Annotated in this window: 51 protein-coding genes, 2 rRNA genes and 1 riboswitch (1 of these 54 cut by a window edge); of the genes, 27 read left to right on the plus strand and 26 right to left on the minus strand. The window is 70.0% G+C overall.

Translation table 11 applies throughout. The features are described from left to right. The 3 genes from E1267_RS07180 to E1267_RS07190 all read left to right on the plus strand — a co-directional run. A 23S ribosomal RNA gene (locus E1267_RS07180) occupies window positions 1-121 on the plus strand; the annotation flags it as partial. Between the two features lie 86 nt (window positions 122-207). Then, a 5S ribosomal RNA gene (rrf, locus tag E1267_RS07185) occupies window positions 208-324 on the plus strand. A gap of 193 nt (window positions 325-517) precedes the next feature. Beyond that, window positions 518-1,309, plus strand: a complete 792-nt coding sequence (locus tag E1267_RS07190) for a class I SAM-dependent DNA methyltransferase (protein WP_246063577.1) — start codon at window positions 518-520, stop codon at window positions 1,307-1,309. A 139-nt stretch (window positions 1,310-1,448) separates the two neighbouring features. Here the strand turns inward: E1267_RS07190 and E1267_RS07195 are convergent, their stop codons facing one another. Then, window positions 1,449-1,856 carry a RidA family protein gene (locus tag E1267_RS07195; protein ID WP_132331028.1) on the minus strand — a complete coding sequence of 136 codons (408 nt, stop codon included), beginning with the start codon at window positions 1,854-1,856 and terminating at the stop codon, window positions 1,449-1,451. A gap of 78 nt (window positions 1,857-1,934) precedes the next feature. Between E1267_RS07195 and E1267_RS07200 the strand changes: the two genes are divergently transcribed. Beyond that, entirely contained in the window at window positions 1,935-2,546 is a 612-nt protein-coding gene (locus E1267_RS07200) for a TetR/AcrR family transcriptional regulator (protein ID WP_132331030.1), read from the plus strand. 118 nt (window positions 2,547-2,664) lie between these two features. Here E1267_RS07200 and E1267_RS07205 read toward each other — a convergent pair whose 3' ends face one another. Further along, on the minus strand, window positions 2,665-3,429 hold the full coding sequence (locus tag E1267_RS07205) for a PhzF family phenazine biosynthesis protein (protein ID WP_132331141.1): 765 nt from the start codon (window positions 3,427-3,429) through the stop codon (window positions 2,665-2,667). A 168-nt stretch (window positions 3,430-3,597) separates the two neighbouring features. Here E1267_RS07205 and E1267_RS07210 point away from each other — a divergent pair, with 168 nt between their 5' ends. Then, on the plus strand, window positions 3,598-3,981 hold the full coding sequence (locus E1267_RS07210; RefSeq protein ID WP_132331033.1) for a cell division protein SepF: 384 nt from the start codon (window positions 3,598-3,600) through the stop codon (window positions 3,979-3,981). Between the two features lie 504 nt (window positions 3,982-4,485). Here the strand turns inward: E1267_RS07210 and E1267_RS07215 are convergent. The 5 genes from E1267_RS07215 to E1267_RS07235 form a co-directional block, all read right to left on the minus strand. After that, entirely contained in the window at window positions 4,486-5,775 is a 1,290-nt protein-coding gene (locus tag E1267_RS07215) for a hypothetical protein (RefSeq protein WP_132331035.1), read from the minus strand. A gap of 161 nt (window positions 5,776-5,936) precedes the next feature. After that, window positions 5,937-7,664 (minus strand): arginine--tRNA ligase, encoded by a 1,728-nt coding sequence (gene argS / locus E1267_RS07220; protein WP_132331037.1) that lies wholly within the window; start codon window positions 7,662-7,664, stop codon window positions 5,937-5,939. Beyond that, a complete protein-coding gene (locus E1267_RS07225; protein ID WP_246063580.1) occupies window positions 7,661-9,973 on the minus strand; it encodes an HAD-IC family P-type ATPase in 2,313 nt (770 codons plus the stop codon). Before E1267_RS07225 ends, argS begins: the two co-directional genes overlap by 4 nt. A 42-nt stretch (window positions 9,974-10,015) precedes the next feature. Continuing rightward, window positions 10,016-11,035, minus strand: a complete 1,020-nt coding sequence (gene plsX / locus E1267_RS07230; RefSeq protein WP_132331039.1) for a phosphate acyltransferase PlsX — start codon at window positions 11,033-11,035, stop codon at window positions 10,016-10,018. 190 nt (window positions 11,036-11,225) lie between these two features. Further along, window positions 11,226-11,789 (minus strand): DUF1707 SHOCT-like domain-containing protein, encoded by a 564-nt coding sequence (locus tag E1267_RS07235; RefSeq protein ID WP_132331041.1) that lies wholly within the window; start codon window positions 11,787-11,789, stop codon window positions 11,226-11,228. Between the two features lie 171 nt (window positions 11,790-11,960). On the opposite strand from E1267_RS07235, the gene E1267_RS07240 reads away from it, so the two are divergent. Continuing rightward, window positions 11,961-13,277 (plus strand): KamA family radical SAM protein, encoded by a 1,317-nt coding sequence (locus E1267_RS07240; protein ID WP_132331043.1) that lies wholly within the window; start codon window positions 11,961-11,963, stop codon window positions 13,275-13,277. A gap of 447 nt (window positions 13,278-13,724) precedes the next feature. Next, complete coding sequence (locus E1267_RS07245; RefSeq protein WP_132331045.1) at window positions 13,725-14,594, plus strand: hypothetical protein; 870 nt, start codon at window positions 13,725-13,727, stop codon at window positions 14,592-14,594. Window positions 14,595-15,350: 756 nt separating this feature from the next. Here the strand turns inward: E1267_RS07245 and E1267_RS44125 are convergent. From E1267_RS44125 to E1267_RS07255, 3 genes are all read right to left on the minus strand, one after another. Then, window positions 15,351-15,506 carry a hypothetical protein gene (locus E1267_RS44125; protein ID WP_165959494.1) on the minus strand — a complete coding sequence of 52 codons (156 nt, stop codon included), beginning with the start codon at window positions 15,504-15,506 and terminating at the stop codon, window positions 15,351-15,353. A gap of 174 nt (window positions 15,507-15,680) precedes the next feature. Then, a complete protein-coding gene (locus E1267_RS07250) occupies window positions 15,681-16,547 on the minus strand; it encodes an ABC transporter ATP-binding protein (RefSeq protein ID WP_181957757.1) in 867 nt (288 codons plus the stop codon). Then, entirely contained in the window at window positions 16,540-17,475 is a 936-nt protein-coding gene (locus E1267_RS07255) for an ABC transporter permease (protein WP_132331047.1), read from the minus strand. Before E1267_RS07255 ends, E1267_RS07250 begins: the two co-directional genes overlap by 8 nt. A 603-nt stretch (window positions 17,476-18,078) precedes the next feature. Between E1267_RS07255 and E1267_RS07260 the strand changes: the two genes are divergently transcribed. From E1267_RS07260 to E1267_RS07280, 5 genes are all read left to right on the plus strand, one after another. Next, window positions 18,079-19,587, plus strand: a complete 1,509-nt coding sequence (locus tag E1267_RS07260; protein WP_246063584.1) for a peptide ABC transporter substrate-binding protein — start codon at window positions 18,079-18,081, stop codon at window positions 19,585-19,587. Window positions 19,588-19,713: 126 nt separating this feature from the next. Beyond that, window positions 19,714-20,658 carry an ABC transporter permease gene (locus tag E1267_RS07265; protein WP_132331051.1) on the plus strand — a complete coding sequence of 315 codons (945 nt, stop codon included), beginning with the start codon at window positions 19,714-19,716 and terminating at the stop codon, window positions 20,656-20,658. Continuing rightward, window positions 20,651-21,619: an ABC transporter permease gene (locus E1267_RS07270; RefSeq protein ID WP_132331053.1), complete on the plus strand. Its 969-nt coding sequence runs from the start codon at window positions 20,651-20,653 to the stop codon at window positions 21,617-21,619. Before E1267_RS07265 ends, E1267_RS07270 begins: the two co-directional genes overlap by 8 nt. A gap of 13 nt (window positions 21,620-21,632) precedes the next feature. Then, complete coding sequence (locus E1267_RS07275) at window positions 21,633-22,679, plus strand: ABC transporter ATP-binding protein (RefSeq protein WP_132331055.1); 1,047 nt, start codon at window positions 21,633-21,635, stop codon at window positions 22,677-22,679. Continuing rightward, window positions 22,663-23,679, plus strand: a complete 1,017-nt coding sequence (locus E1267_RS07280) for an ABC transporter ATP-binding protein (protein ID WP_132331057.1) — start codon at window positions 22,663-22,665, stop codon at window positions 23,677-23,679. Before E1267_RS07275 ends, E1267_RS07280 begins: the two co-directional genes overlap by 17 nt. A gap of 53 nt (window positions 23,680-23,732) precedes the next feature. Here E1267_RS07280 and E1267_RS07285 read toward each other — a convergent pair whose 3' ends face one another. The 5 genes from E1267_RS07285 to E1267_RS07305 all read right to left on the minus strand — a co-directional run bounded on the left by E1267_RS07285 (window position 23,733) and on the right by E1267_RS07305 (window position 27,965). Then, window positions 23,733-24,917, minus strand: coding sequence for a lipid-transfer protein (locus E1267_RS07285; protein WP_132331059.1), 1,185 nt, complete (start codon window positions 24,915-24,917; stop codon window positions 23,733-23,735). After that, window positions 24,914-25,318 carry a Zn-ribbon domain-containing OB-fold protein gene (locus E1267_RS07290; protein WP_132331061.1) on the minus strand — a complete coding sequence of 135 codons (405 nt, stop codon included), beginning with the start codon at window positions 25,316-25,318 and terminating at the stop codon, window positions 24,914-24,916. The genes E1267_RS07285 and E1267_RS07290 overlap by 4 nt, the downstream gene beginning before the upstream one ends. 25 nt (window positions 25,319-25,343) lie before the next feature. Next, complete coding sequence (locus E1267_RS07295) at window positions 25,344-26,495, minus strand: S8 family peptidase (protein WP_132331063.1); 1,152 nt, start codon at window positions 26,493-26,495, stop codon at window positions 25,344-25,346. Further along, a complete protein-coding gene (locus tag E1267_RS07300; protein ID WP_132331065.1) occupies window positions 26,492-27,076 on the minus strand; it encodes a hypothetical protein in 585 nt (194 codons plus the stop codon). The genes E1267_RS07295 and E1267_RS07300 overlap by 4 nt, the downstream gene beginning before the upstream one ends. Before the next feature lie 82 nt (window positions 27,077-27,158). Next, a complete protein-coding gene (locus E1267_RS07305) occupies window positions 27,159-27,965 on the minus strand; it encodes an SAM hydrolase/SAM-dependent halogenase family protein (protein WP_132331067.1) in 807 nt (268 codons plus the stop codon). A gap of 117 nt (window positions 27,966-28,082) precedes the next feature. Here E1267_RS07305 and E1267_RS07310 point away from each other — a divergent pair, with 117 nt between their 5' ends. Both E1267_RS07310 and otsB read left to right on the plus strand, forming a co-directional pair. Then, entirely contained in the window at window positions 28,083-28,385 is a 303-nt protein-coding gene (locus E1267_RS07310) for a DUF3263 domain-containing protein (RefSeq protein ID WP_132331069.1), read from the plus strand. 39 nt (window positions 28,386-28,424) lie between these two features. After that, window positions 28,425-29,195, plus strand: a complete 771-nt coding sequence (gene otsB / locus E1267_RS07315; protein ID WP_165959495.1) for a trehalose-phosphatase — start codon at window positions 28,425-28,427, stop codon at window positions 29,193-29,195. 301 nt (window positions 29,196-29,496) lie between these two features. On the opposite strand, the gene E1267_RS07320 is transcribed toward otsB, so the two are convergent. Continuing rightward, window positions 29,497-30,921: an alpha,alpha-trehalose-phosphate synthase (UDP-forming) gene (locus tag E1267_RS07320; RefSeq protein ID WP_132331071.1), complete on the minus strand. Its 1,425-nt coding sequence runs from the start codon at window positions 30,919-30,921 to the stop codon at window positions 29,497-29,499. A gap of 178 nt (window positions 30,922-31,099) precedes the next feature. On the opposite strand from E1267_RS07320, the gene E1267_RS07325 reads away from it, so the two are divergent. From E1267_RS07325 to E1267_RS07350, 6 genes are all read left to right on the plus strand, one after another. After that, the gene (locus E1267_RS07325; RefSeq protein ID WP_132331073.1) at window positions 31,100-31,654 is read left to right on the plus strand and encodes an RNA polymerase sigma factor; all 555 of its coding nucleotides are present in this window, start codon (window positions 31,100-31,102) and stop codon (window positions 31,652-31,654) included. A gap of 79 nt (window positions 31,655-31,733) precedes the next feature. Next, a riboswitch (SAM riboswitch) is annotated at window positions 31,734-31,875 on the plus strand. 13 nt (window positions 31,876-31,888) lie between these two features. Continuing rightward, window positions 31,889-33,121, plus strand: a complete 1,233-nt coding sequence (gene thrC, locus E1267_RS07330) for a threonine synthase (protein ID WP_132331075.1) — start codon at window positions 31,889-31,891, stop codon at window positions 33,119-33,121. A gap of 25 nt (window positions 33,122-33,146) precedes the next feature. Then, a complete protein-coding gene (locus tag E1267_RS07335; RefSeq protein ID WP_132331077.1) occupies window positions 33,147-33,422 on the plus strand; it encodes a MoaD/ThiS family protein in 276 nt (91 codons plus the stop codon). Window positions 33,423-33,662: 240 nt separating this feature from the next. Continuing rightward, the gene (locus E1267_RS07340) at window positions 33,663-33,863 is read left to right on the plus strand and encodes a cold-shock protein (protein WP_106250594.1); all 201 of its coding nucleotides are present in this window, start codon (window positions 33,663-33,665) and stop codon (window positions 33,861-33,863) included. 353 nt (window positions 33,864-34,216) lie between these two features. Beyond that, on the plus strand, window positions 34,217-35,845 hold the full coding sequence (groL, locus tag E1267_RS07345; protein ID WP_132331079.1) for a chaperonin GroEL: 1,629 nt from the start codon (window positions 34,217-34,219) through the stop codon (window positions 35,843-35,845). 151 nt (window positions 35,846-35,996) lie between these two features. Continuing rightward, window positions 35,997-36,200 (plus strand): hypothetical protein, encoded by a 204-nt coding sequence (locus E1267_RS07350; protein ID WP_132331081.1) that lies wholly within the window; start codon window positions 35,997-35,999, stop codon window positions 36,198-36,200. Between the two features lie 47 nt (window positions 36,201-36,247). Here E1267_RS07350 and E1267_RS07355 read toward each other — a convergent pair whose 3' ends face one another. Together E1267_RS07355 and E1267_RS07360 are read right to left on the minus strand one after the other, a co-directional pair. Continuing rightward, window positions 36,248-36,778: a YbhB/YbcL family Raf kinase inhibitor-like protein gene (locus E1267_RS07355; RefSeq protein WP_165959496.1), complete on the minus strand. Its 531-nt coding sequence runs from the start codon at window positions 36,776-36,778 to the stop codon at window positions 36,248-36,250. A 65-nt stretch (window positions 36,779-36,843) separates the two neighbouring features. Beyond that, on the minus strand, window positions 36,844-38,859 hold the full coding sequence (locus E1267_RS07360; protein ID WP_132331083.1) for a HelD family protein: 2,016 nt from the start codon (window positions 38,857-38,859) through the stop codon (window positions 36,844-36,846). Between the two features lie 119 nt (window positions 38,860-38,978). Here E1267_RS07360 and E1267_RS07365 point away from each other — a divergent pair, with 119 nt between their 5' ends. After that, window positions 38,979-39,314: a hypothetical protein gene (locus E1267_RS07365; RefSeq protein WP_132331085.1), complete on the plus strand. Its 336-nt coding sequence runs from the start codon at window positions 38,979-38,981 to the stop codon at window positions 39,312-39,314. A 221-nt stretch (window positions 39,315-39,535) separates the two neighbouring features. On the opposite strand, the gene E1267_RS07370 is transcribed toward E1267_RS07365, so the two are convergent. The 3 genes from E1267_RS07370 to E1267_RS07380 all read right to left on the minus strand — a co-directional run bounded on the left by E1267_RS07370 (window position 39,536) and on the right by E1267_RS07380 (window position 43,253). Further along, window positions 39,536-41,182, minus strand: coding sequence for a DNA repair helicase XPB (locus E1267_RS07370; RefSeq protein WP_132331087.1), 1,647 nt, complete (start codon window positions 41,180-41,182; stop codon window positions 39,536-39,538). A 136-nt stretch (window positions 41,183-41,318) separates the two neighbouring features. Continuing rightward, window positions 41,319-41,678 (minus strand): DUF4190 domain-containing protein, encoded by a 360-nt coding sequence (locus tag E1267_RS07375; protein ID WP_132331089.1) that lies wholly within the window; start codon window positions 41,676-41,678, stop codon window positions 41,319-41,321. A 96-nt stretch (window positions 41,679-41,774) separates the two neighbouring features. Beyond that, window positions 41,775-43,253 (minus strand): AMP-binding protein, encoded by a 1,479-nt coding sequence (locus E1267_RS07380; protein WP_246063587.1) that lies wholly within the window; start codon window positions 43,251-43,253, stop codon window positions 41,775-41,777. 340 nt (window positions 43,254-43,593) lie between these two features. On the opposite strand from E1267_RS07380, the gene E1267_RS07385 reads away from it, so the two are divergent. Further along, entirely contained in the window at window positions 43,594-44,274 is a 681-nt protein-coding gene (locus E1267_RS07385) for a hypothetical protein (protein ID WP_132331093.1), read from the plus strand. A 4-nt stretch (window positions 44,275-44,278) separates the two neighbouring features. Here E1267_RS07385 and E1267_RS07390 read toward each other — a convergent pair whose 3' ends face one another. Beyond that, entirely contained in the window at window positions 44,279-46,666 is a 2,388-nt protein-coding gene (locus E1267_RS07390; RefSeq protein WP_132331095.1) for a helicase C-terminal domain-containing protein, read from the minus strand. A 45-nt stretch (window positions 46,667-46,711) separates the two neighbouring features. Here E1267_RS07390 and E1267_RS07395 point away from each other — a divergent pair, with 45 nt between their 5' ends. Then, a complete protein-coding gene (locus E1267_RS07395; RefSeq protein WP_132331097.1) occupies window positions 46,712-47,686 on the plus strand; it encodes a hypothetical protein in 975 nt (324 codons plus the stop codon). Here E1267_RS07395 and E1267_RS07400 read toward each other — a convergent pair. Together E1267_RS07400 and E1267_RS07405 are read right to left on the minus strand one after the other, a co-directional pair. Next, on the minus strand, window positions 47,679-48,296 hold the full coding sequence (locus E1267_RS07400) for a TetR/AcrR family transcriptional regulator (RefSeq protein ID WP_132331099.1): 618 nt from the start codon (window positions 48,294-48,296) through the stop codon (window positions 47,679-47,681). The genes E1267_RS07395 and E1267_RS07400 overlap by 8 nt on opposite strands. A gap of 61 nt (window positions 48,297-48,357) precedes the next feature. After that, window positions 48,358-48,753 carry a hypothetical protein gene (locus E1267_RS07405; RefSeq protein WP_132331101.1) on the minus strand — a complete coding sequence of 132 codons (396 nt, stop codon included), beginning with the start codon at window positions 48,751-48,753 and terminating at the stop codon, window positions 48,358-48,360. Window positions 48,754-48,854: 101 nt separating this feature from the next. On the opposite strand from E1267_RS07405, the gene E1267_RS07410 reads away from it, so the two are divergent. Together E1267_RS07410 and E1267_RS07415 are read left to right on the plus strand one after the other, a co-directional pair. Then, window positions 48,855-49,475, plus strand: a complete 621-nt coding sequence (locus E1267_RS07410) for an HAD family hydrolase (protein WP_220449371.1) — start codon at window positions 48,855-48,857, stop codon at window positions 49,473-49,475. Window positions 49,476-49,565: 90 nt separating this feature from the next. Then, on the plus strand, window positions 49,566-49,961 hold the full coding sequence (locus E1267_RS07415) for a cold-shock protein (protein ID WP_132331104.1): 396 nt from the start codon (window positions 49,566-49,568) through the stop codon (window positions 49,959-49,961). Window positions 49,962-49,966: 5 nt separating this feature from the next. Here E1267_RS07415 and E1267_RS07420 read toward each other — a convergent pair whose 3' ends face one another. Beyond that, the gene (locus tag E1267_RS07420; protein ID WP_132331106.1) at window positions 49,967-51,502 is read right to left on the minus strand and encodes an MFS transporter; all 1,536 of its coding nucleotides are present in this window, start codon (window positions 51,500-51,502) and stop codon (window positions 49,967-49,969) included. A 125-nt stretch (window positions 51,503-51,627) separates the two neighbouring features. On the opposite strand from E1267_RS07420, the gene E1267_RS07425 reads away from it, so the two are divergent. After that, the gene (locus tag E1267_RS07425; protein WP_132331108.1) at window positions 51,628-52,428 is read left to right on the plus strand and encodes a DUF3027 domain-containing protein; all 801 of its coding nucleotides are present in this window, start codon (window positions 51,628-51,630) and stop codon (window positions 52,426-52,428) included. Window positions 52,429-52,541: 113 nt separating this feature from the next. Beyond that, window positions 52,542-55,574, plus strand: coding sequence for a sacsin N-terminal ATP-binding-like domain-containing protein (locus tag E1267_RS07430; protein WP_132331110.1), 3,033 nt, complete (start codon window positions 52,542-52,544; stop codon window positions 55,572-55,574). A gap of 100 nt (window positions 55,575-55,674) precedes the next feature. On the opposite strand, the gene E1267_RS07435 is transcribed toward E1267_RS07430, so the two are convergent. Then, window positions 55,675-56,491: the 3' portion of an alpha/beta hydrolase gene (locus E1267_RS07435; RefSeq protein WP_132331112.1), read on the minus strand. Its footprint extends 659 nt past the window's final position; the window shows 817 of its 1,476 coding nt (coding positions 660-1,476); its start codon lies beyond the right edge, outside the window — the gene reads right to left on this strand; its stop codon occupies window positions 55,675-55,677.

Below are 56,491 nucleotides of genomic sequence, written 5' to 3' on the forward strand. Positions count from 1 at the left end.
TGAGGTCTCCCACCCTGTGAGGGGTTAAGGCTCCCGGTAGACGACCGGGTTGATAGGCCGGGTGTGGAAGCATGGTAACGTGTGGAGCTGACCGGTACTAATAGGCCGAGGACTTGACCACAAAGCACACTTTTTTTTGTGGTGTTGCTCGCGTCCACTAGGCAATTCTGAGACAGCAAGCGGTTACGCTTGGCGGTTTCATGGGGTTACGGCGGTTATGGCGGGAAGGAAACACCCGGTTACATTCCGAACCCGGAAGTTAAGCTTCTCTGCGCCGATGGTACTGCACTCGGGAGGGTGTGGGAGAGTAGGTCGCCGCCGGACAATTTTTTGTAGGGGCTCCACGCTTGAGGCGTGGAGCCCCTTTTTTGTTGCGCCTGCAGTTTCCGTGACGTACAGAGATTGCGGGGAAAGCGGTTGGGGCTATGAGGAAAGTTCGAAGGGCTGGTGGGGGACGGCGAGGCGGTAGATCTGCCGGGAGCCGCCTTCCGGCCCCGGGCTGGTGGCCTCCGCAGGCGTGAAGCCGAGCCGGTCAACCGGTGAAGTCCTGCTCGACTGCGACTCTGACCTTCATTCGGGCAGTGTGCCACCGAACGGGGTGCGCGTCGTCGAGGGGGAAGCGTCACGCCCGCGCCAGGCTCTAGCATGGCTGTCCATGACAGAGCCGGACCCTATTGCCGCAACCCGAGAGGCGTACGATGCCGTCGCCGCTCGCTACGCCGAGGACATCCCTGAGCGGTACCATGCTGAGCCGCTCAACCACGCGATGATCCCCGTCTTCGTCGAGCTGATCCGGACCCGCGGCGGAGGTTCGGTGGCTGACGTGGGATGCGGCCCCGGCCATGTCACCGCGCATCTGCATGCACTCGGCCTGAGCGTGTTCGGGGTTGACCTTTCGCCGGAAATGATCGTGCTCGCTCGGAGCCGGCATCCGGAACTGCGCTTCGAGGTTGGAGCGATGGAAGCTCTCAAGGTCGATGACGCTGCTCTGGCCGGGGTGCTCGCCAACTACTCCATCATCCACACCCCGCCCGAACGGCTTCCCGAGGCGTTCGCGGAGTTTCACCGCGTGCTCGCGCCCGGAGGCCACCTGCTGCTCGGCTTCCAGGCGCACGACGACGCCACCGAGGTGGCCGAATCGTTCGACCACCTCGTGTCACTCGCCTACAGATATTCGCCCGACCACATCGCCGGACTGCTCCTCAGCGCCGGGCTCACGGAGGTGGCCCGGTTGGTGATCTCTCCGGAGGAGGATCCCAGGCGGGGCTTCCCGCAGGCGTACCTTCTCGCCCGCCGCGCGGTGAACTGAGTTTCCGCCGCGGTACGGCCAGGACCAAGTGGCAGGCTCGACGTTGGTGACTCCGCCCGCTGTCTCTGTTGACATGTGCGGACATCTCAACGGTCTCGAGTCCCACGCTTGTCGAGAGCCGGGTGCGGGGTGTCGCGGCTCAGTCGATGACGGCGGTGGCCTCGACTTCTACCAGCAGGTCGGGTTCGCCCAGCGCCGCAACGCCCAGCAAGGTGATCGGCTTGACCGGGTCGACCCCCAGCCTGGCCGCCGCCCGAGCGACGCCCTCTCCCAGCAGCGGCATCTTGTCGGGTGTCCAGTCGACGACGTAGATGGTCAGTTTGGCCACGTCATCGAAGGATCCGCCGATTCCGGCGAGGGCGGTGCCGATGTTGAGGTAGGCCTGCTCGACCTGAGCGGCCAGATCCCCCTCACCGACCGGCCGGCCCTCGGCATCGCGAGCCACCTGGCCGGCCAGGAACGCCAGTTTCGATCCGGTGGCGATCGACAGCTGGCGGTAGACGTCGGGTTTCGGCAGCCCGTCGGGGTTGACCAGGGTCACGGTCATGTCCGCTCCTTGCTTGCTCATCGGCACAGCCCGTTCGGTGCCTGTCGAGAACATAGCAAAGCTATGTATTGTGGTGCCATGGTGAGGACGAAGGACCCGGCGGTCCGCTCCCTGCTGATCGACCGAGCCGCACAGATGCTCGCCGCCCGGCAGCCGGTCACGCTCCGCTCGCTGGTGGCCGGCACCGGGGTGTCGACCATGGCCGTCTACACCTACTTCGACGGCATGGACGGTCTGTGGACAGCGATGCGACAGGAAGGCTTCACCCGCCTCGCCGCCCATCTCGCCGCGGTCGCGCCATCGAAGGATCCGGTGCGGGACCTGGCCGCCCTCGGCGCCGCGTACCTGTCCAACGCCCTGGCCAGTCCGGATCTCTACCAGGTCATGTTCGACGCCGGGTTCGAACTGGAGGACGCCACGGCCGCGGATGACACGCTGCACTGTCTCGTACGGGCCGTCGAACGGGCGACTGACGTCGGCCGCTTCCGCGACGACGTCGACCCGCTGGAACTGGCCACGCAGAGCTGGACCGTCGGCCATGGACTGGCATCGCTCGTCGTCACCGGTCCTCTGCCCCGTCAGTCGCTGGACCATGGTGTGCCGCTGCTGACCGCCCTGTTCACCAGCGCGGGCGACGACCCCGACCAGTGCCGTCGGTCGGTCGAGCGAGGCTGGCGCCCTGACCTCTGATCGCCGCTTCACGTTGTCTCGCAGCGATGGTGACTGTTCATCCGCCGCAGCGTCTCGAACCGCCGCGAGCACAGTCACCGCCTGGCCGCTTCCGTTCGCACCTCGGGGGATGCGGCCTTCAGAGGTGCAGGGTGCCGGAGAACACCGTGACGGCCCGGCCGGCCAGATGGACGCGGTCACCGTCGTGGGTCACGTGGACGAGGCCCCCTCTGGCCGACACCTGGGCTCCCACCAAGGACGGGCGGCCGAGGCGGGACGACCAGTACGGAGAGAGCGCGCAGTGGGCCGAGCCCGTCACCGGGTCCTCCGGGACGCCGACATTGGGGGCGAAGAAGCGGGAGACGAAGTCGGTCTCCGTGCCCCGTGCGGTGACGATCACGCCTCTCGCGTCGACGGCGGCCAGGGCTGGAATATCGGGGGTCAGCGACCGTACCGATTCCTCTGAGTCGAGCTCGACGAGCAGGTCGAGGTGGCTTTTTCCGACCTGAACCGGGGTCGCCCCGAGCGCTTTCTCGAGGGCGGCGGGAACGCCGGAGGGGGTCACCTCCTTCGCCGGGAAATCCATGGTGATCATGGCGTCGGAGCTGCGATTCACGGTAAGCGTGCCGCTGGCCGTCGTGAATTCGACCCGGCCGCTCGCCGCCCCGGTCGAATACAGGACGTGAGCGGTCGCGAGGGTGGCGTGGCCACAGAGTGTGACCTCGACCGCGGGCGTGAACCAGCGCAGAGAATCTCCGAGCAGGAACGCGGTCTCGGAGAGGTTCATCTCGGCGGCTACGCTCTGCATCCATCGGTCAGTAACCGGAGAGTCCAGCAGGCAGACCGCTGCGGGATTACCCTTGAAAGCTGTGTCCGTGAAGGCGTCCACAGTGAAGAGGCGCATGTGCTCGATGCTATCCAGGGGTCGGATATCCAGCTGCAACCGGGCTGCAAGCCGTACAAAATGGAATTAGTCCTGGGCGTGTCGCGTGGCGAATGCGGAATCGTCGGTTACCGTCCAATGTGTAGGGACGTGCCGATTACGGTGAGTTCCTGAGGAAAGGACAAGCCGATGGGGGCAGTGCGCAAGGTGGTGAGCTACCTTGGCCTGGGCGGAATCGACCAATACGACGAGGGCTACGACGACGACGGGCACTACGAGGACGAATACGTGCCCGCTACGGAGCGTGCCGCCAGGCGGTGGCGCGCGAACGTCGACTCGTCACGCATCGTGATGGTCCAGCCGCTCAAGTACAACGACGCGCCGATGATCGGCCAGCACTTCCGTGACGGGCAGACGGTCATCATGGACGTCACGGGCATGCCCATGCCTGAGGCGACAAGGATGGTCGACTTCGCCGCAGGGCTGGCCTTCGGGTGTGAGGGAAGGATCGAGCGCATCGCCGACCGCGTCTTCCTGCTCGCACCGGCACACGTGGAGATCGAGGTTTCGTAGGAGACCCGCTGTGATGCGGGCCGCGGGTCTCCTGACGGGACCAGAGCCTCTTGTCGCGCGCGGGCGCGACGGGACGGCGGCCGGGTCACTCCGGGAACGGGCTGCGGCGGTGTGTTCGCCCCTCCAGCCCAGCAGGTCAGGCCGCGACAGCGAGCCGGTGAACGCCCCACGTGTGCGGGCCATGACCCACGTGCGGGCAGAGAGTCCCCAGTACGAACCCGGTGGATACCCGGGTCGGGGAAGCCGTTGATTCCACTGCGGACAGGGATTCCGTATTTCAGATCCAGGCGGGGTCGGGTTCTGGAGCCCGCTGCTGGTGGGTAAGCCGGTGCGGGGTACGAAGTCCACCGCGGGCGGGTGAGCCGGTAGGTTCCGCAGTTGACTGCGCGGGCCGCCGTGGGCGCGACCGACAGGTGCCGACCCTGACGCCATTCTGGACGGGTCAGCCTGCAAGCCTGGCATGGCGGTGGTGCCGTTGTACGCGCCTGTGCGGGGACAGGAGGGTCAGCCCGCGCGTGGGCCGCGGCGGATCAACCGGGTCAGTTCCACGGCGTCGTCGGCGGCCTGCGTGGCGCGTACGTCGGCTTCTCGGGCGTAGGCGTGCAGAGCCCACACCGCCCCCTCGGCCAGCTCTTTCAGCTCGCTCACCTGGGCCGTCACGAAGCGGGCGTCGGCTTCGACGAGTTTGCGGCGCAGCCAGAGTTGCCAGCCGGCCAAGCCGATCATCGCCACGGCGGCCGCGACGAGCAGGTTGTTGAGGAAGGCGGCGCCGATGAGACAGGTGACGCCGGCGACGATCAGCACCATGGCGGCCCACGGCCGGCCGCGGGGAACGACTCCGTCGGCGACGATGGCGTCCTCGGCGGCGGCCATCGATTGCTGGTCGGGACCCTCGGGACGCAGGTGGATGCGGTGGCCGAGCAGCGGAACCGTCAGCGTCTCCGGCGGCTCCAGGCGGCTGTCGGCCTCCAGTTCCTCGCAGACTCCCCGCAGGATGGGCGCTGCCACGTGCAGGGCGATCGCCGCCAGGTGCGGGTCGGCGCCGGGGCGCAGGTCGTCGAGCAGGTGTGAGCTGAGCGAGGCCATCGGGCCGGCCGGTCCGCTCTGGCCGATCAGTGAGCGCAGCACGGCGAGTGGTTCGTCCTCGGCCCACGACGTGGCGGGGCTGCCGGTGCTGTTGTCGAGCGGAGCGGAGGAGTCGTGGTCGGACTGGCGGGCCGAGGTGATCTCGGCGACCCGGCCGCGCAACCGCGCCAGGCGGGCGGCGGCCATCGCGGGCCTGGCCAGTTCGGGGAGTTCGGCCATTTCGGGGAAGTCGACGAGGGACGGCGGCACCACGACCGACGGCTCGTCGGGGACCAGCGCCTGCACCCACTGCTTCGGGTCGGCGTGTTCCTGCACGGCCAGCACGTCGAGCTTGCGCAGGACGAAGATCTTGCCGGCGGGGCCGTAGGCGCCTCTGGCAGCGGCCAGCCAGAGCGAGCGTTGTCCGTGGGTGACCGGCCGGTCGAGGGACAACTCGCCGAAGGCGGTGCCGAGCCATGAGGCGTGGATGCGGCTGCCCTGCCCGGACACGGCTAGGGCCAGGCAGAGGAAGAGCGCGGTCTGTTGCTGGTCGCGCCCGGCCGCCCTGCTCAGCGGCTCAAGGGGGTCATCGCCGGCGAGGATGGCGACCAGCGCCTCGACGGCAGGTGGCAGCCAGTAGCCGGGGACGTCGCGGAAGCCCGGGGCGGCGGGAGGTGCGGAGCCGTTGGCGGCGAGGTGCGTGAGCAACGCCTCCGCGTAGCGATGCACCTCCGTCGCTGCCTGGGGGCTCGCAGTCAGGTCCGTGCTCAAGGCAGAGAACTCCCCCATTTCGGCCTCAGTTCATGACCGCGTAAAGCCTAGCCGCTGGGGCGCGCCAACGAGGTGAAGGCGCGCCCACGACGGAACGGGAGCTTTGCGTCAACTGCCTGTTACATGCGCTCGGGGACAGGGACGCCCAGAAGGTCGAGCCCGGTTTCCAGCACGGCCGTGGTCAGCGCGCACAGGGCGAGGCGGGAGACGCGCGTCTCCGGCGGGACGTCCGGCCGCAGCACCGGGCACTGCTCGTAGAACGTGCTCAGGAGGCTGGCCGTCTCGTAGAGGAAGGCGCACAGCCGGTGGGGCTCGGACTGCTCGGCCACCTGCTCGACGAGCGAGCCGAAGCCGAGCAGGTGGAGAGCCAGGGCACGCTCGGCGGGATCGCCCAGCAGAATCGGGCCCTTCGCGTCGGACGTCTCGATGCCGGCCCGGCGGAAGATGGAGCGGATCCGGGCCGTGGCGTACTGCATGTAGGGGCCGGTGTTGCCGGTGAAGGCGAGCATGCGGTCGAAGTCGAAGACGTATTCGCTGTCGTGGCTGACCGACAGGTCGGCGTATTTCACTGCGCCCATGCCGACGGCCCGCGCGATCTCGCTCTTGGTGGCCTCGTCGTAGCCCCGGTCGGAGATCGCCGCCGTGGCCCGGTCGACGGCCTCCTGCAGCAGGTCCACCAGCTTGATGGACTCGCCGGAACGGGTCTTGAACCGGCGGCCGTCCTTGCCGAGCATCATGCCGATCTGGACGTGCTCGGCCGAGACCGTGTCGGGCAGCCAGCCCGCCACCCGCGCCGCCGCGAACACCATGCGGAAATGCAGCGCCTGGTCGGAGCCCACGACGTAGAGGATGCGGTCGGCCTTGAGGTCGTGGACGCGGTAGCGGATGGCCGCCATGTCGGTGGAGGCGTAGCCGTAGCCCCCGTCGCTCTTCCTGACGATGAGCGGCAGGGGCTTGTCGTCGGAGCCGGTGAAGCCGGGCGGGAACACGCAGAGCGCGCCGTCGCTGACGACCGCCGTCCCCGAGGCCTCCAGGTCGTCGCACGTCTTCTGGAGCATGGGGTTGTACATGCTCTCGCCGGCGATGTCGGCGTCGGTCAGCGTGACGCCGAGCAGCTCGTAGATCTTGTTGAAGTAGCGGACGGTGGCGTCCATGAACACGTGCCAGAGCCGCATCGTGTCGGGGTCGCCGGACTGCAGCGTGGTCACCCGCACCCGGGCCCGCTGCTTGAAGCCCTCGTCGTTTTCGAACTTGACCCGCGCCGCCTGGTAGAACTCCGTGCCCATGCCGGCTTCGAGCTGCTCGACGGCGGCCCCCTCGCCGATGTCGAGCAGGTGCTCGATGAGCATGCCGAACGGGGTGCCCCAGTCGCCCAGGTGGTTCTGCCTGATCACGGTGTTGCCGAGATGCTCGTGCAGGCGGGCCAGGGAGTCACCGACGATCGTCGTGCGCAGGTGGCCGACGTGCATCTCCTTGGCCGCGTTGGGCGCGGAGTAGTCGATCACCACGGTCTGCGAGGGGGCGGTCGAGCCGACGCCGAGCCGGGGGTCGGCGAGCATCCGCCGGGCCTCGGACTCGATCCACGAGTCGTCGAGCGTGATGTTGAGGAAGCCGGGGCCGCTGACCTCGACCGTGCCGGGGAAGTCGGACAGCGCGCCCTCGATCGCCTCCGCGACCTCCCGCGGCGCCCGTCGCAGCCGCTTGGCCAGGCTCATCGCGACGTTCGCCTGGAAGTCGGCGAACTGGGAGGGCCGGATCAGCGGGTCTGCGTCGGCGTGCTCGGGGCCGAACGCGTGCGCCAGCGCCTGCTGGACGCGCTCGGTGAGCACAATCTGCGGGTCGGTCATGTTCTAAGGGTACCGGCGAGCCTGACCGCGATACTGATCGCCGCGGCCGCCGCGACGGCGATGCCGACGGCCGTCAGATCCCTGGCCACGTCGCCCGGCCGGAGCGCGAAGAACTCCCTGACGAAGGGCAGCGTCAGGCTGACGGCGAACAGCACGGCCATGGAGCCGACGAGGACCGTACGCCACCAGTTGAGCGGCCTGGCGATCAGCACGAGCACCCACCACGTGGTGAGGAAGAGGGCGAGCACCGCGGACGTCTGGGTCTCGACGAGCGTGGAGGTGCTGTCGTGCGCGGACCAGAACGCCAGTATCACCGCCGCCGCGCACAACACCCCGGCGGGTACGGCGAAGCGCAGCACCCTGGGCACGAACCCCGGTCGCGGGCGTTCGAGCGTGGGCGTGAGCGCGAGGAAGAGGACGGGGATGCCGATGGTCAGGGCGTTCGTCAGGGTCGAGTGGCGCGGCGCGAACGGGAACATCGTCCCCGAAAGCCCGACGATCACCGACAACACGATCGCGTAGAAGCTCTTGACGAGGAACAGGTGGGAGACGCGTTCGATGTTGGCCAGCACCCGGCGGCCCTCGCCCACGAGGTGCGGCAGCGTGGCGAACCTGTCGTCGAGCAGCACCACCTGGGCGACCGCCTTGGTGGCCGGACTGCCCGCGCCCATCGCGATGCCGAGGTCGGCGTCCTTCAGCGCGAGCACGTCGTTGACGCCGTCGCCGGTCATGGCCACGGTGTGGCCGCGGGCCTGGAGCGCGGCGACGAACGCACGTTTCTGCCGCGGGGTGACCCGGCCGAACACCGTGTGGGTGTCGAGCAGCTCGCCGAGCTCGGCGGGGTCGTCGTGCGGCAACGTCCTGGCGTCGATCGAGTGTTCGCCGCCAGGGATGCCGAGGCCGGTCGCGATCGCCGAGACCGCGTCGGGGTTGTCGCCGGATATGATCTTGACCGTCACGCCCTGCTCCTCGAAGTAGCGCAGGGTGTCGCGGGCGTCCGGCCTGATCCGCTGGGTGAAGGTGACGAGCGCGACGGGCTCCGGCCGCGCCGGGACCGCGCCCGCCGGCAGGCCGTCCGTACGGCACAGCAGCAGCACGCGGGTGCCGGCGGCGGCCAGTTCGGCGGCGCGGTCGTGACACTCGCCCGCGTCGAGCAGCACGTCGGGAGCCCCCAGCACCCAGGTGCCGCGCTCGCCGAAGTCGGCGCCGCTCCACTTGCGCGCGGAGGAGAACGGCACGGTGGCGCGGGCGGCCCACCCGTCCTCGACCTGCGGGTAGCGGGCGCGGATGGCCTGGGCGGTGGCGTTGGGCCGCTGGTCGAGGTGGGCCAGGGCGGCCAGCGCCGCCTCGGTCGGCTGGTCGTCGCGCAGCGGCAGCACCTGTCCGAGGTCCATCCCGCCGGAGGTGAGGGTGCCGGTCTTGTCCAGGCATAGCACGTCGACCCTGGCCAGCCCCTCGATCGCGGGCAGCTCCTGGACCAGGCACTTGCGCCGCCCGAGGCGGACGACGCCGACGGCGAAGGCGATCGAGGTCATCAGCACCAGCCCCTCGGGGATCATGGTGACGATGCCCGCGACCGCGCCGGTGACGGCGGTGCCGATGTCGGCGGAGTTGCTGAGCTGGCTGTAGAGCAGCAGGCCGCCGACCGGGACGAGCAGCCAGGTGACGTACTTGATGAAGCCGGCGATGCCGTCGCGCAGCTCGGATCGGGCGAGGTGGAACGTGCTGGCCTCCTCGGCCAGGCGCACGGCGTACGCGTCGGTGCCGACCTTCGTGGCCACGAACGAGCCGGAGCCCGCCACCGCGAAGCTGCCCGACAGGACCCCGTCACCCGGGCGTTTGCGCACGGGGTCGGCCTCGCCGGTCAGCAGGGACTCGTCCACCTCCAGCCCGTCGGACTCGACGACCTCGCCGTCGACCAGCAGGCGCTCGCCGGGGCCGAGCAGGACGAGGTCGCCCAGCACGATGTCGCGGGCCTCGATCCGCTCCTCCCGGCCGGCGCGGCGGACGCGTACGGGCGCCTCGTTGATCACGGCGAGACGGTCGAGCGTGCGCTTGGCGCGCAGCTCCTGGACGATGCCGATCAGCGCGTTGGCCACGATGATCAGCCCGAACATGACGTCCTGCCACTCGCCGAAGACGAGCACGAGGACGCTGAGCACGCCGATGACCAGGTTGAAGAGGGTCAGGACGTTGGCCCTGAGAATCGCGCTCAGCGACCTGCTGGAGCGGCGCGGGACGTCGTTGGTCCGCGCCCGCGCCACCTGAGCCGGAGTCAGGCCCCGCATCGTTGAGGCAAGACCGTCCACCTATCCCCCTGTTGCTGTGGATCGGTCTCACACCCTAAAGGGTCACCACAATCGGTGGGAGCGATGTGTGGCGGCGACCCGCTCCCCGACCTCGGTCACGACGCCGCTCGACGCAAGGTCGGCCGCGAGCCGGCAGGCCGCGCTGATGCCCTGGGCCTTGGACGAGCCGTGGGCGATGACGACGGTGCCGTTGAGCCCGAGCAGAACGGCTCCGCCGTACGCCTCCGGGTCGAGGCGACGGCGCAGCTCGCGCAGGCGCGAGCGCTGCATGGCGGCGCCGAGCCTGGCCAGCCTGCTGTCGCCGATGCTCCCCTGCAGCTCGGTCAACGCGTAGCGGACCGCGCCCTCCATGGTCTTGAGCGCCACGTTGCCGGTGAAGCCGTCGGTGGTGATCACGTCGGCCCTGCCTGTCAGCAGGTCGTAGCCCTCGACGTTGCCGGTGAAATGCAGGCCGGGCGAGGACTGCAGCAGCTCGTGGGCACGTTTGACGAGCTTGTTTCCCTTCTCGGCCTCACTGCCGATGGTGAGCAGGCCGACCCTGGGCTGCTCGACGCCGTGGGCCAGCTCGGCGTAGGCGGAGCCGAGATGGGCGAACTGGACCAGCATCTCCGGCTTTGCCTCGGCGTTGGCCCCGGCGTCGAGGAGCAGGGTGGGGTGGGGGAGCGTGGGCAGGGCGACGGCTATGGCCGGCCTGAGCACACCCTGCTGGCCCTTGAGGCGCAGCCTGCCGGTCGCCACGATGCCCGCGGTGGAGCCGGCGGAGACCACCGCGCCGGCGTCGCCGCGGCGTACGAGGTGGCAGGCGACCGCGAGGCTGGAGCGGGGGCGGCGCAGGCTGGCCAGCGCGCCCTCGTCCATGGTCAGGGCCTCCTCGGCGCGGACGATGGGGATCTCCTGGGTCGCGTCGTGGTCGGCGAGCGCTTCGTAGAGCACGCGCGGCGAGCCGACGAGCACAATGCGCAGACCGCACTCGCGTACGGCGTGGACCGCGCCCGCCACAATCTCGTGGGGTGCGTGGTCGCCGCCCATCGCGTCGAGCGCGATGGGCCTGCTGTCGGACAATGATCACCTCGTACGGCTTCGAGCCCGCCGTCATGGCTTTGGCCGGAACGCGGGCTCGGACGTCCGCATCGCAGGCACGGCAGGTGCCAGGTTAACCGGCGGGTAGGCCCTCCTGGTTCCCGCATGGGCGGGTTCCAGTCGTGCCCGGCCTCGGAGGGGTCGCGCGCGGAAGACCAGGGGCGGGGCGCGGTCAGCGCAGATTCCAGTCGGAGACCCCGCGCGACACGATGACCTTGGAGAACTTCGACGCACCCGTGACGCGGATCAGCGGACCGTCGGCCTCGGAGCCGCCGGTCACGTTACGTTTGCCGAACACGGAGCTGCCCTCGTCGATCACGTGGGCGTTCTCGGGGACGCGCACGATCATCTTGCTGAACCAGGCGTTCGTCTCGATCGTGATCTCGCGGCCGGGCAGCACGGCGTCGGACAGGTCGATGATCAGGGCGCCGAACCGCGCGGACAGCCGGGTGTTCCTGGAGGCGACCCAGCGGCCCTTGCGTATGACCTTGCTGAACTTCGAGTCGATGACCTGCTGTTCGATGGCGGTCGGCACGTTCCCCGCGGACACGTCGGGCAGGTCCTTGGTGATGGGGACGAGCTCTCCGACCGTCTTCGCCGTGTAGGCGAGGTCGAGCCGGTCGGCGTGCTCCACACTGGTGAGTCTTCCTGCGGCGAGCGCCTCCGAGAGCACGGCGGCCACGCGGTCGCGGTCGGCGTCGGAAGCGCGGAGGTCCGGAGAGTCGGTCACGGACATGAGTGTAGGCCTATTCGCGATATGTCGCGAGTGTCGGCAAACCTCCAGAGAAACTTGGAGCCCGGTGGAACCGGTGACGCGACTGGGAGCGTCCGGGTATTAAGAACCGTAGACGCGCGACAAGGTCGTGAGGTTTACATCAGATCGAACAAAAAAGATGGGACAGGCCTAGTGATCTTGAACCAGGCAGGCACCCGACGCTTCAAGGCGTACACGTCCAAGCATCTCGACGAGTTCCTCCAGCGTGCGGGGCTCGGCGACGAGGAGCGGCTCAAGGTTCGCGCCGTGGCCACGGTGCTGCCGTTCCGGACGAACGCCTACGTCGTCGAGGAACTCATAGATTGGTCGGCCGCGCCCGACGACCCGATATACCGGCTCGTCTTCCCGCAGGAGGACATGCTGCCCGCCGAAGACGTCGCCCGGCTCGCCGACCTGCTCAAGGCCGAGGCTCCCAATGCCGAGATCCAGGCTGAGGCCAATCGCGTCCGCGCACAGCTCAACCCGCATCCCGCGGGGCAGAAGGAGCTCAACGTCCCGAAGATCGACGACGAGCCCGTACCTGGCCTGCAGCACAAATATCCCGAGACTGTGCTGATCTTCCCCAAGCAGGGGCAGACCTGTCACGCCTACTGCACCTACTGCTTCAGGTGGGCGCAGTTCGTCGGTGACGCGGACCTCAAGTTCGCCTCTGACGACATCGGTCAGATGGTGAGCTACATCCGCAGCCATCCCGAGGTCACCAGCGTCCTGATCACCGGTGGCGACGCCATGATCATGGGCGAGCCCGTCATCAGGCGATATATCGAGCCGCTCCTGGAGGTGGAGCAGCTCGAGTCCATCCGCATCGGCACCAAGGCGCTTGCCTACTGGCCGCAGCGCTTCGTCACCGACCCCGACGCCGACGCCACGCTCGGCCTGTTCGAGGAGGTCACGAACGCCGGCAAGAACCTCGCGTTCATGGCTCACTTCTCGCACCCGCGCGAGCTGGAGTCGCCGCTGGTGGAGTCGGCGGTCAAGCGCATCCTCGGCAGCGGCGCCACGATCCGCACCCAGGCGCCGCTGATCAGGTCGATCAACGACGACCCCGCCGTGTGGGCGCGCATGTGGCGGCGTCAGCTCAGGATGGGGCTGATTCCGTACTACATGTTCGTCGAGCGCGACACCGGTCCTCAGGACTACTTCGCGGTGCCGCTGGCCCGTGCGTACGAGATCTTCCGGGACGCCTACGCGTCCGTCTCAGGGCTCTGCCGCACGGTCCGCGGTCCATCCATGTCGGCCACGCCGGGCAAGGTGTGCGTCGACGGCGTCACGGAGATCGCCGGGGAGCGGGTCTTCGTGCTCCACCTCATCCAGGCGCGCGACCCCTCACTCGTGGGGCGGCCGTTCTTCGCGCGCTACGACCCGACCGCGGTGTGGCTGAGCGACCTCCGCCCGGCCTTCGCCGACCGTTTTCCGTTCGAGCAGGAGGAAGCCCTGCTGCCCGCCTGAGGGTCGCGCGCGTCCGACGCGACAGTCGTCCAACGCGACAGGAAAATTACACCCCGGCCCGTGACATTTGTATTCGCGAACCATTGTTCACGGGCCGGAGGGTGGTGATAGGGAGGCCCGAGCGCGGGCGCGCACTATCAGAAACAAGGCCCTCCTATTTCCCGTTTTGTCTTCCCGCTCAACGCTCCCCCCTCACTCGGTAACCGAGCTGCAAACCCCTTCTACATGGGCATTCATGAGCCTGCGGCCGGTCACAGCCAGTGATAGAACTGCTGGCGTAGCTCAGCCGTGACGGCACGCCCGATGTGGTGCCCATAGCGCGTACGCCACGGCATTCGGGGGTTATCGATTCGCATTTCCACCGCATTCGAGAGCGATCGATCACGAGCCGGGAAGGCAATCATGAATCGAGTAGTCAAGGCGGCTGTAGCCGTCACAACATTTGGCTTGGCGGCGGCTTTGGCCGGGCCCGTCCAAGCGGAAGTCCTGGACAGCCGGGGCGGAGGCACCACCACCGCGACCAGCCCGCTCGGCGGGATCCTCGGCGGCGGGGTCGCCGCCGGCCTGGTGGGCGCGCTGTTCGGCGCCGCGGCCCAGCCGGAGGCCCTGACGGAGGCCGAGAAGGACGCCCTGGCCGAGGCCAGGAGGAGGGCCGACAACCAGCGTCGGACCATGGGCACGGCCAACTCGGCCGAGGACGTCGTCAAGGACGGCGACCCGCTGACCGAGCTGTCGCCGATCGTCGGCGGGTTCTCTCCGCTCGGCAACGGCCGCGGCGGCGTGACGTCGTCGCTGCCCCTGCTGTCGGGCGCGGCCCGCATGGCGGAGACCGCGACGCCGTCGGTCAAGACCTTCAATCAGGGCCGCAGCGAGGTCGCCACCCAGTCCGCGGGCGTGCACGGCGTCGTCGCCGCCATGGCGGGCCTGGCCGAGTCGTCCTTCGGCAGCACGCTGGGCAAGCTGCCGACCAGCGGTGGCGCACCCGTCAAGGGCATCGAGTCCCTGTCGGCCGAGGCCTCCATGACCGGCCTCACGCAGGCGGCCAAGAACGCGCTGCCCGGCATCCCAGGCGGACGGCTGTCCACGGTCCTCGGCAAGGTCGCGCCCGCCGAGGCGGCTCCCGTCGCCGAGGCGCTGCCCGGCCTCACGCAGGCCGCCACGCTGGACGGGGTCGCCCCCGTCGTCGAGGAGGTCGCCGGCACCGTCGAGAGCAGCGGCGCCAAGGCCGCCGCGTCCTACCGCGACGTGGTGACCTCTCTCGGGTGGTCCACCAGCGCGCTGACCAGCTCGGTGCGGCAGTCCTGGGACCGCGACTAGCCACGACGGAGGCGCCGGCGAGCGTGGCTCGCCGAGGGACGGCATGAGGGTTCGCGGGCGTCACAGGTGCCGACGCCGGGAACCGTATCGTGCCGGTGACCCGTACGCCGTCCCGCCGCCGGAGCAAACGACCTCCGGCGGGGACAGCGCCGTCCACGGAACGGTGTCTCACCGTGGCCGGGACGCCGCCGCACCGACCTGCCGGACCATGAGGGGCGCTCACAGGTGCCGAGCGCTCCGGGTCCGCCGGACGGTGGTTCGCCCGCAGGTGCCGGGCGGCCCGCCGGCGTGGATCGCTCGCAGGTGCCGGGCGGTTCCGGGTGTGGCGAGGCGTCGTGCGTACGGGCCGCGCACGCGGGTGGTCTCACGACGGGCCAGGGCGGACGCGCCCCGAGCCCGTGGCGAGCTCGCGCACCGCGCCGCCACTGCAGGGCGGCGGCGCCGCACGAGCCCGCCCGCCGCCGACCCCACTCCGGGGTCGGCGGCATGCTTTTCCCACTATGTACGGCACCGCCACCGTCCCTCCGCCCCGCACACGGCCGGGGGCCTCCAGGGTGAGGCCCTCTGACAGAGCGCGGGGCGGGCCGCCGACACGCGCGCACAGTGGGCCGTCCAAGGCCGGACGTGCCGGCCCGCACGAGCCCCCGAGCATGGCCCACGTGACGGACGTGGGAGAGCCGGCGGGCGGTGAGCGCACGGCAGGCGGGCGCGTGACGTGGTGGAACGATCGGGTCGCCCGGACGGCGTGTCGCGATGTCAGAGGAGACGCACGCCGGTGCGGCGGGCTATCTGTGCCTGGAGCCTGGCCATCTGCCAGTGGAGCTCCAGCAGCTGCTCGGCCAGCTGCAGCCGCGGGATCTCGGACACGTCTTCGGTGGCCAGGTGGTCAATCGCGGCCGAAAGCTCTCCCATCGCGCGCTCCCACTCCATCGCCGTTCCCCAGATCGAATTGGCGTTCGAATTCTATCGGAACGGCAGGCTCGCTGTCAGTCATTGGCCCCTCCCGTCGCGCGAGTTTCGCACACACGATCGATTCCGGGCATGACAAAAGGCGCCGCACGGCGACGGCGTCGGTGCGGCGGGGGATCAGCCCTTGTTGTAGGCGGCGATGACCTCTTTGGGGTCGCCGTCCATCTTGATCTTGCCCTTGTGCAGCCAGATGACGCGGTTGCAGGTCTCCTCGATGACCTTGTGGTCGTGGGCGACGAGGAAGACGGTGCCGGCCGACTCTCGGATCTGGCGGATGCGCTCCTGGCTCTTCTTGCGGAACTCGCGGTCGCCGGTCGCCAGGGCCTCGTCGATGAGCAGCACGTCGTGCGTCTTGGCGGAGGAGATGGCGAAGCGCAGGCGGGCACCCATGCCGGAGGAGTAGGTGGACATGGGCAGCTGGACGAACTCGTCGATGCCGGAGAAGTCGACGATCTCCTGGTATTTCTCGCGCACCTCGGTGGGCGTCATGCCCATGGCGTAGCAGCCGAGGACGATGTTGCGCTCGCCGGTCAGCTCACGCATGAGAGCCGCGTTGACGCCGAGCAGCGACGGCTGGCCGTCGGTGTAGACGGCCCCTTTGTGCGGCGGCAGCAGACCCGCGATCGCCCGCAGCAGCGTGGACTTGCCCGAGCCGTTGCGCCCCACGATGCCGATGGCGTCGCCGTGGTAGGCCACGAACGTCACGCCTTTGACCGCGTGGACCTCTTTCATCTGCGGGCGTCCCTGGCGCTTCAGAAGGCGCGTGAGGGCGTTGACCGCGTTGCCCTTCTCGGTCTCCGAGGCCGCGCCGTAGACGCGGTAGACGATGTGGAGGTCGTCGACGATGACGGTGGGAGTGCCCGTGGGGACGTCAAGAGGCCGCTTGCCCGAGGGCTCCGGTTGGGGACGCGCCTTCGCATCCTTGCCCGGGACGGCGGGCTTCTCGCCCTTCACCTGTGACAGCTCCTTGGTCAGTTCAGCCACGCCCGTACCTCTCCTCGGACCGCCAGAAGTACCAGAAGCCGAAGCCGAGTGCGAACACCGCCCAGAATACGCAAGACAGCACCACCGTCGCCGGGGGGTGGTGGCCGTACCCGGGGTTGTGGGTCCCCATGAGGATCTCGCGCATCCACTCGATGTAGGAGGCGGCGGGGTTGAGGTACATCACGTCCGCCACCCACTGCGGCAGCCCGGCCGTCCCGACGACCTTGTTCTGGATCGAGAAGAACACGCCCGAGGCGTAGAGCCAGGTGCGCGAGATGAACGGCAGCAACTGGTTGAGGTCACGCATCTGCGCGCCGAGCCGGGCGACCACCAGGCCCATCCCGACGTTGAACATCGTCTGGAGCAGGAGCACGACCGGGATCATCAGCCAGTACCAGGTCGGCCACTCGCCTGTCGCCCACACGATGGTGAGGAGCACGCCCATGGAGATGGCGAGTTGCTGGAGCTCCTGGATCGTGTAGGCGAGCGGCAGTGAGGCCCTGGGGAAGTGCAGGGCCCGGATCATCGACAGGTTGCCGGAGATCGACTTGGCGCCGGCGGTGACCGTGCGCTGCGTGTAGGTGAAGATGAACATCCCGGTCAGCAGGAACGCCGGGTAGTTGTCGATGCCGTCTCTGCCGCCGAGGACCACGCCGAACATCACGTAGTAGATGGCGGCGTTGAGCAGGGGAGTCAGCACCTGCCACAGCTGGCCGAGCGCCGAACTCGAGTATTTCGAGACGTTGCGCGAGGTCGCGTATGTCAGGATGAAGTGGCGGCGCTGCCACAACTGGCGCAGGTAGACAGGGAACCTCGGCCGCGCGATGGCACGGCGAAGCCCATATCGCTTGGCGAGCTTGGCCAGCGGCTCCTGCCCGCTTCGGCCGCCCGCCTGGGCGTCCGCGACAGCGGATTCCGGCTGGCTCATGGCAAGGACTCTATTGGATCCCGGTCGGTGGAGTGCCTGTCGCGCGGGTCGGCGACAGTCAGTTGGACGGAGTCTCGGGACGCTGGGTTCCAAGGCGTCGTCAAGACCTGCTCAACCGTAGCCCAGCCGGGCGGGGCGTGGCGGCAAGGGCACGAGCACCGTCATGTAGGGGGTAATTTTCATCGACTGTTCACGTCCATGCAGGGCTTGCTTGGGATGTTTTGTACCGTTGCATGCCGATAGCGATAAATGTCTGTGACGGTGGATAGGCGTACGTGTGACCGAACTGCAACGCGCCAGAGACGTCCTGGTGGCAAGTAGTGAGGGATAGTCGCGATCGACTGGCAGGGCGTCGGCTGGTTTGACCATGTCAGCCAAACCCGGGGGAAACCAGGAACCCCCCGTCAGGCTGCTCACGATCACCGCAGCTCAGCGCTTACGCCCACCTGTAGAGGGAGGATTTCTTTCACCATGCGTGTTACTAAGGGCGCACAGATCGTCGCCGGTACCGCGCTGCTCGCTCTCGCGGTTGCCGCGTGTGGCGGCGGTGCCTCGGACAGCGGTGGCACTGCCGCGGGCGGCGGGGACACCACGCCGGTCCGCATGGAAGTCGGTGAGCCTCAGGAGCTCCTGGTTCCGCAGAACACCACAGAGACCGAGGGCTCCGAGGTTCTCGCCGCGCTTTTCTCTCCGCTCGTCGGCTATGACGAGAACAAGCAGCCAGTCGAGGAGTCCGCCGAGTCGATCACGACGGAGGACAGCAAGGTCTGGACGATCAAGCTGAAGTCCGGCTACACGTGGCACGACGGCACCGCCGTGACGGCAGCCGACTACGCGCGCGCGTGGAACTATGCGGCGCTGCAGGACAACGCCATGAGCGCGTCCTACTTCTTCGGCCGCATCGACGGTTACGAGGACGTCCACCCGGGCGAGGGCAAGAAGCCGACGGCCAAGGAGATGAAGGGTCTCAAGGTCGTCGACGACCTCACGCTCGAGGTCACGCTCGCGGCGCCGTTCTCGCAGTTCAAGACCATGCTGGGTTACACCGCCTTCTATCCGATGCCCGAGTCGGCCATCGGCCCCGACGGCAAGGTGACCCAGGCCTACGGTGAGCAGCCGATCGGTCAGGGCCTGTTCAAGCTGGACAAGCCCTACAAGAAGGGCACCGACGCGACCATCGAGGCGTCGGTGTACGACAAGTATCCGGGCAAGAAGCCCTCGAACTGGACGAAGCTCCAGTTCAAGGTCTACACCAGCTCCGAGACCGCGTACAACGACCTCCAGGCCGAGAACCTCGACGTCCACGACTCGCTGCCTCCCTCCGCGATCGCCAGCGCCAAGGCCGCGCTCGGTGACCGCTACTTCGACGAGCCCGACGCCTCCCTCGGCTACATCGGCGTTCCGCTGAAGTACAACCCCGACTTCCAGGACGTGCAGGTCCGCCGGGCCATCTCGCTGGCCATCGACAGGAAGACCATCGCCGAGACGGTCTTCTCCGGCACCCGCGCGCCCGCCGACGACTTCATCAACCCGGCCATCCCCGGCTACCGCCAGGGGGCGTGCGACGCCTGCACGTACAACCCGGCCGAGGCCAAGAAGCTGTACGACGAGGCGGGTGGCCCGAAGACCATCGAGATCGGCTACAACGCGGACGGCGGCCACAAGGAGTGGATCGAGGCTGTCGCCAACAACCTCCGCGCCAACCTGGGCATCGATGTCACGCCCAAGCCGTTCGAGAAGTTCCAGGGCATCCTGGACGCGCTGGACAACAAGGAGTACAAGGGCCTGTTCCGGATGGGCTGGGCGATCGACTACCCGGCGGCCGAGAACTACCTGACCCCGATCTTCGCCACCGGGGCCATCGCGTCCGGCTCCAACTACGGCGGCTACTCCAACAAGGAGTTCGACGAGCTGCTGAAGAAGGGTGACCAGGCGACCGACGCCGCCGAGGGCCTGAAGTTCTACCAGCAGGCCGATGACATCCTGATCAAGGAACTGCCGTACATCCCGGTCTACTTCTACCGGAGCAACTTCGGGCACTCCACTAAGGTGAAGAACGTCAAGCTCAACCTGCTCAACCAGATTGACTGGGCAGACGTCGAGAAGGCCTGACGTCGTTCGCCGGGGTGGACGGCCGCGCCGTCCACCCGTCGGAGGGCTGAACTTGGAGGCAGCCTCTCGAGCCGGGTAACCCACGGACTCCGAGGGCTGCCTCCAGGCGTGTACCGGAGGGCTTGAATGGGCCGTTATGTCATCAGGCGCTTGATCCAGGCGATCCCCGTCCTGTTCGGCGCCACGCTACTGATCTTCTGCATCGTCTTCGCGCTGCCCGGTGACCCCATCGCGGCGATGTTCGGGGACAAACGCCCCGACCCCGCGATCGCCGAGGTCCTGCGCGAGCAATATCACCTGAACGATCCGCTGCTGCTGCAGTACTGGTACTACATCAGCGGTGTGCTCTTCCAGGGCGACTTCGGCGTCAACTTCGCCGACGTGCCCGTGTCCCAGATCATGGCGGGCAAGTTTCAGGTCACCCTGAACCTCGCACTGACCGCGCTGGTCATGGAGGCCGTCATCGGCGTCGGGCTCGGCCTGTGGGCCGCGCTGCGCCGGGGCAAGGCCACCGACACCATGATCCTCGCCTCGACGCTGCTGTTCATCTCCGTCCCCACGCTGGTGACGGGGTTCGTGCTGCAGCTGTTGCTCGGCGTGAAACTCAAACAGTGGACGGGCGCGGACATCTTCCCCGTCGCCGGCACGTTCGCGGGCTGGCGCAGCTATCTGCTGCCCGGCTTCGTGCTGGCGGGCACGTCCATCGCCTATCTGACCAGGCTCACCAGGACCAGCCTCGCCGAGACCCTGCGGGCCGACTACATCCGCACAGCCACGGCCAAGGGCCTGTCGAGACGCCGCGTCATCGGCAGGCACGGGTTGCGCAACGCGCTGATCCCGCTGGTCACCTTCCTCGGCGCCGACCTCGGTAACCTGATGGGCGGCGCGGTCATCACCGAGACGATCTTCAACCTGCAAGGGATTGGAAATCAGCTCTTCCAGTCGGTTTACTTGCGGGAACAACCGGTGGTCGTGGGCATCGTCACCGTCCTGGTGCTGATCTACATCCTGGCCAACCTGGTCGTCGACATGTTGTACGCCCTGCTCGACCCGAGGATCCGCTATGAGTAACCCAACCCCGCCGGTCGGGACCGGGCTCCCGGATACGCAGACCTTGGTCACCGAGCCCACCCAGGCGCCGGAGCGCGGAGGCAAGAAGGCCAAGGACGGCAAGCCCGCCAGCCTGTGGACCGACGCCTGGTACGACCTCAGGCGACGGCCGATGTTCATCATCTCGGTGATCATCATCTTCGTCCTGCTGGTCATGTCGTTCTGGCCGTCGTTGTTCACCTCGATCGACCCGTTCAACGCCAGGAGCTGCGACCTGTCGACGGCGCGGCAGGGGCCGAGCCCCGGCCACCTGTTCGGCCGGGACAACCTGGGTTGTGACCTCTACTCCAGGACGATCTACGGCGCCCGCAACTCGATCATCATCGGCGTGTTCACCACGATCGTCACCACGTTGGTCGGAAGCCTGCTCGGCATCGTCGCCGGCTACCGGGGCGGCGCCGTCGACGCGGTGTCCTCGCGGTTCACGGAGATCTTCTTCGCCATCCCCGCGATCCTCGGCGCGCTGCTGATCGCGGCCACCTTCCGCGGCAAGGCCAACAGCATCCTGCTGGTCATCGTCGCACTCGGGGTGCTCGGCTGGCCGATGACGTACCGCATCATGAGAGCGGCGGTGATCACCGCGAAGAGCCAGGACTTCGTGGTGGCCGCCAGGGCGCTGGGCGCCGGAGCGGGACGGATCATGTTCCGCCACCTGCTGCCCAACTCGCTCGCGCCGGTCATCGTCGTGGCCACGATCAACCTGGGCGGCTTCATCGCCGCCGAGGCCGCGCTGTCGTTCCTGGGCGTCGGCGTGTTGTCCCCGGACATCTCGTGGGGTCTGATGATCGCCGACGCGCGCAACCGGTTCCTGGAGGCACCGCTGCCGCTGGTGTTCCCCGCCGCGTTCCTGTGCGTCACCGTGCTCGCGTTCATCATGATGGGCGACGCGGTGCGCGACGCGCTCGACCCGAAGCTCAGGTAGAAGGGGGGATCACGTGAAGAAGACGTCAGCGGACGTGCTGCCTGGGCTCTCTGAAGGAGGGGCGCCGGGCGACCATCCACTGCTCGCGGTCGACAACCTGCACGTGGAGTTCCAGACCCGTGCCGGGGTCGTACGCGCGGTCAACGGGGTGAGCTACACCGTCGGCCCCGGCGAGACGCTCGCGGTGCTGGGCGAGTCGGGTTCCGGCAAGTCCGTGACCGCGCAGGCGATCATGGGCATTCTCGACATGCCGCCCGCGGTGATCCCCAAGGGGGAGATCCGCTTCAAGGGCACCAACCTGCTCAAGCTGTCGGAGGAGGCCCGCACGCAGGTGCGCGGCCAGCGGATCGCGATGATCTTCCAGGACGCGCTCTCCGCGCTCAACCCGGTGTTCACCGTGGGCTGGCAGATCAGCGAGATGTTCCGGGTGCACCGCGGCATGTCCAAGGCCGACGGGCTGAAGAAGGCCATCGAGCTGATGGACCGCGTACGCATCCCGGCCGCCAGGCAGCGCGTCCACGACTATCCGCACCAGTTCTCCGGGGGCATGCGGCAGCGGATCATGATCGCCATGTCGATCGCGCTGGACCCCGAGGTGCTGATCGCGGACGAGCCGACCACGGCGCTCGACGTGACCGTCCAGGCGCAGATCATGGAGCTGCTGGCCGAGCTGCAGCGCGAGAGCCGGATGGGTCTCATCCTGATCACGCACGACCTGGGCGTGGTCGCCGACGTGGCCGACAAGATCGCCGTCATGTACGCGGGGCGCATCGTGGAGAACGCCCCCGTTCACGACATCTACAAGGGGCCCGCGCACCCGTACACGAAGGGGCTGCTGGAGTCGATCCCCCGGGTCGACCTCAAGGGCCACGAGCTGTACGCGATCAAGGGCCTGCCGCCCAACCTGCTCGACCTGCCGACGGGCTGCGCCTTCCACCCCCGGTGCCCGTACCGGCAGGACAACTGCGTGACCGACGCGCCACCGCTCCACGAAGTCAGCGGCACGCGGAACAGCGCCTGCCACTACTGGAGGGAGGTCCTCGATGGCGAGCACCAGTGAGCGCATCCTCGAGGTGCGCGACCTGGTCAAGCACTTCCCGCTCACCCAGGGCATCGTGGTCAAGAGGCAGATCGGCGCCATCAAGGCCGTCGACGGCGTGTCGTTCGACCTGCACAAGGGCGAGACGCTGGGCATCGTCGGCGAGTCGGGCTGCGGCAAGTCCACGCTCGCCAAGGTCCTCATGGCGCTGGAGCGGCCCACGTCGGGCTCGGTCAAGATCAACGGCCGCGACATCGCCCACGCCAAGGGCGGCGAGCTCAAGCGGATGCGGCGCAACATCCAGATGGTGATGCAGGACCCCTACACCTCGCTGAACCCCCGGATGACCGTCGGCGACATCATCGGCGAGCCGTACGAGATCCACACCGAGGTGGCGCCCAAGGGCGACCGCCGCACGAAGGTGCAGGAGCTGCTGGAGGTCGTGGGTCTCAACCCCGACCACATCAACCGCTACCCGCACCAGTTCTCCGGCGGTCAGCGGCAGCGCATCGGCATCGCCCGCGGGCTGGCGCTGCAGCCGGAGATCATCGTCTGCGACGAGCCGGTGTCGGCGCTCGACGTGTCGATCCAGGCGCAGGTCATCAACCTGCTGGAGCGGCTGCAGAACGAGTTCGACCTGGCGTACATCTTCATCGCCCACGACCTGTCGGTGGTGCGCCACATCTCCGACCGGGTCGGGGTGATGTACCTCGGCAAGTTCGTGGAACTCGGCAAGGACACCGAGATCTACGACCGGCCCGCGCACCCGTACACGCAGGCGCTGCTGTCGGCGGTGCCGGTGCCCGACCCCGATGGGCGGGAGCAGCGCGAGCGCATCATCCTCCAGGGCGACCCGCCCTCGCCGGCCAACCCGCCGTCGGGGTGCCGGTTCCGTACGCGGTGCTGGAAGGCGCAGGAGATCTGCGCCGAGGAGGAGCCGTTGTTGCAGATCCGGCCCGGCACGGCGCATGAGAGCGCCTGCCACTTCGCCGAGACGCACGACGTGGTCCACGTCGGCTGAACCGCCCGCACGGCACGTGCCCCCCGAGCCCGGCTCGGGGGGCACGTGCCCGTTCAGAGGGTGGCGACCAGGGCGGAGCCGTGCCCGAACAGGCCCTGGTTGACGGCCAGGCCGACCCGGGGGCCCGGCACCTGCCGGGGGCCCGCGCGTCCGCGCAGCTGGGTGACGAGCTCGCAGAGCTGGGCGATGGCCTGGGCGGGGATCGCCTCACCGAACGAGGCCAGGCCGCCCGACGGGTTGACGGGGACGCGGCCGCCGAGTGCTGTCACGCCGTCGCGCAGCAGCTTGTCGGCCTGCCCCGGCGGGCACAGGCCGATGTCCTCCATCCAGTCGAGCTCCAGCGCCGTGGACAGGTCGTACACCTCCGCCAGCGAGACGTCCTCGGGGCCCACCCCCGCCTCCTCGTAGGACGCGTACGCGATCGCCGCCCTGAACGGCTTCTCGGGCGGCGGCGCGGCGGCCCAGGAGTCGGTGGCGAAGTTCGGCAGTTCGAGGACGGTGCTGGGGAAGGACGGGGTGACGGTGGAGACGGCGGCCAGGCGTACGAGGGGGGTCGCGCCGCGGCGGCGGGCGTACTCCTCGGAGGCGAGCACCACGGCGGCGCCCCCGTCGGAGGTGGCGCAGATGTCCATCAGCCGCAAGGGGTCGGCGACCATGGGGGAGGCCAGCACCTCGTCCACGGTGACGGGCCTGCGGTAGCGGGCCATGGGATTGAGCGAGCCGGCCCGCGCGTTCTTGACCTTGACGGCGGCGAAGTCGGCCTGGGTCGAGCCGTGCACGGCCATGCGCCTGCGCGCGTAGAGGCCGAAGTAGGCGGGGTTGGTGGCGCCGAGGAGGCGGAAGCGCAGCCAGTCGGGGTCGTCGGGCCGGTCTCCGCCCACCGGCGTGAAGAAACCCTTGGGGGTGGAGTCGGCGCCCACGACCAGGGCGACCTCGCACAGGCCCGCCAGGATGCGGGTGCGCGCGATGTCGACGGCCTGGGCGCCCGAGGCGCAGGCGGCGTAGCAGGAGGCGATCCTGGCGCCCGACCAGCCGAGCGCCTGGGCGTAGGTGGCGCCGGCGACGAAGCCGGGGTAGCCGTTCCTGATGGTGTCGGCGCCGACGAGGTAGTCCACGTCGGTCCAGGCCACGCCGGCGTCGTCGAGTGCCGCGCGGGCGGCCGCGACGCCGTACTCGACGAAGGGCCGGCCCCACTTGCCCCAGGGGTGCATGCCGGTGCCCAGCACAACGACGCTCATGACGCCCGCCGCCACATCCACATCTGCGGCCCGTCGGCCAGGGGGCCCGAGGTGAGCTCCAGTTCCATGCCCACCTCCAGGTCCTCCACCGTCAGGTCCGTGACCTGGCCGAGCACGACGATCCCGGCCTCCTCCAGCTCGACCGCGGCCAGGGTCACCGGCTCGTACGGCTCCGCCGCCACGTACGGCGCGGGCGGCGGGTAGCAGGCGTTCGTGTACGACCAGACGCGTCCACGTCCCGGCAGCCTGCATGCGCGCAGCTCGGTGCCGCCGCAGCGAGGGTCGGGGCAGAGGCCGTGCCGCGGCGGGAAGCAGACCGTGCCGCAGCCGGCGCACCGGGTGCCGATGAGGCGGACGCCGTCGTGGTCGATGGTGAACCAGCCGTCGATGGCGAACGTCATAGCCGGAGTATCGCACAAGCGCTTGCTAGGTTACACCCCTGCGTCGCCGCCGCCGCTGCGTCACCAGCACCCGTGCCGACATCGCCGCCACCAGCACCACCATGCCCGCCACCACCGGCCCCCTGGAGGACGGCGACGCCTGGCAGAAGTACCGCTCCGGCGCCGCCTCCCCGGACGGAGGCACGTCCAGCCGGGCGGCCGCCCGCAGAGTCCGCACCGCGTCGACCACCCCGTGCCCGTAGGCGGGGCTGTGGCCGTCGGCCGGCCGCTTCCTCGTGCCGAGCTCGATGGCCTGTCGCACGTGGTAAGGGGACAGGCTCGGGTACGCCGACCTGACCAGGGCCGCGACGCCCGCCACCAGGGCCGCCGCCGAGCTGGTGCCGTCGCCGACCACGTACGAGCCGCGTTCGTCGGCCGTCACGATCTTCGTGCCCGGCGCGACCACAGAGACGTAGTCCTGCCGGTTGGAGAACCCGGCCACCGTGAGGCGCCGGTTCACGGCGCCGACGGCGATCACGCCGGGGTAGGCGGCGGGGAAGTTCTTCCTGTTGGCGGAGGCGCCGTCGTTGCCCGACGAGGCCACGAGCACGGCGCCCCTGGAGATCGCGTACTGGACGGCCTCCTCCTCCGGGGCCGAGCCCTCCCAGGCGCCACTGCCGCCGCCGAGCGACATGCTGATCACTCCGGCGCCGTGGTCGGCCGCGTAGCGGATGCCCCTGGCCAGCGCGTTGCGCCCGCCGGAACGCAGCTTCACGCGCTGCGGGTCGCCGTTGTCGAGCGTGACCCTGACGGACAGCACCTTGGCCCTCGGCGCCACCCCGAGGACGCCGCCCTCCTGCTCGTCGCGGTGCCCGCGGCCGGCGATCAGGCTGGCCATGGCGGTGCCGTGGCGTCCCCACCGGTGCGGGCTCGCGTCCACGCCGGTCAGGTCGGGCCCCTGGATCACGGCGCCCGCCAGGTCGGGGTGGCGGGCGTTGACGCCCGTGTCGAGCACGGCCACGACGACGCCGGCGCCCTTGCTCGTACGCCAGGCCTGGGGCAGCCGCAACGCGCCGAGCTGCCACTGCCCGGCCCGCGCGACCCGGCTGACGTCGTCGGAGGCGCTCGGAGCGGCGGCCCCCAGCACTGTGCCCACCGCCAGCGCAGTCACCAGGGCAGGCACGAGGAGCCTGCTCATCCGGTCAGCGCCCGGTGCAGCGCCGTGACGAGCTGGCTCGCGGCGGCGCGCAGCCGCGGCTCGACCGCCTCACCCGGCTGGTACGCCCGCCCGTCGGCGTAGCCCGCGGCCGCCGCCACCACGTAGCGCCCGCCGGGCCGCAGGACCACCCCGGTGACGTACTGGCGGTCGCCGAACCGCTCGGCCGGGCCCCCGGGGAAGGCCACGGGCCGCACGGTCGCCGGCCGTCCGGCACTGGAGGGGGTGAGCTGCGGGCCGTCGAGCACGGCGATGCCCACGGTGGCGACGTAGGTGCCCGTGCTGTCGGCGTACGTCGCGCGTAAGGCGGTGCGGCAGCCGGGCCCCACGGCCGAGGGCTGGAACGCGGCCGGGCACGCCGCCTCGGGCGCGACCCCGGCCAGCATGTACGTGACCCGCGCGCCCGACGGGCTGACGCCCGGCACGGCGAAGGGGAAGACCCTGGGCTCGGGCAGGCGAGGCTCGGGGGCGGGCAGGAGCGTGGACAACATCGACAGCAGGACAACAGGAAGCTGGTACACGTCGACCTCGAAGGGGAGGGGGAGGGGACGTTTGACCCGCATTCTGACACGCGACCGCCGAGTCAGCCCGACCCTTCAGTAAACAGACCGATACGCGGAGTAATTCCGATCTGTGGCTTTCGCCCTAAGAAAGAGGAGAAAGCCGGACATGGGCACCGGGCGGGAGCCCCAGCCGCTGCGCGGCGTCACCGCAGTTGACGGCGATCGCCACCAGCCCCGCCGAGTCCGCGAACGCCACCAGCTCACCCGGCGGCACCGCCGAGAACGTCTCCCGGTAGGGCAGCGAGAGCTGCCGCCGCCCCAGCCGCACTCCCAGCGTGTCGCCCAACCGCACGCCCAGCGCCTGCAGGTCACGCGCCGCGATCGACAACTGCGTGTTGCCGTAGCGGTCGACCGAGACGACCTCGCCCTCGACCGAGCCCTCACGCAGCTGGGAGGTCGGCTCCGGCAGCGAGACCAGCCTGCCGACCGGGATCTCCGGCCCCAGCTCGGCCGTGCTCAGCCCGTCGGAGACCTTGGCGGCGACCGGCGCGAACACGTCGCGCCCCGGGAACGTGGGCGAGACCGGCCGCAGGAAGTGCTGCTCGTTGCTGATCTCGTGAGCCGCCTGGGCGCCGCCGCCGGCGTGCACGGCCCACGACAGCAGCCCGTTGTCGGGCCCGATGAACACCCGGCCGCCCGCCTCCACGGCCACCGCGCGCCTGGACGCGCCCGCCCCCGGATCGACCGCGGCGATGTGCACGCCCGCGGGCAGGTAGGGGATGGTCTGGGCGAGCACGGCCGCGCCGCGCCGTACGTCGCCCGCCGGGATCAGATGGCACACGTCGATCACCCTGGCCTCGGGCGCGATTCCGGCGATCACGCCATGGCAGGCCGCCACGTAGCCGTCCTCGAGCCCATAGTCCGTGAGCAGCGTGATTACTGAGGTCACATCTGGTGACTGTACGTCTGTCGAACCGCCATGAACAGCAGCGCGCCGCACATTACGATGGCCACGGGCCGTGTGCGTGCGACGTGACCGTCACACGCCCCTTTCGAGGAGGACACCATGGGAGCACCGCTCAGCGGTGACAATGCTGCCCAGGAGCCGTCCGGCCGGCAACCACTCTCACAACGCGATCACGAGCTCCTCGCCTTCGAACGCCAGTGGTGGCGCCACGCGGGCGCGAAGGAGCAGGCCATCAAGGAGACCTTCGGGTTCTCCGCCACCCGCTACTACCAGCTGCTCGGCGAGCTGATCGACAGACCCGAGGCGCTCGAGCAGGACCCCATGCTGGTCAAGAGGCTACGCAGGTTACGCTCCACCCGTCAGCGTGACCGCGCGGCCAGACGGCTTGGCATGCGCCCCTGACCGGCTGGGTACGGCAGCCGCGTGAGGAACATCCCTGGAATGGAAGCGATCCTGAGCGATCCGGCGGGCGCCGTGATCGGGCTCGACTTCGACGGCACGCTGTCGCCGATCGTGCCCGATCCCGCCGAGGCCGTGATCCACCCGAAGGCAGCCGAAGTTCTCGCCGACCTGGGCTCCCACGTGCTCGCGGTGGTCATCGTGACCGGCAGGCCACCGGCCACCGTGCTGGAACTGGGGCCGGGGCTGAGCGACGTGCCGGGGCTGGTCGTGCTGGGACACTACGGGTTCGAACGCTGGGAGCACGGCCGCGTCTCCGCGCCCCCGCCCCCCGCCGGCGTGCCGCGCACCGAGGCCGAGCTGCCCTTGCTGCTCGACTCGCTGGGCGTCGAAGGCGTGACCGTCGAGGACAAGGGCCGCGCCGTGGCCGTGCACACCCGGCGCAGCCCCGACCCCGACGGCACCCTCGCCAAGCTCCGCGAGCCGCTGGCCAAGCTGGCCGAGAAGCACAGTCTGGTGGTCGAGCCCGGCCGCTACGTCCTCGAACTGCGCCCGCCGGGCATGGACAAGGGCCAGGCACTCAGCCTCTTCCTGGCCGAGCGGGTCGCGAGGTCCGTCCTGTTCGCCGGCGACGACCTCGGCGACCTGGCCGCGTACGACGCCGTCGAGGCGTCCAACCTGCCCGGCGTGACCGTGTGCAGCGGCTCCGCCGAGGTGACGGCGCTGGCCGAGCGGGCCGACATCGTGGTGGACGGTCCCGAGGGAGTCGTGGCTCTGCTCGGCGAGCTGGCGTCCGCGTTCAGCCGTCCGTAAGCGGTCGCCTTCATAGGGCGGCCCGACCCTTCCGCCGCCGCCTGGAAGGCCCACCGGGGCGAGCCCGGCTGGACCCGCGTGGTGACCGTGAGGGCAGAGGCTCGGTGCGGCGAGGAAGAAGGGCCTGCGCCAGGTCGGGCCGGGCCACCTGGCCACCTGTGTCTCGTACGCAGGCGCCGGGTGAGGTCGCGTTTCGTGCAGCGCGAGTGGTACCTGCCGACGACGAATGTGCTGGTCGTCGACCAGTGGAGCACGCCGGGGCCGTCCGGCGTGCTCAGGCGCGCCCGCTGGAGCTGAGCACTCAGGCCAGGGCGTCGAGCTGGGCCGCCAGCCACTGCTGCGGCGGCAGGGCGGTGGCCGCCGCGTGCAGCCTGTCGCGGCGTGCCCGCCGCTCCTGCTCCGGCATGACGAGCGCGTCGTGCAGGGCGGCGGCCGTGCCACTGGTGTCGTAGGGGTTGACGAGCAGCGCGTGGGGGCCCAGCTCGGCCGCCGCGCCCGCCTCACGCGACAACACGAGCGCGCACCGGGGTGAGAGCACGGGGCCCTCCTTGGCCACCAGGTTCATGCCGTCGCGGATGGGGTTGACCAGCAGCACGTCGGCCATCCGGTACGCGGCCAGCGAGCGCGGGTAGTCGTCGTTGACGTTGAGGATGAGGGGGTCCCAGTCCTCCGTGGCGTATTCGTCCTCGATCTGCTGGGCGCAGCGCTGCACCGACGCGGTGTATTCGCGATATTCGGGCAGGTCGTGCCGGCTCGGGTAGGCGAAGGCCAGGTGCACGACCTTCCCGTGCCACTCGGGGTGGGCGCCGAGGAACTCACCGTAGGCGACCAGGCCGCGCACGATGTTCTTCGACAGCTCGGTGCGGTCGATGCGGACGATCAGCCTGCGGTCGCCGACCTGCTCCTTCAGAGCGGTCATGTGCGACTCGACGTCGGGCTCGCAGGCCCGCTCCCACAGGGCGGCGCCGTCGACGCCGAGGCTGTGCACGCCGATGCGGGTCGTCCTGCCGTCGTGGGTGACGCTGCGCCCGACGCGGTCGGCCTCCGCGCCCAGCAGCGCCTCGCAGCAGTCCATGAACGACTGCGCCCACCTGTCGGTGAGGAACCCGGCGTGATCGGCCCCCAGGATGCCTTCCAGGACCTCCCTCGCCACCTCGTCGGGCAGCAGGGAGAAGTATTCGGGCGGCGCCCACGGCGTGTGGCTGAAGTGGGCGACGCGCAGGTCGGGCCGCTCGGCACGGAGCATCGCCGGGGTCAGCGTGAGGTGGTAGTCCTGCACCATCACCCTGGCCTCGTGGCCGGCCTCCTCGGCCAGGGCCAGCGCGAACGCGCCGTTGTAGTCGCGGTAGGACTCCCACTCGCGCTCGAACTTGGTGCCGAAGAGCGGCGCGTTGGGGATGTCGTAGAGCAGGTGGTTGACGAACCACAGCGTGGAGTTGGCCACGGCGTTGTAGGCGCGGTGGAAGGTGGCGGGCGGGATGTCGAGCATGCGCAGCGGGCCGGTGTCGTAGCCGGCATGGTCGATGCGGCCGCCGGGCGCCAGGCGCACCGCGCTGCGGTCGCCGTCGGACAACGCCGCGCAGATCCACAGGACACCGTCGTCCTTGGCCACGCCGGACAATCCCGACACCAGGCCGCCCCCGCCGCGGCGCAGCGTCAGCTCGCCGTCGTCGGAGACGGTGAAGGAGACAGGGCCGCGGTTGGAGGCCACCAGGACGTTGTTCACCGCGCCCGCTCCAGCCGCGCGGGCCGCCGGCAGGGCGGTGAGCTGGTGTGAGACCTCAAGGTGACTCCTTCCGGCTGGCGTGTCGGTGCAGACGGGACCACACTGATCATCGTGGTGAACGGCCCATCGGAAAAGGAAGGATGCCAACAAGGCTCCCTATGACCCTAGGATCCCAGGCATGGCGCTTGATGAGCTAACCGAGGAACTCGCCCGCTCCGCCGCGGCCGGAGACCACCGCGCTCTTGGTGAGCTGCTGCGGCGGATCGAGCCCGATGTGATGCGTCATTGCGCCCGCATACTGCCCTACCACCAGGACGCCGAGGAGGCCTCCCAGGACACCCTGCTGGCCGTGGCGCGCAACATCGGGCGCTTCGAGGGACGGGCCAGGTTCAGCACCTGGCTGCACATTGTGACGGCCAACTGCGCGCGGACCACGTACCGCTCGCTCAAGCGCAGGGCGGCCGAGCAGAGCTCCGACGAGCTGCCGATGCAGAAGCCCGACGTGCGCCGCGTCAGCGTGATCGCGGGCTCGCGGCTCGACCTGCTCGACGCCATGGAGGCGCTGGAGGCCGACAAACCCGACCTGGCGCAGGCGCTGGTCCTGCGCGACATCGTCCAGCTCGACTACAACGAGGTGGCCGACCAGCTCGGCATCCCGCTCGGCACCGCAAAGTCGCGCATCCACCAGGCGCGCAAATATGTCCAGGGCGTGCTGGGGGAGGACTATCGCTGAGATCGCGCGTCTCAGAGTCTGAGACGGAAGGACGTTTCCGCCACGTGGGCGGGTAGAGTCCGACTCGACAACTGAATATTGCTCATCCAGAGGGGTGGAGGGACCGGCCCTGCGAAGCCCCGGCAACCCTCCCGGCTTGTGACTCGCGACCTGGCGAGGCCGACCGGGACAAGGTGCCAATTCCGGTCTGTGGTCAAGGTGGCCGTAGACGAAGATGAGGGAAGGCCTCGCTTCATGTCGCTCGATTTTGGTCCCGCCGTCGGTCTGTCCTGCCGCGAGTGCGGCGCACGCTACCCGCTCGGTCCGAGCTTCGCCTGCCAGGAATGTTTCGGGCCGCTCGAAGCGGCTTACGAGTTCGGCGCGGTGACCCGCGCGGCGATCGAGTCGGGACCCGCCAACATCTGGCGTTACCGGTCGCTGCTGCCCGTGCCGGCCGACGTCGCCGACAAGCCCAACATGAACCCGGGATGGACCAAGCTGGTCAGGGCCGGCAACCTCGGGCGGGCGCTCGGCATCAGGTCCCTGCACGTCAAGGACGACTCGGGCAACCCCACCCACTCCTTCAAGGACCGCGTGGTCGCCATGGCCGTCGAGGCCGCCCGCAACTTCGGCTTCCACACGCTCTCCTGCTCCTCCACGGGCAACCTCGCGGGCGCGGTCACGGCCGCCGCCGCGCGTGCCGGGCTGGAGGCGTGCGTGTTCATCCCGGCCAACCTCGAACAGGCCAAGATCGCCATGGCCCGGGTCTTCGGCGGCCGGCTGATCGGCATCGAGGGCACCTACGACGACGTCAACAGGTTCTGCTCGGAGCTGATCGGCGACCCGCTCGGTGACAAGTGGGGGTTCACCAACATCAACCTGCGGCCCTACTACGCCGAGGGCTCCAAGACGCTCGCGTACGAGATCGCCGAGCAGCTCGGGTGGCGGCTGCCCGAGCAGATCATCGTCCCCATCGCCTCGGGCTCGCAGCTCACGAAAATCGACAAGGGCTTCAAGGAGCTGGTCGCGCTCGGGCTGGTCGAGGACACGCCGTACAAGATCTTCGGGGCGCAGGCGGCCGGGTGCTCGCCCGTCTCGACCGCCTACAAGGCGGGCCACGACGTCGTGCAGCCCGTGCGGCCCGACACCATCGCCAAGTCGCTGGCCATCGGGAACCCCGCCGACGGCCCGTACGTGCTGGACATCGCGCGGCGGACCGGTGGGGGCGTCGAGGACGTCACGGACGACGAGATCGTGGCCGCCATCAAGCTCCTGGCCTCGACGGAGGGCGTCTTCGCCGAGACCGCGGGCGGCGTGACCGTGGGCGTGCTGAAGAAGCTCACCGAGACCGGGCAGCTCGATCCGGGGGCCGAGACCGTGGTCCTGAACACCGGTGACGGCCTCAAGACGCTCGACGCGATCAGCGGCGACGCCAGGCCCACGGCCGTGATCCGGCCCTCTCTCGACGCGTTCCGCGCGACTGTCTGACAACCACGAAAGGGCGAGTGTAACCATGAGCGTTTCTGTGCGGATTCCCACCATTCTGCGCACCTACACCGGGGGCAACGCGGAAGTCAGTGGCGAGGGCGCGACTCTTCGTGACGTGCTGGCCAAGCTGGACTCTGACTACCCGGGTATCGGCGCAAGAATTCTGGATGAATCGGGCAAGATTCGGCGTTTCGTCAACGTTTATGTGGGGGAAGAGGACGTCCGATTTGCCCAGGGGCTGGACACTCCGGCGCCGGAGGGAACCCAGATCTCCATCATCCCCGCCGTCGCGGGCGGGTGAGTGCGGCAGATCACACTTCGGCGAAGGCGTCCCTTGCGGGCGCCTTCTTCTTTTCCCCGCAATTCAACGTTGAACCGCCGATGGAAGAAATGTGGTCTCTGCAGATTGACTCTGTTGCCAAACCCCTTGCCACAGGTATGGTCGAGGGCGATCGCCTGGCTGATTTTCTGTTATGTCGGGCGATTACGGGTCTCGCGGAGGAATGGGCGAGATCTGGGAGACCAGTAAGAGGAGTCGGAAGTGGCGCAGGGCACCGTCAAGTGGTTCAACGCGGACAAGGGCTACGGCTTCATCGCGGTAGACGGTGGTAAGGATGTATTCGTCCATTACTCAGCGATCATGATGGACGGGTATCGCTCTCTCGAACAGGGACAGCGTGTCGAGTTCGAGATCACGCAGGGCCAGAAGGGACCGCAGGCGGAGTCCGTCAGGACGGTCTGATTCACCGCACTGGTATGCACCGGCGGGATCGCGCGGCAGCGCAGTCCGTGCGAACCGTCACCTATCTTTCGTCGACCCCTGGTACGGCGAGTCGTGTGCGCGAACCGCGGCCAGCGGTGCGTCCACGGGCGGCTCGCCGGACAGACGACTGACCTGGGGAAAGGATCGGCCGCAGGCGAGTTCGCTTGCACTCGGCAGGGTAGAGTGCTAAACAGTTCGTTGGCACTCTGTGCAGCAGAGTGCCAACACCGGATCGGGACGATGGGGTCTGCCGAAGGAGATGCTGACCCATGCCGTCGCGGGCGTCGGCTCGGTCCACGACAAGCCACCCTGCATCTGGGAGGTCTAGCCTTATGGCAGCCAAGATGATCGCGTTTGACGAGGACGCCCGGCGCGGTCTCGAGCGCGGTATGAACCAGCTCGCCGACGCCGTCAAGGTGACCCTGGGCCCCAAGGGGCGCAACGTCGTGCTGGAGAAGAAGTGGGGCGCTCCCACGATCACCAACGATGGTGTGTCCATCGCCAAGGAGATCGAGCTCGAGGACGCGTGGGAGAAGATCGGCGCGGAGCTGGTCAAGGAGGTCGCCAAGAAGACGGACGACGTCGCCGGCGACGGCACCACGACCGCCACCGTGCTCGCCCAGGCGCTGGTGCGTGAGGGCCTGCGCAACGTGGCCGCGGGCGCCAACCCGATGGCTCTGAAGAAGGGCATCGAGGCGGCCGTGGAGCGGGTCAGCGAGGAGCTGTCCAAGCTGGCCAAGGACGTGGAGACCAAGGAGCAGATCGCTTCGACCGCCTCCATCTCCGCCGCCGACCCTGAGATCGGCGCACTCATCGCCGAGGCGATGGACAAGGTCGGCAAGGAAGGCGTCATCACCGTCGAGGAGAGCAACACCTTCGGCCTCGAGCTCGAGCTCACCGAGGGCATGCGCTTCGACAAGGGCATGACGTCGATGTACTTCGTCACCGACTCCGACCGCATGGAGGCCGTGCTCGAAGACCCCTACATCCTGATCGTCAACGGCAAGGTCTCCGCCAACAAGGACCTGCTGCCGCTGCTCGACAAGGTCGTGCAGTCCGGCAAGCCGCTGCTGATCATCGCCGAGGACGTCGAGGGCGAGGCCCTGGCGACCCTGGTGGTCAACAAGATCCGCGGCCTGTTCCGCTCGGTGGCCGTCAAGGCCCCGGGCTTCGGCGACCGCCGCAAGGCCATGCTCAACGACATCGCGATCCTGACCGGCGGTCAGGTCATCGCCGAGGAGGTCGGCCTCAAGCTCGAGACCGCCACCCTCGACCTGCTGGGCCGTGCCCGCAAGGTGGTCGTGACCAAGGACGAGACGACGATCGTCGACGGCGCCGGTGACGCCGAGCAGATCTCCGGCCGGGTCAACGAGATCCGCGCCGAGATCGAGCGCACCGACTCCGACTACGACCGCGAGAAGCTGCAGGAGCGGCTGGCCAAGCTGGCCGGCGGCGTGGCCGTCATCAAGGCGGGCGCGGCGACCGAGGTCGAGCTCAAGGAGCGCAAGCACCGCATCGAGGACGCCGTCCGCAACGCCAAGGCGGCCGTCGAGGAGGGCATCGTCCCCGGTGGTGGCGTGGCTCTGCTGCAGGCCGGCGCCAAGGCGTTCGACAAGCTGGAGCTCAACGGCGACGAGGCCACCGGCGCGGCGATCGTGAAGAAGGCTCTGGAGGAGCCGCTCAAGCAGATCGCGGTCAACGCCGGTCTCGAGGGCGGCGTCGTGGTCGAGCGCGTGCGCAACCTCACCCCGGGTGAGGGCCTCAACGCCGCGTCGGGCGAATACGTCAACATGTTCGAGGCCGGCATTCTCGACCCGGCCAAGGTGACGCGGTCGGCGCTGCAGAACGCCGCCTCGATCGCGGCGCTCTTCCTGACCACCGAGGCCGTCATCGCCGAGAAGCCGGAGAAGACCCCGGCCGCTCCCGCCGGCATGCCCGGCGGCGGCGACATGGACTTCTAGGTCCTGTTCGCGGCGCACGTCCCAAAAAGAGCGGCCCGGTTTTTCCGGGCCGCTCTTGTTTTCGTTTCGCTGCCATTACGTTTCGCGATTGAACTGCTACTTGGAGTGAGAAAGGGTTGTCTGCACATCGCCTCACCAAAGGAGCAGAGAAATGTTCTCCCGCAGCAAGCGCATGCTGAGCGTCGCCGTTCTCGGCCTCGCCGCCGTCACCCTCACGGCTGTTCCCGCGCATGCCGCCAACGACCCCGGGGTCGTCGTCAGCGGCGCCGTGACCGAGGGGACGCCGCTGTGCGAGCTACGGCGGTGGGTACCGCTGCTCGGCAACCTGCAGCCGCTCGACGAGATCTGCGACTAGACCCCACGGAAGGTGCCCCACCGACGTGCGGTGGGGCACCTTCGTCGTCAGACGCCGTAGTGGGGAATGAGGTGGCCGCGGGCCAGCGTGTTGGCGGTGATGTTGAAGCCCACCACCGCCGGGCTGGTGTCGCTGCTGAGACCGAGTGACTCGACCCCCAGCGCGTGGACGGTGAAGACATAGCGGTGCGGGTCGCCGGGAGGCGGAGCGGCGCCGCCGTAGTCCTTGCTGCCGTAGTCGTTGCGGGCGTGCACCGCGCCCCCGGGCAGGCCCTTGAACTCCGGGGCCGTGCCCGCGCCCGTCGGCAGCTCGGTCACCGAGGCGGGGATATCGAACAGCACCCAGTGCCAGAAGCCGCTGCCCGTGGGGGCATCGGGATCGAAGCAGGTCACGGCGTAGGAGCGGGTCTCCGCCGGAGCGCCGGACCAGCGCAGGTGGGGCGAGAGGTTCTGGCCCGTCATGCCCCAGTCGTTGAAGACGTGGACGTCGTTGAGCCGCTCACCGTCCTGGAGATCGTCGCTCTCGACCACGAGCGCGGGAACCGAGGGCAGGTGTTCATGGGGAAGGGGTGCTGGCACGGCATCCTCCTAGGTCTAGAGCTCCTTGCCCAGCCATCCTAGAAGCGGCCGTGCCGAAGGCCCTGTCAGCTCGCCAGCTGTGGCGGCAGCGGCTTGTCGTGCAGGACCGTCAGCGAGGTCACCGCCCGGGTCAGGACCACGTAGAGCCTGGCCAGGCCGCGGGGTTCGGCCGCGACGATGTCGGCGGGCTCGACGACGACGACGTGGTCGTACTCCAGGCCCTTGGCGAGGGTCGCGGGCACGATCAGCAGGCGGTGTTCCTCGGTCGAGTCGGGGTCGAGAACGGCGTAGGGCAGGCCGGCGAGCGACTCGGAGACCGCGGCCACCATCGCGTCGGGGACGATGACGCCGATCGAGCCCTCCTTGGCCAGGGCCTCCTCGGCGGCCTGCGCCACCGAGCCGCCCTCGCGCACGGTGAGCGAGCCCGCGCCCGGCCGCAGCGACTGCGGGGCTGCCAGGCCCGGGGCGATCGAGGGCAGCAGGCGGGCCGCGTAGTCGAGGACCTCCCTCGGCACGCGGAAGCCGAGGGTCAGCTCCGTGACCTCGCCCTCGCGCTGGCCCAGGTGTTCGAGGACCGACGTCCACGAACGGGTCGACCAGGGGGTGGTGCCCTGGGCGAGGTCGCCGAGCACGGTGGCGGAGCCGTTGCGGCAGCGGCGGCCGAGGGCGCGCAACTGCATCTCGGACAGGTCCTGGGCCTCGTCGACCACCAGGTGGCCGAGCGACGGCGTACGTTCCATCAGGTCGCGCAGCTCGTCGAGGAGCGCGGCGTCGGCGGCCGACCATTTGGCCGACTTCCAGCTCCGGTACGGCTTGCGCCACAGGAGCAATTCCTGCTCTTCAGGCGACAAATCTGATTTAGCGGCCCGCGCCAGGAATTCGGAATCTGACAGCAGACGGTGGAGAACCTGTTCGGGTGTCAGTTTGGGCCAGACCGCGTCCACGAGTTGTTTCACCGGCTTGGAACGGGCCACCGCGTCCTGGACCCGGTCGTCGGGTGACTCGCCGCGCTGCTCCATGCGTACGAGGACCATGTGGGCCAGCCGCTGCGCCAGCGCCGCCCGGCCGGGGTTGTAGCGGGTGGTGCCGCGCAGGGAGGCCACGATCTCGCGTACTTCGTGGTCGGCCACCCGGTGCCGGTAGGCGCCCTTGGTGTAGACGAGGCCCTCCTCCGGTTTCACGATGTGCAGCCAGAGAGCCCGGCCGAGCACCGCCGCCATCCTGGCGTCGCCCTTCACCGCGGCCACGGCCGGGTCTTCGGACGCGGCGTGCTCCCCGAGCAGTCCCGCCACCGTGGTCTGGTCGACCTTGACCTCGCCGAGCGCGGGCAGCACCGAGGAGATGTAGGACAGGAACGCCCGGTTGGGTCCGACGATCATCACGCCCGACCTGGCCAGCCGCTCGCGGTGGGTGAACAGCAGGTAGGCGGCGCGGTGCAGGCCGACCGCGGTCTTCCCGGTGCCGGGGGCGCCCTGCACGCACACCGTCTGGGCGAGGGTGGAGCGCACGATCTCGTCCTGGTCGGGCTGGATCGTGGCGACGATGTCACGCATCGGGCCGGTGCGGGGGCGTTCGATCTCCTGGGTCAGGATCCTGGACGGGCCGAGCTCGACGCCCTCGCCGAGTGGTTCGTCCTCGAACGCGGTCAGCGCCCCGCCGTGGTAGCCGAAGCGGCGCCGGAGCACGATTCCCATGGGGTCGGCGGGACTGGCCTGGTAGAACGCGCGGGACACCGGTGCGCGCCAGTCGATGACCAGCGGCCTGCTGTTGCCGTCGTGCACGTGGCGGCGCCCGACGTGGATCGTGCCGGGCAGGGCGTCGGGCTCGTCCTCCTGAGCGGTGGCGCGGTCGAGGCGGCCGAAGAACAGCGGGGTGTCGGGATGGTCGGCCAGCGCGGCCACCCGCTGGTCGAGCAGCGACTGGAGGATCTGCTGCGAGACCCAGTCGCCGGCCGCGTCGGACGAGAGCGACTGGGCGTGGGCGCGCATGGCCTTGAGCGCGGCTCTGGACTCGGCCAGGTGAGCCTGCTCGGCGGCGAGCACGTCGGAGGGTATGTCGGGGGCCAGTTGGTGTGCGGGCATGCGAAAGCGCCTCCCTGGGATGAACGACGGAGGTGGTTGAAGGCAGCGAATCCATCAGCTTAGTCGCCACGATTCCCGGCTTCCAAAGCATTTAGCTCGGGCGGCCTGGGTACGCATAGGTGGTGGTGCGGGTCCGGCTGCGTTTCTCGCCGATCATCCCCACGGTCGCGAGCTGCCTTCTTGCGGCGCTGTGGGGTCTGTCGGTGTTCGCGGGGTGGGGGCTGCAGGCGTTCTGTGCGGGTGGCGAGTCGACGGCGACCTGCTCGGAGCGGCTGGGCGCGGTCTCCACGCTGTCGGGTGCGTTCGCGGTGGTCGCCGCGTGCTGTACGGTGGCGGCCTGGCTGCCGTGGTCGCGGCACGACCCGCGGACGTTCGGTCAGCTCATGGGCGCCGGCGTGCTGTTCTGGATCGTCGCGGAGGGCGTGCTCTTCGTCGGCGGTCTGCTGGTCAGGTAGGGGGCAGATCCGCCCTCAAGGGATCAAGCTCGGAATACCGAAAAATTCGGGCATATCAGGTGGGTTTGTCGGATCATGGGGGTATGTCGCAGGCGGCGTGATAGTACGCAGGTGAGGGGGGTGGTTGGATTGTCTTCGACCCGCGGAGTCTCGTGGACGTGAAGCCACGCTGATGCCCGGCCGCTCGGGCGAGCGGCTGGGCATGACCGCCGGCATCCCCGTCACACACCGCCGAGCACGTCGTCGGCATCGATGATCTGGTACGCGTACCCCTGCTCGGCCAGGAACCGCTGCCGGTGCGCCGCGAACTCCTGGTCGACCGTGTCGCGGCTGACCACCGTGTAGAACCGGGCGCCCCCGCCGTCAGCCTTGGGCCGCAGCACACGCCCGAGCCGCTGCGCCTCCTCCTGACGCGAGCCGAACGTCCCCGACACCTGGATCGCGATGGCAGCCTCCGGCAGGTCGATGGAGAAGTTGGCCACCTTCGACACCACCAGCACCTGGATCTCCTTGTCGCGGAAGGCCTGGTAGAGGCGCTCGCGCTCCTTGACCCGGGTCTCGCCCTTGATCACCGGCGCGTTGAGGTGCTCGCCGAGCTCGTCGAGCTGGTCGATGTACTGGCCGATGACGAGCACCTGCTCGCCCAGATGGCGGCGTACCAGCGCCTCGGTCACCTGCGTCTTGGACGGCGTGGTCGCGCAGAACCGGTAGCGCTCCTCCGACTCGGCCATCGCGTACGCCAGCCGCTCCTCGTCCGTGAGCGTCACCCGCACCTCGACGCAGTCGGCGGGCGCGATCCAGCCCTGGTTCTCCATCTCCTTCCACGGCGCGTCGTAACGCTTGGGACCGATCAGCGAGAACACGTCGCCCTCGCGGCCGTCCTCGCGCACCAGCGTCGCGGTCAGCCCGACCCGCCTGCGGGCCTGCAGGTGGGCGGTCATGCGGAAGATCGGGGCGGGCAGCAGGTGCACCTCGTCGTAGACGATCAGGCCCCAGTCGCGGGCGTCGAACAACTCCAGGTGGCTGTAGACGCCCTTCCGCCTGGTGGTCATCACCTGGTAGGTGGCGATGGTGACCGGGCGGATCTCCTTCTTCGTGCCGGAGTATTCGCCGATCTCGTCCTCGGTCAGCGACGTGCGCTTGAGCAGCTCGGTCTTCCACTGGTGGGCGGAGACCGTGTTCGTCACCAGGATCAGCGTGGTGGCCTGGGCGTGCGCCATCGCGGCCGCGCCGACGAGCGTCTTGCCCGCGCCGCACGGCAGCACGACCACGCCCGAGCCGCCGTGCCAGAAGGCGTCGGCGGCCTCCTGCTGGTAGGGGCGCAGCTTCCAGTCGTCCTGCCGCAACGCGATCGGATGCTGCTCGCCGTCGACGTAGCCGGCCAGGTCTTCGGCCGGCCAGCCGAGCTTGAGCAGGGCCTGCTTGACGTTGCCCCGGTCGCTCGGGTGCACGATCACGGAGTCGGGGCCGAGCCGCTCGCCCAGCATCGGCTGGATCTTCTTGGAGCGCAGCACCTCCTCCAGCACGGCCCGGTCGGTGGAGGTCAGCACCAGGCCGTTGGCAGGGTCCTTCTCCAGGCGCAGCCGGCCGTAGCGGGCCATGGTCTCGGCGATGTCGACGAGCAGCGCGTGGGGCACCGGGTAGCGGCTGAAGCTGATCAGCGCGTCGATGACCTGCTCGGCGTCGTGCCCGGCCGCGCGGGCGTTCCACAACGCCAGCGGGGTGACGCGGTAGGTGTGCACGTGTTCGGGGGCGCGCTCAAGCTCGGCGAACGGCGCGATCGCCTTGCGGCACGCGTCGGCCCGCTCGTGGTCGACCTCGAGCAGCAGCGTCTTGTCCGATTGGACGATCAGCGGTCCATCGCTCACTGGCTTGTCTCCGTGGGGTTGGTGCGGGGGCCCGGCAGGACCATCGTCTCCTGATCCCGGCTCGGCCGCTCCAGTGTGCAACATTCAGGGCGCCCGGATTAGTCCGGACGCCCTGGACGCTGGGACTTGGCCCCGCCTAGTCGTCGAAGTAGCCGTTGAAGCCCAGGAACAGGAACGTGCCGATGCCCAGCACGAAGCCCGTGCCGAACAGGACCCAGCTCCAGATCACCATCGTGCGGGCGGTCTGCGGCTCGTTGCGCGACTTGCTCAGCGCCAGGCCCGCGAGGATGGCGCCCGGCAGGCCAAGGACGTTGCAGCAGGAGACGAGCGCGAGAAGGTTGAGCACGAGCGAGACGATCGCGTTGGCCATCGGTCCGTCGTTGCGCGGCGGGGGCGGCGGATAACCGTAGCCGTAGCCGTATTGTGGCGGCGGCTGGTCGCCGTAGGGCGCGCCGTACGGTTGGTAAGGATAGCCCGAGGGGTTCTCCTGGCTCATGTTCACCTCCAGACAGGTCAACACTTATCACGGAATTGAGGCGCGTCCGACCGGGGTTCGTGTACTCGGGTGCGGCCGTGACGGGTTCGCTGCCGTTCAGCCGAGCAGCGCGCGCAGCGCCTTGCGGTCGAGCTTGAGCACGCTCGTGACCGGGATCGAGTCGGCGAACCTCACCTCGCGCGGATATTTCACCCTGCCCACCCGGTCGCGGGCCCACGCGATCAGCTCCTCGGCCCCGACCTCGGCGCCCTTCCTGAGCTGCACGAACGCCACGACCTCCTCGCCGACGCGCGGATCCGGACGGCCGACGACGCCCGACATCACCACGTCAGGGTGCTGGTTGAGCGCGTCCTCCACGTCGCGGGGGAACACGTTGAAGCCGCCGCGGATGATCAGGTCCTTCTTCCTGTCGACGACGTAGAGGTAGCCGTCGTCGTCCACGCAGCCGATGTCGCCCGTACGCAGTTCCCCGCCGACCAGCGCCGTGTCCTCGGGGTCGGGCTCGTGCTCGCCCCAGTAGCCGAGCATCAGCGACTCGCCGGAGACGCAGATCTCGCCGATGTCCCCGGTCTCCGCCGCCTCGCCCTCGTCGTCGCGGATGATGATCGTGTAGCCGGGCAGCGGCAGGCCGACGCTGCCGGCCTTGCGCCGGCCCGGCGGGTTGAAGGTCGTCACGGCGCTGGTCTCGGTCAGCCCGTAGCCCTCCAGGATCTGCACACCCGGCATCCTGCGCTCGAACTCCGCCAGCGTCTGCCGGCCGAGCGGGGCCGCTCCGCACGTGAGAAAGGCGAGGTCGGGCAGCGGATGCGACTCCAGCGGCTCGGCGAGGAGCATCTGGATCATGGATGGTACGACGGTGCCGTACTGGACGCGCTGCTCGGCGGCCAGCGACAGGAACGCCTTCGGCTCGAACCAGCGCATCAGCACCGCCTGTTGCGGCTCCGTGGCGTGCATCGAGGCGACCGAGATGATCAGCCCGTACGCGTGGGACAGCGGCACGGGCATCAGGGCGCGGTTCTTGCCCTCCTGCCGGGACAGCTCGTAGACGGCCTTGCCCACCTGCCACAGCCCCCGGTGGCTCAGCATGACGCCCTTGGCCTTGCCCGTGGTGCCGCCGGTGTACATGAGGGCGGCCAGGTCGCCGGGGTCCCTGTGCACGAACCCCCGCTCGGGGGCTTGCTCCAGCTCGGCCGTGTCCACGAGGACCGGGATGTCGACGGCGGCGGCGCGTACGGTCTCCTCCAACTCGGGCGAGGTGACGATCGCGCGGGCGCCGCTGTCGAGCAGGATGTGCCGCAGCTCGTCGGCGCCCACCAGGAACACCACCGGCGTCACCACCGCGCCCGCCGCCCACAACGCCTGGTAGAGCAGCGGCACCTCGGGCGAGGTCGCCATCATCACGGCCACCCGGTCGCCCGGCCTGATGCCGGCTGCGACGAATCCGCCGCACATGCGGCGCGCGCGTACGGCGAGCGCGTGACTACGCAGCCACGCCCCCTCGTAGAAGATCGCGTCGTGGTCGTCGAAGCGGCTCCATGACTCCTCGGCGAGTCTGCCCAGCGTCTGCTCGGTCACAAGCCCAACCTGATGCGAATGACGTTGTGCCGTCAACCCTTGATGTCGCGCCCGGCCCCCTCGGCCTGTCAATGCCGGTGATAGTCGCCGACCCGTAAAACGATATGGAACCCCGGCCGGCGGCCATTTTCGTTTTCTGCTCGACCTCGGTCGCGCCATGGTGGAAGATCTAGGGCGAAGGGAGTGGTCGACGTGTCCCCATAATGCCGAGAAGCCGCACGTAAGGCCAGGTCAGAGCGGCAATGTTACGCTCCGTATTGCCTTCGTGGGAAAAGAAGAAAGTCTTTGATCTTCCATCTTTTCTGTAGACAAGTTTCCAGTCAATCACCGAGGTGGCTTCGTGACCGACACGCCTGAACCAGGCGAGATCGACCTCGACACCATAACGCTCAGTCAGAGCGTCATCGCAGTCAATGACCGGCCTCGCGCCGCGGCCGATCCGGCCCCGCGAGAACTCAGCCGGCGAGAGGCCGACATCCTGCTCCGCTCCTACCGCGAGCCCGGCGGCTTCTCCGAGGCCGTGCGCCGACTGGCCATGCGGCACCTGCTGGTCCTCGTGGGCGCGGAGGAGACCGGCAAACGATTAGGGGCCATCGCCCTGCTCTCGCGCATGTCACTGGCCGAGAGCACGATCAGGGTGCTGTCCCCGGCCGCCACCCCCCTCGACCTGCTCTCCGCCACCTACAAGCCCGGGCGGGCGTACGTGCTGCACGACTGGATCGCCGCCCGCGCCGAACGCATCGAGCTGGTCAACCTCGCCCGCAAGCTCGCCGAGCTGGGCTCGTACCTCGTCATCACCAGGAACGGCGCGCCCTCCCAGGCGGTCGAAGTGGAGCAGTCATGGCACGCCCCCGACCCCGGCGAGCTGTTCGACCTCTGCCTGAGCACCTACGGGGCCCGCGCGGGCACCGGCGCCGAACAACTGGCCGCCGCCAGAAAACGGGCGCTCGCCCTGCCGACACCGGCCCAGGTGGTCCGCCTGGCCGCGCAGTTGGTCCGCGACGCCGAGCCGGCGCGCTGATCGCCTACAGGCCGGTCACGCCCGTGATGCGGTGGAGGGCGAAACGGTGCACGGCCGCGCGGGTCTCGTCGTAGGCCGTCAGATAGCCGCCCTCCATGCGGGCCGGCTCCAGGATGCGAGAGGTCGCGTTGCCCTGGGAGTCGAGATAGCCGATCCACACGCGTACACCTTGTTTGATCGCCTCCTGCAGGGCCGAGATCGTGGTGGTGGCGGGCCCGCGCGGCACCTGACCGTTGGGTGCGTCGACGGGCTCGCGCCGCGCCAGGTGCGCCGCGTCGCCGGCCCGCAACGCGCGTACGGCCGCCGCCGCCACCTCGGGGTCGAGGCCGTTCGCCGACGCGACCGTGCGCACCGGCGCCGTGCCCTCGGTGCGGCGGCTGTCGAACTGGGAGATGATCACGTCGCCCTCGATCGACTCCGCGACCGGGGCGTACCCCATGGCGCGCAGCGAGTCGACCAGCGCCGCCCGCGACGAGCGGGAGGCGATGACGGTGGGGGCGAGCCGGCGCAGCCGCAGCGCGGCGGAGCGGCGGTCGGCGGTGATCTGGTCGAGCAGCGCCGGATCGTCACACCGGATGTACGCGCTCGCCGTGCCCACCCGGATGCGGCCGTGCCGCCTGGCCACGTCGGTCACCAGGTAGGACAGCGCCTGCGGCACCGGGGTCGCCGAGTGGCGGCCGAGTACCGACAGCAGCTCTTCCGCGCCGTGCCCCGCGTCGAGCGCCCGGCGTACGGAGCCCTCGCTGAACCGGTAGACCGTGGCGCCGCCCTTCGACTCGACGTCGGCGGTGAGCGCCATCCACCGGTTGAGCTCACTGGTCAGCGGGCCCGGCGCGACGGCGGTGAGGTCGGCCTGGAGCAGCACGTGGTCGACGGGCTCCGGCAGCAGCGGCGCGAGCATCGCGGCCGCGTCGTCGCCGTCGACCAGCGCCCGCCCGTGCCCGGACAGCGCGCCCAGCCCGGTCACGCCCACCTGCTCGGCCTCCCGCAGCGCGAACTCCGTGAGCTGCTCGCGCAGCGGCCCCCGGCGGCGCGGCTGCTCCCACGCGAGCCGTTCGAGCACGGAGTCGCGCTCGGGCGCGAGCCCGGGGGCGGAGGCCAGCACCCGCAGCGTGGCCTGCCTGACCGCGGCGGCGGACGAGCGGCGCAGGTCGGTGTGCAGGGCGTTGAACGGCCTGTCACGCTCGTCGCCGCGCCTCCCGCCCGCTTCGCCGTTCGCCCCTTTGTCCCCGCGACTCCGTTCGCCGACGAGTCCGGGCACGCGGTCCATGCGCAGCCAAGTGGACGCCAGCGCCAGCCACCGGTCGGCGGCCGACCTGACCCGCCACAGGTCGTAGCCGGGGGTCGGCAGCCACTCGCCGTCGACGCCGCCGCCGGCCGCGATCAGGCCGGCCGCGTAGGCCACCTCGACGACCAGCGCCGACACCCATTCGGGCAGGTCGAGCTCGCCCGCCGTACGTTTCAGGTCGCGTACGCCGAGCCCGCCGGTGCGCAGCACACCCGGCGGCTCGACGCTCCACCGTTCGCACAGCTCCTCCACGGCCCTGACGAACGTGAACGCCTGCCCGGCCGCCGTGCGGTCGGCCAGCCCGGGGTCGCGAGCGGTCCCTTCGAGCGGCGGCGGAGTGGCCGGCAGGCCGCGGTGCACCCGGCCGCCGCGCAGGTAGAGGCCCACCTCGCGGGGCAATGTCACGCTGTCCTCGCCGGTGGCGGCCAGCAGGCCACGCGCCAGCAGCTCCTCGATGGGCGAACGTGCCGACGCCACGCGCACCTCACGTCTGGCGTTGGGCACCCGCCCGGTCGGTGGGCCCCAGGCGAGCTGGTCGAGCGCGCCCCTGGCCTCGGCGGAGACGGCGCCGACGAGCTCGGCCGGTTTGGCCAGCGCCGCCGCCAGCCGCTCCTTGCCCGGCCCTTCGCCGCCGGGGGCGACGTCGTCGGCCATCTCCTCCAGGTGCTCGGGCGCGTGGTGCCGGAACGCGTCGACGGCTCTCGGGCCGAGCCCCGCCGGGTCTTCGAGCACCTTGCGTACGCCGGGGCCCAGGTCGAGTGCGTCGTCGGGGCCGTAGACCAGGGCGAGCTCGCACAACTTGGCGAGCGCCTCCGACAGCGCGGGCTCCGGGTCCTTCTCCTGGTCGTCCGCCAGGGCCGCGCGGATGAGGTCGCGCAGCCGCTCCCCGGAGATCGGCCCCGGCTGGACGGCGAGCGTCTCGACGACCGCCAGCGTGAACCGGTCGAGCCGGTCGAGCACCCTGCCGATCGCCGAAGGGCTGGCCGCCCGCGACGCCAGGCCCTCCAGGTGAGCGGGCACCGGAGTGATCAGTTCCGGACGCGCGGACACGAGCGCCCGCAGCTGCCCGTCGGTGCGTCCCCTGATCCACTCCGTGAACTCCATCGTTGCCATGGTATGTCCACCCTGATTGAGGCAGCATTGCTTGACGTGATTGAGCGAGCCGACCAGCAGGTGCTGAACTACGTCTCCAAGGCGGCCGACGCCGCCCACGGCGTGCTCAGAGCCGACCAGCGGCTCGACTTCGCCAAGCGGCTGCGGGCCAGGATCGAGGTCGAGCTGGGCGGCGGCCGCAAGCCCCGCGAGGTGGCGAAGGTGCTGGCCAGGTTCGGGGATCCGGCCGCGCTGGTCGAGCGCGAGGCCCGCCGACTGGCCGCGGCGGGTGTCCCGACGCTGCGCTCCGGACCGCCGACGACCTCCACGACCGCGCCCGTGGCGCCGGGCACGCCAGCGCCGGGCACCTCCGCGCCGGGCACCTCCGCGCCGGGCACCTCCGCGCCGGGCACCTCCACCTCAGGCACCCCCGCGTCGGGTTCCCGCACGGTCGGCGGTTCGCCGCCGGAGGAGGAAGCCGCCGCCACGCTGCGCTTCGCCTCCGTCGCCGAGGACCGTGACCTGCCGCCCGGCATACGCGAGCACCGCAGGATCGCCCAGGAGCACCTGAACCGGCGGCCCGGCGTGGACCTGCCGTTCGCGGGACTGCGCAAGGTCGCCATGTTCAGCGCCAACCCGCTGGCCACCGACGGCAGGGACGCCAGGACCATCGTCAAGGAACATCCGCGCGACGCCGCCGCGATGGTGATCCTGGTGGTGGCGGCGCTGCTGGTGCCGTTCGACCTGCCGCCGTTGGCGATCTTCCAGGTGCCCGTCGTGGTGTGGGCGCTCGGCGCCGCGCTGGTGCTGTGGAGCGACACCTGGACGATCCGCGACAAGGTGCTCGGTATCGGCGCGCCGTTGCTCGGCTATTCGGTGGGCGGAGTGCTGATCGGCGGCCTGCGGGTCGGTACGGAGGCCGGGCTGGCGGCGTTCGTGACGCAGTTCTTCGACGTCAGCGGAACCATGTTCATGATCGGTACGGGGCTCGGCGTGGTGTGGCTGGCCTACCGGCTGCTCGACGTCACCTGACGGGCGCCGGGGCGGGGAGCAGGCCGACGGCCAGGCGTACCCAGGCGGTGACGAACTGGTCCTTCTCCGCGTGCCCGGGGAGCTCGCCCACGGTCTCCTGGAACAGCCGGTAGTGCACGACCGAGCCGCCGAGCACGGCCGCGATGCCCGCCCAGTCGAGTTCCACGTCCCGATATTCCGGCTGCGCCCTGAACCAGGTGACGATCGCGTCGAACATGGGCTGCAGCAGCCCCTGCCGTACCACGGCGACCAGTTCGGGGAACTGGCTCAGGTCGCGGAAGAACACCCGGGTCAGCTCCGACTCCTCGCGTACCTTGGCCAGCCCGGCGCGGCACATGTGGGCCAGGCGCTCCTCCAGGTCGGCGGAGGACTCCATGGCGCTCAGCTCGGCCAGGCTCTCCGCCACCTGGCTCCTGGTGCGCGCGGCGTGCTGGTTGATCGCGGCGGCGAGCACCTCGTACTTGGACTTGAAATGCCGGTAGAGCCCTCCGGCGCCGGGTGACAGCCCTGAGGCGGCCTCGATCTCGGCCACGGACGTGGCGGCGTAACCCCGCTCGGCGAACAGCCGCAGAGCCTCGTCGACGATCCGCTCACGGGTCGATCTGGTCATGTCTATCCTGATACCTCCGATAAGGAGCGTAGCCGTTGCCCGGAACGGCTCACCGTCGCCCTCACGGAGCGGCGCGCCGGATCAGGCCGGCCAGCGCGGAGCCGGTGATCAGCCACACGACCGCGGCGAGGCCGTAGTTGACGAGCGCCGTGTGGCGGGGGTCGTCGAGCTGGAACAGGCCGGCCAGGCCCAAGGAGGCCCACGAGGCGAGCGATTCGACGAACCGGTACCAGATGTTGGCCGGGTTGGCCTCGAACACGGTGAACAACGCGTAGAGCAGCACGGAGAGCGCGGCCACCCTGGAGGCCACCTTCACCAGGTAGGCCACCGCCGACACCGCACGCTGCCACGGCGTCGCGATCCGGCCGCCGGGCATGGCGGGCCGGTGCGGACGCGGCGGGGCTGAGGAGGCGACGAGCCGGTCTCCGGCCTGTGGCGGTCTGGGGGTGTTGGTCACGGCCGCTCCTCTCCCATAAGTAATTCCTTTCTTCCCATTACCGGGGTTCCAGAACAAGGGCCCGTTACGTGGAGTAGGGCACTGTTTGGCATCCTGCTCTTGTGGTGACTTCGGTGGGGTTCGACCTTGACATGACTTTGGCCGACACGCGGGCGGGGATCGCGGCCACCTACGACGAGCTGGCCGTCCGTCTCGGCGTGCCCTTTGACAGTGCGGCGATCGTGCGCAGGCTGGGCCCTCCGCTGGAGAGGGAACTGGCCAACTGGCTGCCGCCTGAGGCGGTGCCCGCGGCAGCCGATCTCTATCGTCAGATATATCCGGAATTGGGAGTTCCGGTGCACACGGCGATGGCGGGCGCGTACGACGCGATCGAGGCCGTGCGCGCGGCCGGCGGACGGGTCATCGTGGTCACCGGCAAGAACCTCAGGGACGCGATCGGCACCGTCAAGCTGCTCGGGCTGGCCGTGGACGAGGTGGTCGGCTCGCTGTTCGGCGCCCGGAAGGGATCGGCACTCGCGCGGTTCGGTGCGGCGGCTTATGTTGGTGACCATGTCGCGGACATCGAGGCGGCACGTGCGGGTGGCGCGGTGAGCGTGACCGTCGCGACGGGCCCTTACACGGCTGGAGAGCTGCAAGATCACGGAGCTGACGTGGCGTTGCCCGACCTGACCGATTTCGCCGCCTGGTTCGCCGCCTGGCGCACACAAGCGGAACTCGGCTAATTCGCTGCCGTTTACCCGGTCGCCCTGGCGCTCTTCGGGGCATAACCTACATCCATCCTTCTTTTTCGACTGTTTGAACGAGGTCCTCCTGTGCCGAGTGGCAAGGTCAAGTGGTACGACGCCGACAAGGGATTCGGCTTCCTCACCCGCGACGACGGTGGTGAGGTCTTCGTGCATTCATCCGCGCTGCCCACCGGCGCAGGCCCGCTCAAGCCCGGCCAGAAGGTCGAGTTCGGCGTGGCCGAGGGCCGCCGGGGCCAGCAGGCGCTCTCGGTCCGCATCCTTGAGCAGCCGCCGACGCTGGCCAAGGTCAAGCCCAAGGGCAAGCGGAAGAAGCCGGACGAGATGGTGGTCATCGTCGAAGACCTGATCAAGTTGCTCGACGGCGTGTCGACCTCCTACCAGCGGGGCAAGCACCCGGACGCGGCGCACGCCAAGAAGATCGCGCAGGTGCTGCGGGCGGTCGCCGACGACCTCGACGCGTAGGGCGTTCAGCCGTTGGGATTGGTCAGCGGCTTGGTCGGGTCGAGGTTGTCCTGACGCTGGTGCGGCTGGTGCGGCTGCTGGGCGGCGGCCTCGGCGCGCTGCCGGTGCAGCTTGGCGTCGGCGGCGCGGGCGTGCTTGATCCTGGAGACCAGCAGCCATGCGAGCGCGGCGGTCAGCGCGACCGCCAGCGTGACGAGCCCGGCGGTGCTGCTCTGCGACAGCGAGAGCACCAGCCCGGCCAGCCCGCCGAGCACCCAGGCGAGCTGAAGCACGGCCTCGACCACGCCGAACGTCGACGAGCGCACCTCCTCGCCGATCTCGCGCTGCACGATCGCGTCGAGCGCCAGCTTGCCCAGCTCCTGCGCGAACGCCGTGATCAGCGAGATGGCCAGCGCGGCCCACAGACCGAAGAAGATCGCCGTCAGGACGGTGGTGACGCTGGTCACGGCCAGGGTGGCCAGCACGATGAGCTGCGGCGCGTGGTTGCGGGTCCAGTTGGCGACGGCGGCGCCCGCCAGCCCGCCCAGCCCGGCCGCCGCCGCGAGGAGAGCGATCGTCTTGGGGATGTCGAAGAACGGGTCGGCCGCCACCTGTGATCGCGTCGCCGCCAGCCACGGAACCGCGCGGTCCTGCACCAGGAACAGCAGGAAGAACAGCAGGAATCCGGAGAAGACCCGGACGGCCACGTTGGCCCACACCGCCTCGGCGACCGTGGGGCCCACCTTGAGCAGCGTGCGCCAGCGGGGTGCGGCGCCCTCCTCCTCCAGGTCGGGCGAGTCGATGTGCCGCGGCAGGCGTACGGCGGCGACCCCGAGCAGCAGGAAGGCCACCATCGCGATGCGCAGCACCGCCGCGCTGCCCAGCCACGCGGTCAGCCCCGCTCCGACCGGCACCACCACGCCCGCGGAGACCAGCGTGAACAGCGCCACCCTAGCGTTGGCCGACACCAGCGTGATGTCGGCGGGCAGCACGCTCGGCATGATCGCCGCTCTGGACACGTTGTGCGCCTTCGACAACACCAGCACGCCCAGCGCCCCGATGAACAACGTCGGCAGGTCGCCCGGCCCCACCGCGGCGGCCATGGCGAAGCACAGCAGCCCCCGCCCGAACAGCGTGCCCGCGATCACGTAGCGCCGCCCCGACCTGAACCGGTCGAGGATCGGCCCCACGAACGGCGCGAGCAGCGCGAACGGCAACATCGTGATGACGAGGTAGAGGGCGACCGACCCGCGTGCCTCCCCGACGGGCACCCCGAAGAACACCGTGCTCGCCAGCGCCACCGTGACGAGCGCGTCGCTCGCGCTGTTGCCGGCCGACAGCTCGATCAGGCGGCCGAGCCCGGTGCGGCCGGCGCCGTCGGCGTGGGTGAGGCGGCGCGTGGCCCGGCCCACCTTCTGCGCGCCCTTCGCGGTGACCTTGCCCGCCCGCGCGGTGCCGCTGGCCGTGGCCTTGCTCGCGCGCAGGCTGGCACGGCCCGCGTCGGCGACGCCGTGCGCCATCCGCCGCGAGACCTCGCGGGCCCGCTCCCAGCCTCCCTGCACGCCTACCAGTCTTACCCGATTCGTCGCCGATCTCGGAGCGGGATCCCCCGTTGTGGGACTTCCAGGTCCCGCCATGGGTGAGAATGAAGTGTGAGCGAACAGCACCTTTCGGCGGAGGCGGTCCGATGAGCCGCACCAGGGCCCGCGTCTCCGCTCCCGACCAGGCTTGTGTCGCCGCGGTCGATCTGGCGCGCGCCGCGGCCGAGGAGCTGGCGCGTCCGGGCGAGCCGGGCGAGCACCTCGGTTACGAGGGCGAGGGCGACCGGATCGTCACCCACTACTTCGCCTGCCTCGACCGCGCCTATCGCGGCTGGCGCTGGGCCGTCACCGTCACGCGTGCCTCCCGTGCGAAGAAGGTCACGGTCAGCGAGGCGGTCCTGCTGCCCGGTTCCGGGGCGCTGCTGGCGCCCGAGTGGCTGCCGTGGAGCGAGCGGCTGCGGCCGGGCGACCTCGGTGTGGGCGATCTGCTGCCGACCGCGGAAGACGACGACAGGCTGGCGCCGGGTTTCACCGAGACCGACGACGACACCGATCGCCAGATGGTTTTCGAATACGGCCTGGGCCGAGCCCGTGTGCTCTCGGCCATCGGCAGAGACCGGGCTGCCAGACGCTGGCACGCGGGCGAGCACGGGCCGCACACTCCGATCGCACACGCCGCTCCCGCGCAGTGCTCCACCTGCGGCTTCTACTGGTTGCTCGCGGGTGAGCTGAGGCTGTCGTTCGGCGTCTGCGCCAACGAATACGCCCCCGACGACGGCAGGGTGGTGGCCGCCGACCACGGTTGCGGCGCCCACTCCGAGGCCGCCGTGCTGCCGGCACCCGTGGAGCAGGCCATCCCCATCCTCGACGACCTCGGTTACGACCTGATGGAGGAGGAGACGGGCTCGGTCGACGCGTCCGCCTCCGAGGAGCTCGGCCACTCCTGAGGGCGCATGCGCGACGCCGTGAGGGTAGGTGGGGCGCGAGACGCGCGCCTCACCTGTCGGTGAGGGCCGCTAACCTACGGTGGCCCCCTATCTTCACACCAGGATCGTGATAGATGAGCGACACCTACGGCACCGAACGGATGCGAGCGGCCGTGCTCTCCGCCTGGACGGCCTCGCCTGCCCGGTTCCGCGAAGACGCCAACGCGGAGGAGGACTTCGCGCTCGGCGGTTACCGCGACCGGCTGATCGTCGAGTTGGCACAGAACGCCGCCGACGCCGCGCTGCAGGCGGGCGTGCCAGGGGTGCTGCGGCTGACCCTCCAGGGCAGCGTGCTGACGGCCGCCAACACCGGCGCGCCCCTCGACGCCACGGGCGTCGAGGGCCTGTCGACGCTGCGGGTCTCCGGCAAGCGCGACGACGCCGGCGCGGCGGGGCGCTTCGGCGTCGGGTTCGCGGCGGTGGTCTCGGTCTGCGACGAGCCGGCCATCGGCTCGCGTGGCCTCGGCTCCGTGCGCTGGTCGCGCGCCGACACCTCCGCCGCGGTGGCGGAGATCCCCGAGCTCGCCTCCGAGCTGGCCGACCGTTCGGGCCACGTCCCGCTGCTGCGGCTGCCGTTCGACGCGCCGCCGCTCGACGTGCCCGACGGTTTCGACACCCTCGTCCGCCTTCCGCTGCGCGACCAGGCCGCCGTCGACGCGGTGCGGCGCATGCTCACCGAGACCAGCCCCGCGCTGCTGCTCGGCATGCCCGCGCTGGAGTCCATCGTGATCGATCTCGACGGGTCGGTCCGCACGGTCGTCGCCGACGGCTGGCACGTCGTGTCCGAGTCGGGCCAGTTCACGCCCGACGAGGTGAGCAGGCTCTTCGCCGACCGGCCCACCGAGGAGCGCGCCCGCCCCTACTGGTCGCTGCGCTGGGCGATCCCTGTCACCGGCACCGGCGAGCCGGGCGCGCTGCCCGACACGGTTCCGTCCGTCGTGCACGCGCCCACGCCCAGCGACGAGCCGCTCGACCTGCCCGCGCTGCTGATCGCGTCGTTCCCGATGGCCACCGACCGCCGCCACGTCGCCAAGGGCCCGCTCACCGACTTCCTGGTCGAGCGGGTGGCCGACGCCTACGTCCGGCTGCTCCAGGAGCTGCCGCGCACGTCCAGGCTGCTCGACCTGGTGCCGTCCCTCATGGGCAAGGGCGAGCTCGACGCCCGCGTCCGCAGGGCCGTGCTGGCCCGGCTGCCCGAGACGCCGCTGCTGCCCGCGCTGTCGGCGCCCGCGCCGGCCGTCCGGACCCCCTCGTTCGCCGAGGCCGAGGTCTACGAGCCCGACGCCGAGTGGCGGGTCGAACATCCGGCGGCGGAGCCGGGCGACGACGGATGGGTGGTCCCGGGCCGCGAGGCCGCCGTCGTGGCGGGTGCCTCCGCCGAGCTGCTCGCGACGGTCGCCGGCTTCGTCCCCGGGCTGCTGCCCGCGGGCTGGCCGGCCCGCCATCCGGCCATGACGTCGCTGGGCGTGCGCAGGGTCGAGCTGGCCGACGTCGTCGACCTGCTGTCGGGCGAGGCCGTGGAGGCGCGCGAGCCGTCGTGGTGGCGCTCGCTCTACGACGTGCTGCCCGTCGACGACCCCGAGTCGCTGGGGGCGTTGCCGGTGCCGCTCGCCGACGGGCGGCTCGTGCGGGGGCCGCGCGGCACGCTCATCCTGGCCGACGCAGGCGCGGGCCTCGACCTGACGCCGCTCGGGCTGCGCATCGTGCACCCGGAGGCCGCCCATCCCGCGCTGCTGCGGCTCGGCGCCGCCGAGGCCACGCCCCGTACGATCCTCGACGACCCGCTGACCAAGGCCGCCGTCGCGCAGTCGCTCGACAGCCCCGACCCCGAGCCGGTGGCGCGGGCCGTGCTGTCCCTGGTGGAGGCGTCAGGGCTGGCGCCCGGCGAGGCGCCGTGGCTGGCCGAGCTGGCCCTGCGCGGCACCGACGGCGAGCTCTACCCCGCGGGCGAGCTCATGCTGGCCGACGGGGCCCTGGCCGGGCTGGTCGAGCCCGGCACCCATCTCGGCGTGGCCGCCTCCGAGCTGGCCGAGACCTACGGCTCGCGCGTGCTCGCCGCCGCCGGCGTGCTCGACGGTTTCGCGCTCGTGCACGAGTCCGACGTGCTGCTCGACCACGACGAGTGCGACCACGACCTCGACGGCGAGGACGAATGGCTCGACCACGTGCTCGACCTGCTGCCCGAGCTCGACGTGCCGCCGCTGGTGCCCGAGTTCGTGGCGGTGCGCGACCTGGAGCTCGTGGCCGACTGGCCGGCCGCGCTCGCCCTGCTGACCAGGCCGCCGCTGCGCGCCGCCCTCCACCCGCTGCGCATCGAGGGGGTGGAGGTGCCCTCCTACACCGCGTGGTGGCTGGCCGGCCATCCCGTGCTCGGCGGGCGCAAGCCGCTTGAGCAGCGGCTCCCCGGCGCCGACCCGCTGCTGCAGGGCCTCTACGCCGACGCTCCCGCGGGCCTCGACGAGGGCGCGTTGTCCATGCTCGGCACACGCACCACGCTGTCCGCGCTGCTCGACTCCCACGGCGGCCCCGAGGAACTGCTCGACCTCATGGCCGACGAGTCGATCGAGGTCGACCGGGCGCAACTGCGCGCCCTGTGGGTCGCCCTGGCCGCCGTCGACCCCTCGCGGGTGGCGCCGCCCTCCCGCCTGAGGGCGGTGCTCAAGGGCTCCATCGTGGTGGCGCCGGCCGACGACGTCGTGGTGGTCGAAGCCCCTGACCTGCTCCAGCTCGTCGCCGACCGGCCGCTGGTGCTGGCCCCCTACGATCTGGCCGAGGCGCTGTCGGAGCTGCTCGACCTGCCGCTGGCGGGAGAGCTCACCTCCGGTGAGGTCACCTCCCAGGGCGAGGTCATGCGGGTGCCGGGCGAGGTGCGGTCCCTGCTGCCGATGGCGCCGGAGACGTACGTCCAGCACGAGAAGCTGCTCGTGGACGGGGTCGAGTGCTCGTGGCGGTTCTTCGAGGGGTCGGTGCACTGCACGGGGGTCGACGGGCTGGCCAGAGGGCTGGCGTGGGCGACGGGGCAGTGGAACGACCGGCTCGCGGTGGCCGCCCTGCTGCGTGACCCCCAGGCGGTGCCCCTCCTGCTCGCCGAGGCCGACCTCTCCTGACCCGCACGCCCGACCTGCGCGTGCGCCGCCGCGCGGTCCGGGCATGTCGGTACGACAGCCGGACACCCCCGCGCGGCGCGTGGGGGTGCGGTGGGGACGGTCAGGCGGGGCAGGTGCTGCCGTCGTCGGGCGCCTTGCCCTCCACCAGGTACGCGTCCACCGTCTTCATGACGCACCCGTTGCCGCTGAGGTAGGCGCCGTGGCCCTCGCCCTCGTAGGTGAGCAGGACACCGGTCTTGAGCTGTCCGGTGAGAGCGGGGGCCCACCGGTACGGCGTGGCCGGGTCGCCCTTGGTGCCGACCACGACGATGGGCGCGGACCCTGTCGCGTCGATGCGCTTGGCCTCGTCGTTGCCGGGCACCGGCCAGTGCGCGCACGACTCGCCCGAACCCTCGACCGACAGGATGGGGAAGATCTTCTTGATCTTGGCGTTGGTCCTGGCGGTCTCGGCGGCCGTGGGCCGGTCCGCGTTGTCGACACAGTTGATGGCCTGCAGGCTCGTCATGACCGTCGAGTAGGTGCCGTCGGCCTTGCGGCCGGTGTAGGAGTCGGCCAGGGCGAGCAGCGCTGTGCCGTTCCCCTTGAGCGCCGCGGCGGCGGCCTGTTCCAGCATCGGCCAGGTCGCCTTGGCGTACAGCGGGGTGATGACGGCGAGCTGGGCCATGCTGTAGGTGAGTTCGCGGTCGCCGACCTTGAGCGGTTCCTGCTTGAGCTTGTCGAGCAGGTCCTCGACGGTCTTCTCGACGGCCGCGGGGTCGGCACCGAGTTCGCAACTCTGTGCCACGCAGTCCTTGGCGAACGCGTCGAAGGCCTGGTCGAAGCCGGTGGCCTGGATGACGGCGCGCTCATCGAAGGTCACCGTCGGGTCGAAGGCGCCGTCGAGGACGAACCGGCCGACGTTCTTGGGGAAGTGGGTG

It is taken from the genome of Nonomuraea longispora, assembly GCF_004348345.1.
Taxonomy (GTDB): domain Bacteria; phylum Actinomycetota; class Actinomycetes; order Streptosporangiales; family Streptosporangiaceae; genus Nonomuraea; species Nonomuraea longispora.

What these genes read in the sequence shown, in the direction of transcription:
- E1267_RS07195 (WP_132331028.1), bottom strand. Translation starts at nt 1,856, where the DNA reads ATGACCGTGACCCTGGTCAACCCCGACGGGCTGCCGAAACCCGACGTC.
- E1267_RS07200 (WP_132331030.1), top strand. Translation starts at nt 1,935, where the DNA reads ATGGTGAGGACGAAGGACCCGGCGGTCCGCTCCCTGCTGATCGACCGA.
- E1267_RS07205 (WP_132331141.1), bottom strand. Translation starts at nt 3,429, where the DNA reads ATGCGCCTCTTCACTGTGGACGCCTTCACGGACACAGCTTTCAAGGGT.
- E1267_RS07210 (WP_132331033.1), top strand. Translation starts at nt 3,598, where the DNA reads ATGGGGGCAGTGCGCAAGGTGGTGAGCTACCTTGGCCTGGGCGGAATC.
- argS (WP_132331037.1), bottom strand. Translation starts at nt 7,664, where the DNA reads ATGACCGACCCGCAGATTGTGCTCACCGAGCGCGTCCAGCAGGCGCTG.
- E1267_RS07235 (WP_132331041.1), bottom strand. Translation starts at nt 11,789, where the DNA reads ATGTCCGTGACCGACTCTCCGGACCTCCGCGCTTCCGACGCCGACCGC.
- E1267_RS44125 (WP_165959494.1), bottom strand. Translation starts at nt 15,506, where the DNA reads ATGGGAGAGCTTTCGGCCGCGATTGACCACCTGGCCACCGAAGACGTG.
- E1267_RS07255 (WP_132331047.1), bottom strand. Translation starts at nt 17,475, where the DNA reads ATGAGCCAGCCGGAATCCGCTGTCGCGGACGCCCAGGCGGGCGGCCGA.
- E1267_RS07260 (WP_246063584.1), top strand. Translation starts at nt 18,079, where the DNA reads ATGGAAGTCGGTGAGCCTCAGGAGCTCCTGGTTCCGCAGAACACCACA.
- E1267_RS07265 (WP_132331051.1), top strand. Translation starts at nt 19,714, where the DNA reads ATGGGCCGTTATGTCATCAGGCGCTTGATCCAGGCGATCCCCGTCCTG.
- E1267_RS07270 (WP_132331053.1), top strand. Translation starts at nt 20,651, where the DNA reads ATGAGTAACCCAACCCCGCCGGTCGGGACCGGGCTCCCGGATACGCAG.
- E1267_RS07280 (WP_132331057.1), top strand. Translation starts at nt 22,663, where the DNA reads ATGGCGAGCACCAGTGAGCGCATCCTCGAGGTGCGCGACCTGGTCAAG.
- E1267_RS07285 (WP_132331059.1), bottom strand. Translation starts at nt 24,917, where the DNA reads ATGAGCGTCGTTGTGCTGGGCACCGGCATGCACCCCTGGGGCAAGTGG.
- E1267_RS07290 (WP_132331061.1), bottom strand. Translation starts at nt 25,318, where the DNA reads ATGACGTTCGCCATCGACGGCTGGTTCACCATCGACCACGACGGCGTC.
- E1267_RS07295 (WP_132331063.1), bottom strand. Translation starts at nt 26,495, where the DNA reads ATGAGCAGGCTCCTCGTGCCTGCCCTGGTGACTGCGCTGGCGGTGGGC.
- E1267_RS07300 (WP_132331065.1), bottom strand. Translation starts at nt 27,076, where the DNA reads ATGCGGGTCAAACGTCCCCTCCCCCTCCCCTTCGAGGTCGACGTGTAC.
- E1267_RS07310 (WP_132331069.1), top strand. Translation starts at nt 28,083, where the DNA reads ATGGGAGCACCGCTCAGCGGTGACAATGCTGCCCAGGAGCCGTCCGGC.
- otsB (WP_165959495.1), top strand. Translation starts at nt 28,425, where the DNA reads ATGGAAGCGATCCTGAGCGATCCGGCGGGCGCCGTGATCGGGCTCGAC.
- E1267_RS07325 (WP_132331073.1), top strand. Translation starts at nt 31,100, where the DNA reads ATGGCGCTTGATGAGCTAACCGAGGAACTCGCCCGCTCCGCCGCGGCC.
- thrC (WP_132331075.1), top strand. Translation starts at nt 31,889, where the DNA reads ATGTCGCTCGATTTTGGTCCCGCCGTCGGTCTGTCCTGCCGCGAGTGC.
- E1267_RS07335 (WP_132331077.1), top strand. Translation starts at nt 33,147, where the DNA reads ATGAGCGTTTCTGTGCGGATTCCCACCATTCTGCGCACCTACACCGGG.
- groL (WP_132331079.1), top strand. Translation starts at nt 34,217, where the DNA reads ATGGCAGCCAAGATGATCGCGTTTGACGAGGACGCCCGGCGCGGTCTC.
- E1267_RS07350 (WP_132331081.1), top strand. Translation starts at nt 35,997, where the DNA reads ATGTTCTCCCGCAGCAAGCGCATGCTGAGCGTCGCCGTTCTCGGCCTC.
- E1267_RS07360 (WP_132331083.1), bottom strand. Translation starts at nt 38,859, where the DNA reads ATGCCCGCACACCAACTGGCCCCCGACATACCCTCCGACGTGCTCGCC.
- E1267_RS07375 (WP_132331089.1), bottom strand. Translation starts at nt 41,678, where the DNA reads ATGAGCCAGGAGAACCCCTCGGGCTATCCTTACCAACCGTACGGCGCG.
- E1267_RS07390 (WP_132331095.1), bottom strand. Translation starts at nt 46,666, where the DNA reads ATGGAGTTCACGGAGTGGATCAGGGGACGCACCGACGGGCAGCTGCGG.
- E1267_RS07400 (WP_132331099.1), bottom strand. Translation starts at nt 48,296, where the DNA reads ATGACCAGATCGACCCGTGAGCGGATCGTCGACGAGGCTCTGCGGCTG.
- E1267_RS07425 (WP_132331108.1), top strand. Translation starts at nt 51,628, where the DNA reads ATGAGCCGCACCAGGGCCCGCGTCTCCGCTCCCGACCAGGCTTGTGTC.
- E1267_RS07430 (WP_132331110.1), top strand. Translation starts at nt 52,542, where the DNA reads ATGAGCGACACCTACGGCACCGAACGGATGCGAGCGGCCGTGCTCTCC.